This window comes from Bifidobacterium catulorum (assembly GCF_003129925.1).
GTDB classification, from domain to species: Bacteria; Actinomycetota; Actinomycetes; order Actinomycetales; family Bifidobacteriaceae; genus Galliscardovia; species Galliscardovia catulorum.
The window spans coordinates 1-57,671 of the sequence record NZ_QFFN01000005.1 but is presented as its reverse complement, the minus strand read 5'-3'; the positions used below and the strand labels follow the sequence as shown (position 1 = coordinate 57,671).

Annotated in this window: 48 protein-coding genes and 1 CRISPR repeat array (1 of these 49 running past the window's edge); of the genes, 41 read left to right on the top strand and 7 right to left on the bottom strand. The window is 62.9% G+C overall.

From position 1 onward, the window contains the following. The 3 genes from DF200_RS03370 to DF200_RS03360 all read right to left on the bottom strand — a co-directional run. Positions 1–1,390, bottom strand: partial view of an extracellular solute-binding protein gene (locus tag DF200_RS03370; protein WP_109136890.1) — the beginning only. It extends 1,451 nt beyond the left edge of the window; the window shows 1,390 of its 2,841 coding nt (coding positions 1–1,390); it begins with the start codon at positions 1,388–1,390; the stop codon falls past the left edge of the window. 5 nt (positions 1,391–1,395) lie between these two features. Beyond that, positions 1,396–2,187 (bottom strand): ABC transporter ATP-binding protein, encoded by a 792-nt coding sequence (locus tag DF200_RS03365; protein ID WP_109136889.1) that lies wholly within the window; start codon positions 2,185–2,187, stop codon positions 1,396–1,398. Between the two features lie 334 nt (positions 2,188–2,521). Then, the gene (locus DF200_RS03360; RefSeq protein WP_439098310.1) at positions 2,522–3,427 is read right to left on the bottom strand and encodes a MurR/RpiR family transcriptional regulator; all 906 of its coding nucleotides are present in this window, start codon (positions 3,425–3,427) and stop codon (positions 2,522–2,524) included. Positions 3,428–3,598: 171 nt separating this feature from the next. Between DF200_RS03360 and DF200_RS03355 the strand changes: the two genes are divergently transcribed. The 26 genes from DF200_RS03355 to DF200_RS03230 all read left to right on the top strand — a co-directional run bounded on the left by DF200_RS03355 (position 3,599) and on the right by DF200_RS03230 (position 34,953). Further along, positions 3,599–4,534 (top strand): TrmH family RNA methyltransferase, encoded by a 936-nt coding sequence (locus DF200_RS03355; RefSeq protein WP_109136887.1) that lies wholly within the window; start codon positions 3,599–3,601, stop codon positions 4,532–4,534. A gap of 75 nt (positions 4,535–4,609) precedes the next feature. After that, positions 4,610–5,677, top strand: coding sequence for a phenylalanine--tRNA ligase subunit alpha (gene pheS / locus DF200_RS03350; protein WP_109136886.1), 1,068 nt, complete (start codon positions 4,610–4,612; stop codon positions 5,675–5,677). Between the two features lie 7 nt (positions 5,678–5,684). Then, entirely contained in the window at positions 5,685–8,297 is a 2,613-nt protein-coding gene (pheT, locus tag DF200_RS03345) for a phenylalanine--tRNA ligase subunit beta (protein ID WP_109136885.1), read from the top strand. 86 nt (positions 8,298–8,383) lie between these two features. Continuing rightward, complete coding sequence (locus DF200_RS03340) at positions 8,384–9,082, top strand: DUF4190 domain-containing protein (RefSeq protein ID WP_109136884.1); 699 nt, start codon at positions 8,384–8,386, stop codon at positions 9,080–9,082. 101 nt (positions 9,083–9,183) lie between these two features. After that, positions 9,184–10,275 carry an N-acetyl-gamma-glutamyl-phosphate reductase gene (gene argC / locus DF200_RS03335; protein WP_109136883.1) on the top strand — a complete coding sequence of 364 codons (1,092 nt, stop codon included), beginning with the start codon at positions 9,184–9,186 and terminating at the stop codon, positions 10,273–10,275. Beyond that, positions 10,272–11,441 (top strand): bifunctional glutamate N-acetyltransferase/amino-acid acetyltransferase ArgJ, encoded by a 1,170-nt coding sequence (gene argJ, locus DF200_RS03330; protein WP_109136882.1) that lies wholly within the window; start codon positions 10,272–10,274, stop codon positions 11,439–11,441. The genes argC and argJ overlap by 4 nt, the downstream gene beginning before the upstream one ends. A 60-nt stretch (positions 11,442–11,501) precedes the next feature. Further along, positions 11,502–12,473 carry an acetylglutamate kinase gene (gene argB / locus DF200_RS03325; protein WP_109136881.1) on the top strand — a complete coding sequence of 324 codons (972 nt, stop codon included), beginning with the start codon at positions 11,502–11,504 and terminating at the stop codon, positions 12,471–12,473. Next, on the top strand, positions 12,460–13,764 hold the full coding sequence (locus DF200_RS03320) for an acetylornithine transaminase (protein WP_109136880.1): 1,305 nt from the start codon (positions 12,460–12,462) through the stop codon (positions 13,762–13,764). The genes argB and DF200_RS03320 overlap by 14 nt, the downstream gene beginning before the upstream one ends. A 95-nt stretch (positions 13,765–13,859) precedes the next feature. Continuing rightward, positions 13,860–14,834 (top strand): ornithine carbamoyltransferase, encoded by a 975-nt coding sequence (gene argF, locus DF200_RS03315; RefSeq protein ID WP_109136879.1) that lies wholly within the window; start codon positions 13,860–13,862, stop codon positions 14,832–14,834. A gap of 2 nt (positions 14,835–14,836) precedes the next feature. Continuing rightward, a complete protein-coding gene (locus DF200_RS03310) occupies positions 14,837–15,391 on the top strand; it encodes an arginine repressor (protein ID WP_109136878.1) in 555 nt (184 codons plus the stop codon). A 94-nt stretch (positions 15,392–15,485) separates the two neighbouring features. Beyond that, entirely contained in the window at positions 15,486–16,724 is a 1,239-nt protein-coding gene (locus DF200_RS03305; RefSeq protein WP_109136877.1) for an argininosuccinate synthase, read from the top strand. A gap of 255 nt (positions 16,725–16,979) precedes the next feature. Continuing rightward, positions 16,980–20,135, top strand: a complete 3,156-nt coding sequence (locus tag DF200_RS03300; protein ID WP_109136876.1) for a CRISPR-associated endonuclease Cas3'' — start codon at positions 16,980–16,982, stop codon at positions 20,133–20,135. A 299-nt stretch (positions 20,136–20,434) separates the two neighbouring features. Beyond that, on the top strand, positions 20,435–20,677 hold the full coding sequence (locus tag DF200_RS03295; protein ID WP_109136875.1) for a DUF2442 domain-containing protein: 243 nt from the start codon (positions 20,435–20,437) through the stop codon (positions 20,675–20,677). Between the two features lie 66 nt (positions 20,678–20,743). Beyond that, entirely contained in the window at positions 20,744–20,920 is a 177-nt protein-coding gene (locus DF200_RS10770) for a hypothetical protein (protein WP_158275762.1), read from the top strand. A gap of 68 nt (positions 20,921–20,988) precedes the next feature. Next, on the top strand, positions 20,989–22,677 hold the full coding sequence (gene casA, locus DF200_RS03285; protein WP_109136873.1) for a type I-E CRISPR-associated protein Cse1/CasA: 1,689 nt from the start codon (positions 20,989–20,991) through the stop codon (positions 22,675–22,677). Beyond that, positions 22,674–23,294, top strand: coding sequence for a type I-E CRISPR-associated protein Cse2/CasB (casB, locus tag DF200_RS03280; RefSeq protein WP_109136872.1), 621 nt, complete (start codon positions 22,674–22,676; stop codon positions 23,292–23,294). Before casA ends, casB begins: the two co-directional genes overlap by 4 nt. Before the next feature lie 50 nt (positions 23,295–23,344). Continuing rightward, positions 23,345–24,478, top strand: a complete 1,134-nt coding sequence (cas7e, locus tag DF200_RS03275) for a type I-E CRISPR-associated protein Cas7/Cse4/CasC (RefSeq protein WP_109136871.1) — start codon at positions 23,345–23,347, stop codon at positions 24,476–24,478. Positions 24,479–24,481: 3 nt separating this feature from the next. Then, positions 24,482–25,243 (top strand): type I-E CRISPR-associated protein Cas5/CasD, encoded by a 762-nt coding sequence (gene cas5e / locus DF200_RS03270; protein WP_109136870.1) that lies wholly within the window; start codon positions 24,482–24,484, stop codon positions 25,241–25,243. Positions 25,244–25,255: 12 nt separating this feature from the next. Next, positions 25,256–25,954: a type I-E CRISPR-associated protein Cas6/Cse3/CasE gene (gene cas6e, locus DF200_RS03265; protein WP_109136869.1), complete on the top strand. Its 699-nt coding sequence runs from the start codon at positions 25,256–25,258 to the stop codon at positions 25,952–25,954. A gap of 3 nt (positions 25,955–25,957) precedes the next feature. Beyond that, positions 25,958–26,962, top strand: a complete 1,005-nt coding sequence (cas1e, locus tag DF200_RS03260) for a type I-E CRISPR-associated endonuclease Cas1e (protein ID WP_109136868.1) — start codon at positions 25,958–25,960, stop codon at positions 26,960–26,962. Positions 26,963–26,980: 18 nt separating this feature from the next. After that, positions 26,981–27,334: a type I-E CRISPR-associated endoribonuclease Cas2e gene (gene cas2e, locus DF200_RS03255; protein ID WP_109136867.1), complete on the top strand. Its 354-nt coding sequence runs from the start codon at positions 26,981–26,983 to the stop codon at positions 27,332–27,334. A 144-nt stretch (positions 27,335–27,478) separates the two neighbouring features. Beyond that, positions 27,479–28,971: a CRISPR direct-repeat array (repeat unit 29 nt; unit sequence GTGTTCCCCGCATACGCGGGGATGATCCC). Positions 28,972–29,251: 280 nt separating this feature from the next. Continuing rightward, positions 29,252–30,730, top strand: a complete 1,479-nt coding sequence (gene argH, locus DF200_RS03250; protein ID WP_109136866.1) for an argininosuccinate lyase — start codon at positions 29,252–29,254, stop codon at positions 30,728–30,730. Between the two features lie 255 nt (positions 30,731–30,985). Continuing rightward, positions 30,986–31,552: an alkyl hydroperoxide reductase subunit C gene (gene ahpC, locus DF200_RS03245; RefSeq protein WP_109136865.1), complete on the top strand. Its 567-nt coding sequence runs from the start codon at positions 30,986–30,988 to the stop codon at positions 31,550–31,552. A 109-nt stretch (positions 31,553–31,661) separates the two neighbouring features. Beyond that, complete coding sequence (locus tag DF200_RS03240) at positions 31,662–33,386, top strand: FAD-dependent oxidoreductase (protein WP_109136864.1); 1,725 nt, start codon at positions 31,662–31,664, stop codon at positions 33,384–33,386. A 158-nt stretch (positions 33,387–33,544) separates the two neighbouring features. Then, a complete protein-coding gene (locus DF200_RS03235) occupies positions 33,545–34,081 on the top strand; it encodes an HD domain-containing protein (RefSeq protein WP_109136863.1) in 537 nt (178 codons plus the stop codon). After that, the gene (locus DF200_RS03230; RefSeq protein ID WP_193903119.1) at positions 34,078–34,953 is read left to right on the top strand and encodes a putative ABC transporter permease; all 876 of its coding nucleotides are present in this window, start codon (positions 34,078–34,080) and stop codon (positions 34,951–34,953) included. The genes DF200_RS03235 and DF200_RS03230 overlap by 4 nt, the downstream gene beginning before the upstream one ends. Positions 34,954–35,045: 92 nt before the next feature. Here DF200_RS03230 and DF200_RS03225 read toward each other — a convergent pair whose 3' ends face one another. After that, the gene (locus tag DF200_RS03225; protein ID WP_439098309.1) at positions 35,046–35,819 is read right to left on the bottom strand and encodes a thiazole synthase; all 774 of its coding nucleotides are present in this window, start codon (positions 35,817–35,819) and stop codon (positions 35,046–35,048) included. A 137-nt stretch (positions 35,820–35,956) separates the two neighbouring features. Continuing rightward, positions 35,957–36,151, bottom strand: coding sequence for a sulfur carrier protein ThiS (gene thiS, locus DF200_RS03220; protein WP_109136861.1), 195 nt, complete (start codon positions 36,149–36,151; stop codon positions 35,957–35,959). 406 nt (positions 36,152–36,557) lie between these two features. Here thiS and DF200_RS03215 point away from each other — a divergent pair, with 406 nt between their 5' ends. The 9 genes from DF200_RS03215 to DF200_RS03180 all read left to right on the top strand — a co-directional run bounded on the left by DF200_RS03215 (position 36,558) and on the right by DF200_RS03180 (position 45,242). Then, positions 36,558–36,884, top strand: a complete 327-nt coding sequence (locus tag DF200_RS03215) for a putative heavy metal-binding protein (RefSeq protein ID WP_109136923.1) — start codon at positions 36,558–36,560, stop codon at positions 36,882–36,884. A gap of 84 nt (positions 36,885–36,968) precedes the next feature. After that, positions 36,969–37,817 carry a HesA/MoeB/ThiF family protein gene (locus DF200_RS03210; protein ID WP_109136860.1) on the top strand — a complete coding sequence of 283 codons (849 nt, stop codon included), beginning with the start codon at positions 36,969–36,971 and terminating at the stop codon, positions 37,815–37,817. Positions 37,818–37,877: 60 nt separating this feature from the next. Further along, positions 37,878–38,207, top strand: a complete 330-nt coding sequence (locus DF200_RS03205; RefSeq protein WP_109136859.1) for a rhodanese-like domain-containing protein — start codon at positions 37,878–37,880, stop codon at positions 38,205–38,207. 207 nt (positions 38,208–38,414) lie between these two features. Next, a complete protein-coding gene (tyrS, locus tag DF200_RS03200) occupies positions 38,415–39,728 on the top strand; it encodes a tyrosine--tRNA ligase (RefSeq protein WP_109136858.1) in 1,314 nt (437 codons plus the stop codon). After that, entirely contained in the window at positions 39,725–41,587 is a 1,863-nt protein-coding gene (locus DF200_RS03195) for a helicase (RefSeq protein WP_109136857.1), read from the top strand. The genes tyrS and DF200_RS03195 overlap by 4 nt, the downstream gene beginning before the upstream one ends. A 3-nt stretch (positions 41,588–41,590) precedes the next feature. After that, positions 41,591–42,652 (top strand): HAD-IIA family hydrolase, encoded by a 1,062-nt coding sequence (locus DF200_RS03190; RefSeq protein ID WP_109136856.1) that lies wholly within the window; start codon positions 41,591–41,593, stop codon positions 42,650–42,652. A 1-nt stretch (position 42,653) separates the two neighbouring features. Then, entirely contained in the window at positions 42,654–42,812 is a 159-nt protein-coding gene (locus tag DF200_RS10765; RefSeq protein WP_158275761.1) for a hypothetical protein, read from the top strand. Positions 42,813–42,826: 14 nt separating this feature from the next. Beyond that, on the top strand, positions 42,827–43,570 hold the full coding sequence (locus DF200_RS03185) for a TlyA family RNA methyltransferase (protein ID WP_109136855.1): 744 nt from the start codon (positions 42,827–42,829) through the stop codon (positions 43,568–43,570). A gap of 142 nt (positions 43,571–43,712) precedes the next feature. Next, a complete protein-coding gene (locus tag DF200_RS03180; RefSeq protein WP_109136854.1) occupies positions 43,713–45,242 on the top strand; it encodes an aryl-sulfate sulfotransferase in 1,530 nt (509 codons plus the stop codon). 26 nt (positions 45,243–45,268) lie between these two features. Here the strand turns inward: DF200_RS03180 and DF200_RS03175 are convergent, their stop codons facing one another. Beyond that, on the bottom strand, positions 45,269–45,622 hold the full coding sequence (locus DF200_RS03175; RefSeq protein ID WP_109136853.1) for a hypothetical protein: 354 nt from the start codon (positions 45,620–45,622) through the stop codon (positions 45,269–45,271). A gap of 323 nt (positions 45,623–45,945) precedes the next feature. On the opposite strand from DF200_RS03175, the gene DF200_RS03170 reads away from it, so the two are divergent. The 6 genes from DF200_RS03170 (at position 45,946) to DF200_RS03145 (ending at position 55,398) form a co-directional block, all read left to right on the top strand. Beyond that, positions 45,946–47,571, top strand: coding sequence for an ABC transporter substrate-binding protein (locus DF200_RS03170; RefSeq protein ID WP_109136852.1), 1,626 nt, complete (start codon positions 45,946–45,948; stop codon positions 47,569–47,571). Positions 47,572–47,803: 232 nt separating this feature from the next. Further along, positions 47,804–48,829 (top strand): ABC transporter permease, encoded by a 1,026-nt coding sequence (locus DF200_RS03165; RefSeq protein ID WP_241520105.1) that lies wholly within the window; start codon positions 47,804–47,806, stop codon positions 48,827–48,829. A gap of 1 nt (position 48,830) precedes the next feature. Further along, positions 48,831–49,979, top strand: coding sequence for an ABC transporter permease (locus DF200_RS03160; protein WP_109136850.1), 1,149 nt, complete (start codon positions 48,831–48,833; stop codon positions 49,977–49,979). Further along, a complete protein-coding gene (locus DF200_RS03155; RefSeq protein ID WP_109136849.1) occupies positions 49,976–51,712 on the top strand; it encodes a dipeptide ABC transporter ATP-binding protein in 1,737 nt (578 codons plus the stop codon). The genes DF200_RS03160 and DF200_RS03155 overlap by 4 nt, the downstream gene beginning before the upstream one ends. Before the next feature lie 347 nt (positions 51,713–52,059). Then, positions 52,060–53,700 carry an ABC transporter substrate-binding protein gene (locus DF200_RS03150; protein ID WP_109136922.1) on the top strand — a complete coding sequence of 547 codons (1,641 nt, stop codon included), beginning with the start codon at positions 52,060–52,062 and terminating at the stop codon, positions 53,698–53,700. Between the two features lie 54 nt (positions 53,701–53,754). Further along, positions 53,755–55,398: an ABC transporter substrate-binding protein gene (locus DF200_RS03145; protein ID WP_109136848.1), complete on the top strand. Its 1,644-nt coding sequence runs from the start codon at positions 53,755–53,757 to the stop codon at positions 55,396–55,398. A 21-nt stretch (positions 55,399–55,419) separates the two neighbouring features. On the opposite strand, the gene DF200_RS03140 is transcribed toward DF200_RS03145, so the two are convergent. Next, positions 55,420–57,671, bottom strand: a 2,252-nt coding sequence (locus DF200_RS03140; protein ID WP_206603407.1) for a PASTA domain-containing protein, incomplete at its 5' end; no start/stop codon positions are given.

Here is a 57,671-nt window from a genome sequence, read left to right as displayed (position 1 = left end):
TCATCTTCGAGAGCGAGTCCTTCATCATCTGGTACGGGGTGGCGAAGTAGTGGATCATGTTCGCGATGATGAGGATCCAGAAGGTGTTCTGCATCGGCGTGCCGCTGAACGTGAACAGGAACGCGATGCCGAGCACCATGCCGGGCACGGTGTTGATGATCGAGCTGATGGAGTCCACGAACCGCTTGGCGGCCACGGGCAGCTTGGAGCGGGAGGTCACCAGGGCGGCGGCGTAGGCGAACAGGCATCCGAGGATGGCGGTCATCACGGCCACGTACAGCGAGTTGGTGAACACAGCGGTCAGTTCGGAGTCGGCGAAGATGCCGGTGATGTGGCTGAACGTGAAGTTCAGCTTGAACGGCCACATCTCCACGAACGGGATGAGCAGGATCACGGCGAACACGGAGAGCACGCACACGAGCACCACCACGGAGGCGATGGCGCAGAACGTGTCGCGCTTCTTGCCTTCCGGCAGGTCGATCTGCGAGACCTTGGAGTAGCGGATGGAGTACTTCTCCAGGATCGTCATCAGGATGATGGAGATGATCGACGGGATGAGCATGAACACGGCGATGACGGCGCCGCGGTTGAAGTTCGGGATGGAGCCGAGCATCTGGTTGAACAGCGTCATGGCCAGCACGTCGTAGGTGCCGCCGACGGAGGTCGGGATGCCGTAGTCGGTGAAGCTCAGGAAGAAGCTCTGGATGAACGCCACGCACATCGTGCCGATGAGCGGCCGCACCGTGGTGACGAAGAACGTCTTGATGTGGCTGTCGCCCATGATGTGCGAGACGATGATGAACTTCTTGTCGACGAACTGGAACGAGTTGTTGATCAGCAGGAAGCAGGTCGGCAGCGTGTAGATGACGTAGCCGATGAGCAGGCCGTTGAACCCGTAGATGTCGAACAGCTGGTGTCCGAACAGCTTGGTGATCAGGCCCTCCTTGCCGAAGGAGTAGATGATGGCAAAGCCGTAGGTGATGGTCGGCAGCAGCATCGGCACCTGGGTGAGCAGGGCGATGGCCTTCTTGAACTTCGGCGGCAGGTTGGTGCAGTTGACCGCGTAGGCCAGCAGGAACGCGAGCAGCATGGCCACGAGCGCCGCCGCGGCGGCCACCTTGAGGCTGTTGAGAACGGAGGTGAAGAACTCGGGCCTTGCGAGGATGGCCGCGTAGTTCTCCAAGGTGGCCGAGCCATTTCCGGTCTGGAACGACTTGGCGAGCACGATCACCATCGGCACCACGAGGAAGATGGCGAAGATGACGGTGACGGCGACGAGAAGCGCGGTCAGTTCGGGCTGGCGCGGCTTGGAGGGACGGGATTCGTGGTTCTTGATCTCAGGCGCGATGCTCGGCAATTGCTTGCCGGCCTGAATCGATTCGACGCTCATTGTTCTCAGGCCTCCTGACCGGCGAGGGCGGGCTGCTTGGCGGCGTTGGCGTCGCCTTCGTTGAACAGCGTGTAGATGTTGTTGCGCTTGACCTCCAGCTGGTGGAGGATGAACTTGCGCACGAATTCGCTGGCCGGGTGGTGGATGATGTCGTCCGGCGAGGCGTACTGGGCGATCTTGCCCTGGTTGAGGATCAGCACCTTGTCGCTCATCGTGCAGGCCTCCTCGGGATCGTGGGTGACCATGATCGTGGTGAGGTTGTACTGGTTGACGATCTGCTTGATCTTGGACTTGATGGACTCCTTGATCACGCCGTCGAGGGCGGAGAGAGGCTCGTCGAGCAGCAGCAGCTTCGGCTTCATCACCAGGGTGCGGGCGAGGGCCACGCGCTGCTTCTGGCCGCCGGAGAGCTCATCGATCTTCTTGGTCAGATGCTCCTCAAGGCCGAGCAGGGAGATCATCTCCTTGATCTCCTTCTCGGTGGAGATGCCGGGGTTGTTCTTCAGGCCGTACGTGATGTTCTCGTAGGCGTTGAGGTTCGGGAACAGTGCGTAGTCCTGGAACACGATGTTGAAGCCGCGCTTCTCCATCGGCACGTTGGTCAGGTCCTCGCCGTTGTAGATCAGCTGGCCGCTGGTCGGCTGGGAGATGCCGAGGATGATGTTCAGCAGCGTGGTCTTGCCGCCGCCGGAAGGTCCGAGGATCGACATGATCTGACCGTCCCCGATGGTCAGTGAGATGCCGTTCAGCACGTGGGTGTCACCAAATGACTTGGTGATGTTCTTCAGTTCCAACATGATGTTGCCTTTCACGGAACATTGACCGGTTCCGCACGGTGGTTTGTCGTATGTCTTTACTGCAATATTCGTGACTTACACATGTTCTGTTTTCGTTGGAAACCGGGTGTTCCCGGCTTCCAAGTACGATTCTGGCATCGGAGCGGGGAAACTTGGGGTTGCGCCGTTGAAGCTTTATGGAAAGCGACGTGAACAACAATTGAACTTACATATGAATCATGTAGTTTTTTATATTTTTATGATTCATGGGTAGTCGGGGAAAATATGGAAAACCCGTCCTCCGTCCCCTCGAAGAGGGCGTCGGACGGGCGAAGAACCGGGAATCGGGACGGCGCTATCCGTGGAAGACCTTGTCTCGGATGTATCGGCCGGATTCGTCGAGCTTGGCGGAATAGTCGGCGTAATTGCTCAGGATCAGCCCCATGTACAGCATGTCGACGATGGCGATGTGCGAGACGCGCGAGAAGATGGCGTTGCCGTAGATCGTGCGCTCGCCGTGGCCGGCGTACAGGCATACGTCGGCCCAGTTGCCCAGCGGCGTGCCCGTCGCGTTGGTGACGGCGATGGTCTTCGCGCCCTGGTTGCGGGCGAGGCGTATGGCCTTGACCGTGTCCTCCGAGCTGCCGGAATACGAGAACGCGATGGCGACGTCCTCGTCGGTGAGGTGCCCGGCCGATATCTGCTGCAGATAGGCGTCCGTGTGCATACGGCACTGCAATCCGAGATACGTGAGCTTGGTCAGCAGGTCGGTGGCCGGCACGATGGAGTTCTCCACTCCGTAGATATCGATGACCCGCGCCTTGTTCAACAACCCGATGGCCTTGCGATATTCCTTGGACGACAGCGATTCGAGCATGTCGTCGAGCATGGACTTCGCCCCGGCGACCGCCTTCGAGGGAACGTCGTCGATCTTGTCCCACGGATGCAGGTCGAACCCCTCAAGGGGGTCGAACGACTGCGGGTTCTCCGTAGGATGCTTGAGCACGTAGCGCATCTCGCGATAGCCGTTGAAGCCGAGCTTGCGGGCGAAGCGTATGACCGTAGGCTGGCTGACGTCCGCGGCCCGGGCCAGATCGGAGACGGTCAGCGAGGCGACGTCGTCGTAATGGTCGCGTATATACGACGCCACGGCCTTCTCCGCGGGGCGAAGCGCGGAATAGATGTTGCTGATGCGCTGCCGAACATCGACCGGTACACCCACGTTCAGATCCCTTTCACCTGTCCACCACTCAACACACATGCTTACGCGTCCCATGGCCGCGACCGCCGGCCGTCCCATGAAACCTCTCTGTCCACGAACGAGATTAGCCGTCGCGGCCATACGGAACGGACGACTAAGCTGGCCGCAACGTGAATTGTTGGTGAATCAGACGATGTCGCGGCGATAGGGGTGACGCGCTAGCATTGACCCATGCCATTGACCAAAGGAACACTGGACAATCCGAACGCGGGCCGAATCCGACGAATAGCCGACCTGGCCCGGGCCAAGACGAGACGCAAGACCGGGCGGATGCTCGTGGAGGCGCCGCAGGCCGTGCGCGAGGCCATCGCCTGCCGCCCCGACCTCGTGGAGGACCTGTACGTCGAGATCGACGAGGACGGCAACACCGCAAGCGCCCGGGCCGCCGAGATCGTGGCGGACGTGCTCGGACGCGAGGCCCGCGGCGAGGGCGTGGGGCAGGAACGCATCTACGTGCATTACGTCACCCCGCGCGTGATGGCGGCCATCAGCACGGACGCGCAGGGCATCGCCGCCACCGCCCAGACCGGAGACCTCGCCGGCGACCTGACCGGATGGGCCCCGCCCCGGGGAGGCGACGCCGCCGGCGGGAACGGGCCGATGGTCGCCGCCTTCTGGCAGGTGCGCGACCCGGGCAACGCCGGGACCGTCATCCGCACGGCCGACGCCGCGGGCGCCGACGCGGTCGTGTTCGTCGACGAATGCGTGGATCCGCTCGGTCCCAAGGTGGTCCGATCGACCGCCGGCTCGCTCTACCACATCCCCGTGCTCCGCGCGTCGGTGGACGAATTCCTCGAATGGAGCGAGCGGCACGGGCTGCATGTCGTCGCCGCGGACGTGCGCGGCACCGAATCCACGCCCCCGACGTCGCTGGCGGACATCGTGCGCCCGGCGGACGGCGACGTCCCGGACTGGGCCAAGGCGGGCCCGGGCCGCGCGGTGCTGTTCGGCAACGAGGCACGCGGGCTTGACGACGACCTTCTCGACCGTTGCGAGGGCATCGTCTCCATCCCCATATACGGCAGGGCCGAATCGCTCAATCTGGCGACCAGCGCATCCGTGCTGCTGTATGCGCTGGCTATGTCGAGTCATGTGAGAACAATGTGAGATTGGTGTTCCGCGCCCCGAAAAGCGCGGACAACAGTTGTGTAAGCGTAATTTTGCCAACGGAAAGGTGTCCCTGTGGCAGATGTTGCAACCTTCGACGCCCAAGCGGTGACGGCAGACGTCGCCGAGGGCATCGAGAAGATCCAGAACGCCTCCAGCATGGAGGAATTGAAGGCCCTGAAGTCCCATTACGCCGGCGCGGACTCGGCCATGACCCGGGCGAGCAAGGCCATCGGAGGCCTGCCGAAGGACCAGAAGAAGGACGCCGGCAAGCTCATGGGCAAGCTTCGCGCCGACTTCGGCCGCGCGTTCGGCGCCAAGGAGGCCGAGGTCAAGGCCGCCGAGGAGAAGGCCCGGCTTGACGCGGAGACCGTGGACATGACCCTGCCGGTGCGCCGCCGCCCGCTGGGCGCCCGCCACCCGCTGCCGAAGCTGCTTGAGGACGTCGAGGACTTCTTCGTCTCCATGGGATGGCAGATCGCCGACGGTCCCGAGGTGGAGACCGAATGGTACGACTTCGACGCGCTGAACTTCGGGCCGGACCACCCCGCCCGCCAGATGCAGGACACCTTCTACATCAAGGGCAACCAGGCCAAGGACGCCGCCGGATTCGTCGGCAGCAACATGGTCATGCGCACGCAGACCTCGTCCGACCAGGTGCGCGCCCTGCTCACCCGTGGCGTGCCGCTGTACATCGCCAGCCCCGGCCGCGTGTTCCGCACCGACGAGCTCGACGCCACCCACACGCCCGTGTTCCACCAGTGCGAGGCGCTCGCCGTCGACAAGCACCTGACCATGGCGAACCTCAAGGGCGTGCTCGACAAGCTCGCCGTCGCCATGTTCGGCCCGGAGGCCAGGACCCGTCTGCGTCCGAGCTACTTCCCGTTCACCGAGCCGAGCGCCGAGCTCGACCTGTGGTTCCCCGACAAGAAGGGCGGCGCGGGCTGGCTCGAATGGGGCGGCTGCGGCATGGTCAACCCGAACGTGCTCAAGTCCGCGGGCCTCGACCCGGACGTCTACACCGGCTTCGCGTTCGGCGTGGGCATGGAGCGCACGCTTCTGCTGCGCCATGACATCAACGACATGCACGACCTCGTCGAGGGCGACGTGCGCTTCAGCGAACAGTTTGTGATGGGGGAGTGATTGACCCATGCCGATGATCGATATTGACTGGCTCAAGGAACACGTCGAGGTCCCGGAGGACCTCACCTATGAGCGGCTCGCCAAGGACCTCGTCCGTGTGGGTCTGGAGGAGGAGGAGATCCACGCCTCCCAGGTGACCGGCCCGATCGTGGTCGGATACGTGGTGGACGCCACCCCCGAGCCGCAGAAGAACGGCAAGACCATCAACTGGTGCCACGTGGACGTCGGCGAGGAGTACAACGACGTCGACGAGAACGGCCACAAGGTGCCGCGCGGCATCATCTGCGGCGCGCCCAACATGGCGGCGGGGGAGAAGGTCGTCGTGACCCTGCCGGGCGCCGTGCTGCCCGGCGACTTCCGCATCGAGCCGCGCAAGACCTACGGGCACATCTCCGACGGCATGTGCGCGTCCGAACGCGAACTCGGCCTCGGCGACAGCCACGACGGCATCATCCTGCTGCGCGAATACGGCTTCTCCAAGGAGGAGTACGACGCCCTCAAGCCGGGCGACGACGCGATGGCGCTGCTGCATCTGAACAATCCCGTGCTGGAGATCAACATCACGCCGGACCGCGGCTATGCGTTCTCCTACCGCGGCGTGGCCCGCGAATACCACCATTCCACGGGCGCCGCATACACCGACCCGGTCGTCGCGCTCAACGAGAAGGCCCCCGTCATGGCCCAGGGCGCCGAAGGGCAGGCCCGCGACATGGAGATCTCCATCGAGGACGGCAACCCGATCCACGGCATCGTCGGCTGCGACCGCTACTACGGCCGTGTGGTCCGCGGATTCAACCCGAACGCCCCGACCCCGAACTGGATGCGCCGCCGCCTGATCCGCGCCGGCATGCGCTCCATCTCCCTTGCTGTGGACGTGACCAACTACGTGATGCTCGACCTCGGTCAGCCGCTGCACGCCTACGACCTCGACAAGATCGAAGGCCCCATCGTGGTGCGTCGCGCCAACGAGGGCGAGGAGCTCGTCACCCTCGACGAGAAGAACCACAAGCTCAGCCCCGAGGACCTGCTCATCACCGACTCGCCGAACGGGGAGCACGGCTCGCGCATCCTCGGACTGGCCGGCGTGATGGGCGGCCTGTACGGCGAGGTAACCGGCGAGACCACCGACCTGTTCATCGAGGCCGCGCACTTCGACCCGGTGTCGATCGCACGTTCCGCCCGCCGCCACAAGACCCCGTCCGAGGCGTCCCGCCGCTTCGAGCGCGGCGTGGACACGCAGCTGCAACCCGCGGCCGTGGAGATGGCGGTGGAGCTGCTCACCCGGTACGGCGCCGGCGAGGGCTCCCGCACGCCGGCGGACGTGAACAACACCAAGCGTCCCGCCGACATCCGCTTCAGGGTGAGCGAGGTGGCGCGCGTCGCCGGACTCGACGTCGACGCCAACACCATCTCCGACATCCTCACCGACATCGGCTGCACCGTGGCCGGAGGCGGCAACGGCGAATTCTCCGTGGCCCCGCCCACGTGGCGTCCCGACCTCACCGAGCCGTGCGACCTGGTCGAAGAGGTGGCGCGACTGGTCGGCTACGACGAGATTCCCGTCACGGTGCCCGCGGTTCCCGTGACCGGCGTGACCGGGCTTACGCTCGAACAGCAGCGCCGTCGCTGGATCGCCGACACGCTCGCCCAGTACGGTCTGGTGGAGACGCTGAGCTACCCGTTCGTGGGCGACGCCGACTACAAGGCGTTCGCCATCGACGCCGACGCCGTCAAGCCCGTCAGCGTGGAGATCGCCAACCCGCTGGCCGGAGACCGACCGTTCCTGCGCCGCTCCCTGCTGCCCACGCTGGCACGCACCGTGCAGCGCAACATCCGCCGCGGCCTGGACGACGTGAGCCTGTACGAGATCGGCCACGTGTTCCTCTGGGACCCGAACGCCCCCGCCATCCCCGCACTGCCCGGCGGCGTCAAGCCCACCGACGAGCAGCTCGCCGCGCTCGACGCCGGACTGCCCGAGCAGCCCCAGCACGTCGCCGCCATCCTCACAGGAAAGGCCGAGGACTCCGGCTGGCTCGGCGAGACCCGGGACATCGACTGGTCCGACGCCGTCGAAGCGGTCATGCGAGTCTCCGAACGCCTCGGCGCGGGTCTGCGTCTCGATCAGCCCGCACCCGCCGACGTCCCCGCCACCTGGCATCCCGGACGCTTCGCCTACGTGGTGCTGCCCGATGGCACCGGGGTCGGCACGGTCGGCGAGTTCCATCCGCACGTCAACGAGGCGCTCGGTTTCCCCGAGCACTCCGCCGCGTTCGAGCTGGACCTTTCCACCCTGCTGCCGGCCCTGAACGACAAGCCCGTTCAGGCCAAGCCCATCGCCACGTTCCCGCCGGTCCGCCAGGATCTCGCCTTCACCGTGCCCGCCACGGTTACGGCGCAGCAGCTGAGCGACGCGATCCGCGAGGCCGCCGGCCCGAGCCTCGAATCCATCGAGCTGTTCGACGTGTTCACCGGCGACCAGGTGGGCGAGGGCGCCAAGTCATTGGCGTTCGCCGTCACCTTCCGCTCCCCGGTCAAGACGCTCGAATCCTCCGACAGCGAGGCCATCCGCAAGGCAATCGTCGAGAAGACCGCCGAACTCGGCGCGCAGCTGCGCGCCTGATACGGCGTCGTCGGACGTAAGGCCATGACAATACACTGCGGGCGAAATCCACGGATTTCCCCGCAGTCACTGCTATCAAGGGAATTATGAGCCATAACGTGTGGAACAGCCAGAATGACGGAACGGCCCCGCAGCAGCCCGCCGCAGGCGGCGTACAGCGCCGCGACCAGCCGGAATATGGGCAGTACAAGGAGCCCGAATACGGCGAGATGGCCAGCCGGTATCCGGGCTGGAACCCCTATGTGTATGGCGCTCCCGAGCCCGATGCCGACAATGGCGGGAACAACGCCGGTGCGGGAGGGGGTGAAAACGATTCCGGCAGTCAGGGCTCCCGGACCACGAATCCCATAGCCGGCTACTTCGGGATATCATCGACTCCCAGCCAGCGGCCCGACGCCCCTCATTCCCGCGATATGAACGGATCTCGTGATTCGAACGGCCCGGCCAACCCCTCCGACGGCCGGTATCACAACGGCATCGACCTCGACGACCCGAACCAGAACCCACTGTACGGGCGATGGGACTTCGCGGCCATCGTCGGCTTCGTCACCGCCCTGATCGGCGTGCCCGTCCTGCCGATCATCCTGTGCGCGCTGTCGATGTACAGGACGAAGCTGCTGCGCATGAAGGGACGTGGACTGGCCATCGCCGGCCTGGTCATCGGTCTTCTCAATCTCGCCGTGTCCCTGTACATGCTCATCGCCGGCGTCGACGTCTACCAGTTGCTGTCGCAGCTGTACGGCGTCGACCTCACGGGCGGTTCGGGGGACGGGACGTCCGTGTAAACTTTCCGTAACACCGGCTGTATAATTATGCATCGCTTTGCATAGTGTGTATAATTGGCGCTGTTGTAGTTTTCCTTCGTGATTGTGAAAAGAGGGATTTTATGCCGAAATACACGGTCGCGGTGGCCGGCGCCACCGGATACGCGGGAGGGGAGGCCCTGCGCATCCTCGCCGCGCACCCGAACATGGAGGTCACCTGCGTCGCGGGCCACTCCTCGGTGGGCGACAGGCTCGGCAAGCACATGCCGCATATCCCGCAACTGGCCGACCTGACGGTGGAGGACACCACCCCCGACGTGCTCAACGGCCACGACATCATCGTGCTCGCACTGCCGCACGGCGCCTCAGGCGCCCTCGCCGCGCAACTCGATCCGGGCAGCATCGTCGTCGACCTGGGTGCTGACCATCGTCTTGAGGAACGTTCGGCATGGGACGACTACTATGGCGGCGACTTCTACGAGCACTGGACGTACGGCATGCCGGAGCTCATCGTCGGTCATGACGCCAATGGCTCCTACCTCAGGCAGCGGGAGACGCTGCGTGGGGTCAGACGCATCGCTGGACCGGGATGCAACGTCACCGCGACCACGCTGGCCATGCAGCCCGGCGTCGCCGAGGGGCTGGTCGGCCATGACCTTGTCGCCGACCTCGTGGTCGGATACTCCGGCGCGGGCAAGAACCTCAAGCGGACCAACCTGCTTGCGGCCGAGGCGCTCGGTTCGGTGGTGCCCTACGGCGTGGGCGGAACGCACCGCCACATCCCCGAGATTCTGCAGAACCTCGCCCACGCGGCGGGTCTGGATGCGGCCGGGGCCGGCGAATTCACGCTGGGCTTCACGCCGGTTCTGGCACCGATGTCCCGCGGTATCCTCGCCGTCGTCTCGGCTCCGCTGAGCGAGAAAGGCGCCTCCATGAGCGACGCCGAAATCCGTGCGGTGTGGGAGAACGCCTACGCGGGGGAGCATTTCATGAACCTTCTGCCCGAAGGCGAACTGCCCGCCACGGGCAACGTCATCGGCTCGAACGCGGCACACATCCAGGTGGCCGTGGATCGCAAGGCGGGCAGGCTGCTGGCGTTCAGCGCCATCGACAACCTCAACAGGGGGACCGCCGGCCAGGCGGTGCAGTCGCTGAACATCGCGCTTGGCATCGACGAAAGCACAGGATTGACGACGATTGGAGTGGCACCGTGAGTGTAACGTTCGCAAAGGGATTTTCCGCAAGTGGAGTGGCGGCCGGGGTCTCGGCCGTCGCAGGCAAGAAGGACCTCGCCGTCGTGGTGAACGACGGACCGCTCGACGTGGCGGCCGGCGTGTTCACCGCCAACCGGTTCTGCGCCGCGCCCGTGCAGTGGTCGCGCAAAGCCGTGGCCGACGGCCACATCAAGTCCGTGGTGCTCAACTCCGGATGTGCCAACGCCTGCACCGGCGAGGCCGGATACCGGCAGTCGGCCGACACCGCCGCCAGGCTCGGCGAACTGGCCGGCGTTCCGGCCGAACGGGTGGCCGTCTGCTCCACCGGCATGATCGGCGACCTGCTGCCGCTCGACAAGGTGCTCTCCGGTGTGGAGAAGGCCTACGGCGAGGTGTCGGACTCCGCCGAAGCCGGCGAACTCGCCGCGGAGGCCATCCTCACCACCGACACCAAGAAGAAGACCGTGGCGCTCGAAGGCGCGGGCTACCGCATCGGCGGCATGGTCAAGGGCTCCGGCATGATCGCGCCGCAGCTGGCCACCATGCTGTGCGTCATCACCACCGACGCCAAGGTGGACGCCGAACAGGCCAGGAAGGCGTTGTCCGCGGCCGTGGAGACCTCGTTCAACCGCATCGACGTGGACGGGTGCATGTCGACCAACGACACCGTGCTGCTGCTCGCCTCCGGAGCCTCCGGCGTCGAGCCCGACCAGGACGAGTTCGACGGGCTGGTCTCCAAGGCCTGCGCCTCGCTGGCACGCCAGATCATCGGCGATGGCGAGGGCGCGTCCCACGACATCCGCGTGAAGGTGACCGGCGCCACCGACGAGGATGCGGCCCTGGCCTGCGCCCGTGCCGTGGCGTCGTCGAACCTGCTCAAGTGCGCCGTCGCCGGCAATGATCCGAACTGGGGTCGTGTGGTGTCGTCCCTCGGAACGGTGCCCGCCGACGTGGCCCCCTACGACGCCGACAACGTGACCGTGGACGTCAACGGCGTGCGCGTGTGCGACGGAGGCAAGCCGGGTTGTCCGCGCTCCGACGTCGACATGACGCCGCGCGAGGTGCATTTCGACATCGACCTCGGCGAAGGCGATGCCGAGGCCACTGTGTGGACGGATGACCTGACCCACGAATACGTGCATATCAACGCCGACTACGAGTCGTGACGAACATCCGGCCGTCATGCGTGCCATGGGCCACGTATGACGGCCCGAGGAGCAAGGAACATGGTTAAAGCAGAAACAAAGAACGTCGTGGGACCGGGCTTCCACTTCGATGTGCACACCGATCTGCGCGCCGACCAGAAGGCCGAGGTGCTTATCGAGGCGCTCCCGTGGCTTGAGGAGTTCTATGGCCAGCGCATCGTCGTCAAGTACGGCGGCAACGCGATGGTGGACGAGAAGCTCAAGCAGAACTTCGCCGAGGACATGGTATTCCTCCGGCAGGTGGGATTGCATCCGGTGGTGGTGCACGGCGGCGGTCCGCAGATTTCCAACATGCTCAAGGCGCTGGGCATCAAGTCGGAGTTCAAGGGCGGTCTGCGCGTCACCACGCCCGAGGCCATGGACGTGGTGCGCATGGTGCTCACCGGCAAGGTCTCCCGCGAACTGGTGGGGCTCATCAACTCCCACGGTCCTCTCGCGGTCGGTCTTTCCGGCGAGGACGGCGGACTGTTCTCCGCCGTGCAGCGCAGGCCCATCATCGACGGCAAGCCCACCGACGTGGGGCTTGTCGGCGACGTGGTGAGCGTGGACGCCTCGGCGGTGGAGGACCTCATCGCCGCCGGGCGCATCCCCGTGGTCTCCTCCGTCGCGCCGGACGAGGACGACCCCACCCGGGTGCTCAACGTGAACGCCGATTCGGCGGCCGCCTCCCTGGCCGCCGCGCTCGGCGCCCGTAAACTGGTCATCCTCACCGACGTCGACGGCCTATACGCCGACTGGCCCGACAAGAATTCGCTGATCGGCCGCATCGGCGTGGACAACCTGCGCGACATGCTTCCCGACCTTGAGTCCGGGATGCGTCCGAAAATGGAGGCATGCGTGCGAGCGATCGACGGCGGGGTCGAGGAGGCCCACATCATCGACGGCCGTAAGCCGCATTCGATTCTGAACGAGATATTCACCTCCCAGGGCATCGGCACCATGGTGATTCCCGAAGGTGGCATGGAGATGAGGAGCTCTTATGTCGGATATTAAGACAACCGGTCCGGAACCGTTGGGCGCCAACGACAGCAAGTGGCTTGGCTCCTACAAGCAGGTCCATATGAACGTGTTCGGCACGCCGCTTCGCGTGATGGACCACGGCGAAGGCACCCACATCTGGGATGTGGACGGCAACCGCTATCTGGACTTCCTCGGCGGCATCGCCGTCAACGCCCTTGGCTACGCCCACCCCAAGTGGGTCAAGGCCGTGGCCGATCAGGCCGCCAAGGTGGCGCACACCAGCAACTACTTCGCCACCGAGCCGCAGATCGAGCTAGCCGCCAAACTGGTGAAGCTCGCCGGCGCGCCCGAAGGCTCCCACGTGTATTTCGGCAATTCCGGCGCCGAAGGCAACGAGGCCGCCATCAAGCTCGCCAAGCTCTACGGCCGTACTCTGCCGGGCGCCCTTCCCGACATCGGCGGCAAGCCGGCCCGCATCCTGGCCATGACCCACGGCTTCCACGGCCGTACGCTCGGCGCGTTGAGCGCCACGTGGAAGCCCGCCGTCCGCAAGCCGTTCCAGCCTCTCGTGCCCGCCGTGGAATTCGTGGAGGCCGGCAATGTGCATGCCCTGCAGAGGGCCTTCAACGAAACCGGGGTCGGCCACTACGGCAAGGGGCCCGTCGCCGCGGTGATCATGGAGATGATTCAGGGCGAGGCCGGCGTGGTGCCGATCGGGGCCGATTTCGTCAAGGCGGCCCGTGAGCTGTGCGACCGCCACCATGCGCTGCTCATCATCGACGAGGTGCAGACCGGCATCGGCCGCACCGGCAAGTGGTTCGCCTTCCAGCGCGAGGACCTTTCCGGCGGCGTGGTCCCCGACGCCATCACCTTCGCCAAGGGCGTGGCCGGAGGCTTCCCCATGGGTGGACTCATCGCCTTCGGTGAAAAGCTCTCCGCTCTGTTCACCCCCGGCTCCCACGGCTCCACGTTCGCCGGCAACCCGCTTGGCGCCGCAGCCGGCCTTGCCACGCTTGGCGTCATCGAGGACGAGGGACTTGTGGAGAACGCCGAGGCCCGGGGCCGGCAGCTTCGCGACGGGCTCGCCGCATTGGACAACCCGCTGTTCGTCTCGGTGCGTGGCCGTGGTCTGCTCGACGCCGTCGAACTCGCGCATCCATGCGCCCACGCCGTGGCCGACTGGGCCCTGAACCATGGTCTCATCGTCAATGCCGTGGCGCCGAACGCCCTGCGGTTCGCCCCGCCGCTGATCGTCAGCGAGCAGGACGTCGACGAATGCCTCTCCATCCTCGCCGGCGTGCCCGCCGACCTGCCGAACGATTGAGATCCGCGGCCCGACACCGCAAACCACAGAAGGGGAGCGGCGCTCCGCATGGTGGAACGCCGCCCCTGCACCTTTTCCAAGTTAAGGAGTCCACGATGACCCACGAACTGCGCCACATGCTGCGCGACGACGACATCAACCACGAGGAGCAGAAGCAGATCCTCAAGCTCGGCATGAAGTTCCGCGAGAACCGCTTCTATTCCCGGCCGTTCGAGGGACCCCAGGCCGTGGCCGTGCTGTTCGACAAACCCAGCACCCGCACCCGTTCCAGCTTCTCCATCGGCGTGGCCGAGCTCGGCGGCTATCCGCTGGTCATCGACAAATCCAGCTCCCAGCTTGGCCGCGGCGAGCCGGTCGCCGACACGGCGCGCGTCCTCACCCGCATGGCCTACGGCATCGTGTGGCGCACCTTCGGCCAGGACCGCGTGGAGACCATGGCCAAGTACGCGAACTGCCCGGTCATCAACGCCCTGACCGACCAGTTCCACCCCTGCCAGATCCTCGCCGATTTCCTCACCATGGCCCAGTTCCGTGGGGGAGTGGATGCTCTGGCCGGCCAGAGCATCGCCTACCTCGGCGACGCGGCCAACAACATGTCGAATTCGTATCTGCTCGGCGGCGCGGTCGCCGGCATGCACGTGCGCGTGGCCGGCCCGGAAGGCTTCCTGCCCGACCCGAAGATCGTAGCCGACGCCAAGGCAATCGCCGAGAAGACCGGCGGCTCCATCACCGTGACCACCGATCCCCGCGAGGCCGTGGCCGGCGCCGACTGCGTGTTCACCGACACCTGGGTCTCCATGGGCGAGGAGGCCGAGTACGCCATCCGTTCCAAGCCGTTCTGGGACTATCAGGTGAATCCCGAACTCATGGCCCTCGCCAAGCCCGATGCGCTCTTCCAGCACTGCCTGCCCGCCTACCGTGGCAAGGAGGTCACCTCCAGCGTGATCGACGGGCCGCAGTCCGTGGTGTGGGACGAGGCCGAGAACCGTCTGCACGCGCAGAAGGCCCTCATGACCTGGCTGGTCGCATGGCAGCGTGAGGATTCCTCCCTGCTCGGCGATCTCGCATGACGATGAATGGAGACACCCCGTCCCTGCAAAGGCCGACGACGCGGGCGGCGCGGCTCAGCGCCATCGAGCAGGCCCTGCTCACCCACGTCGTCACCTCGCAATCCCAGCTTTCCGGCATCCTCGCGAGCCAGGGAATCGCGGTCACCCAGGCCACGCTGAGCCGGGATCTCGATGAGATCAACGCCACGAAGGTGCGCACATCCGACGGTTCCATGGCCTACGCCATCGCCGAGTCCACACGGCATACGGCGTCCGAGACGTCGACGGCGAACACGGGCACGAAGAACGAGCAGCAGATGAGCCGCGTGCTCTCCGGCCTGGTCACCTCCGTGGCCGCCGCCAGCAATCTCGTCGTCGTGCATACGCCGTCCGGCGCGGCGCAATACGTAGCCAGCGTCATCGACCGCCAGCCAATCGACGGCATATTGGGCACCATCGCGGGAGACGATACGGTGATGATGGTCTGCACGGATGACGACACGGCCCGGATACGCGCCGAATGGCTGCTGTCACTGGCCTCGCAGAACCGCGACAGAAACGATCATGCCGGAGCGTGACACGAACCGCGACGCACCGATTGCATAAATATACGAAAGTATGTATATAATACAACCCAGTGTTTGATAACCGTGAAGAAAGGTAGCCACTCCCATGGCAGATAAGAACCGTCTTGTCCTGGCGTATTCCGGCGGTCTCGATACCTCCGTCGCCATCTCGTACCTCAAGGAGCGCACCGGCAAGGACGTCGTCGCCGTCTCCCTCGACGTCGGCCAGGGAGGCGAAAGCCTTGAGACCATCAAGCAGCGCGCACTCGCCTGCGGCGCCGTCGAGGCCTACGTGGTCGACGCCCGCAACGAGTTCGCCGAGGAATACTGCATGAAGGCCCTCAAGGCCAACGCCATGTACGAGGGCGTGTACCCGCTGGTCTCCGCCATCTCCCGTCCGCTCATCTCCAAGCATCTCGTGCGCGCCGCCCACCAGTTCGGCGCCGACACCATCTCCCACGGCTGCACGGGCAAGGGCAACGACCAGGTGCGTTTCGAGGTGTCCATCGCCTCCATCGACCCGACGCTCAAGGCCATCAGCCCGATTCGCGACCTGGCCCTGACCCGTGACGTGGAGATCGCGTTCGCCAAGGAGCACAAGCTGCCGATCGTCCAGACCGAGAAGAGTCCGTACTCCATCGACCAGAACGTGTGGGGCCGCGCCATCGAGACCGGTTTCCTTGAGGACCCGTGGAACGGCCCGACCAAGGACTGCTACTCCTACACCGACGACCCGGCGTTCCCGCCGGTCGAGGACGAGGTCGTCATCGAGTTCAAGCAGGGCGTGCCGGTCAAGATCGACGGCCGCGACGTCACCCCGCTGCAGGCCATCGAGGAGATGAACCGTCGTGCCGGCGCCCAGGGCATCGGCCGCATCGACCTCATCGAGGACCGTCTCGTCGGCATCAAGAGCCGCGAGCTGTACGAGGCCCCGGGTGCCGTGGCCCTCATCACCGCCCATCAGGAGCTGGAGAACTGCTGCCTCGAACGCGAACAGCACCGCATCAAGCGCGACATCGACAAGCGCTGGGGTGAGCTCGTGTACGACGCCCAGTGGTTCAGCCCGGCCACGCAGTCCCTCAATGCGTTCATCGAGGACACGCAGAAGTACGTCTCCGGCGAGATCCGCATGGTGCTGCACGGCGGTCGTGCCGTCGTCACCGGTCGTCGCTCCGACAGCTCGCTGTATGACTACAACCTCGCCACCTACGATTCCGGCGACAGCTTCGACTCGAAGTCCTCCAACGGCTTCATCGACATCTACGGCCTGCCGAGCCGCGTCGCCGCCGCCCGCGACGTCAAGTTCGGCAACGGCATCGACGTCCCCGAAAACGCCGTGGAGTAGTCCGTGTGGAGCGATCCGCCGATCGCTCTCTAGACCAGAGGCCCGCATCCCATCAAAGGGGTGCGGGCCTTGTTGTTTGATTTTTCGGCGACTTTGCCGACTCATTCCGGATAGCGATACAGTGGTTGTATGATTCCGGATAATTGGTCGTCGGAGAGGACGACAATGACGCTTCCCCGTGTCGTTCGATTGAATGGTCGGTCTTAATGCATGAAACCGCAATACGGGTATTCGTGTTGAAGGGGGTGATGTGCAATGCCATCTGATAATGACATGGTGGAATTGTCCCGAGGCGCACGCGCGTTGTGGGGCAAGACCGATCGTCTCGATGGGCAGCGGTGGCTCCCGCTTTATGTGCATATGGCTGATTCGATGGCGATGGCCGAACGACTATGGGACCATTGGCTGCCTGATGGAACCCGTGCTTTGATTGCGCGAAATCTCGGTGACGAGACGTTAGCCCGTCGCGTGTATCTGGTGCTGGCGGGAGCGCATGATATCGGCAAAGCCACTCCCGTCTTCCAGTCAAAGCCGATTCGATTTGATGTGGCGGCGCGGACTGGACAGGTCTCGATGGCTTGGATGCCGGAGCATGCCGGTTTGCGGATACGTCACGATTTCGGCAATTCAGGCAAGCCGACGCATACTGTTGCCGGACAAGTGATTCTCGAACGGTATCTTATCGAGAGATATGGCTGGACGTTGGAATTTGCGCGGTCGTATGCGAGTGTGGTCGGTGGGCACCATGGTACGCCTCCTGATGCGCATCAATTGGAGACAGCGCAGTTCGCCGAACCGGCGCGTATGGGTTGGGACGAATCTACGAATGGGGCAAATGGATCGTGGGAATCGACTCAGAGAGAATTACTGGAGTTCGTTATGCGACGCGCCGGCGTGACCGACCGGGATATGACCAGACTCGGTAGCCGGCGTTTGGACCCGCGATCCGAATCCCTGTTGACAGGAGCGGTCATCATGGCCGATTGGATGGCCAGTAACAGTGACGAAGAAATGTTTCCTCTGGTTACTGTTCCTGGAACCTTGGGCAATGCAGGTTACGATGATGACGTGCTCTCGTGGGAGGGATTGCGTTATCGTGCCGAACGAGCATGGCATAATCTACGCATGTGCAATCCATGGCGACCGATTGTCGATGATCTGCATATGGACAACAATGCAATGGATTCATGGTTTCGAGAACGGTTCAACCTTCCGGCAGGTGCATCATTGCGCCCTATGCAACGCGAAACCATATCGCTTGCATCGGAGACGGACGATCCTGGACTGATCATCATTGAAGCGCCGATGGGCGAGGGGAAAACTGAGGCTTCGCTCGCGGCCGCGGAATTGCTTGCCCGGCGTACCGGTCGTGGCGGCGTATGCATTGCTTTGCCTACGATGGCGACCACCGATGCGATGTTCGGCAGGGCCCACGCGTGGATCGAATCCCTGCCGGTGTCCACGGCAGGCTCTGGGCATGATGCAAAAACAGTGTGGCTTGCTCATGGCAAGGCAAGGTTGAATGAGGAGTTCCAAGGCGTCATCACCGCATCACGACGTACCATCTCCTCCATAAATCAAGACGAAACAACGACCGACGGCAATATGACGTCCGCGGAAACGACGGTATCCGTATGGATGTGGGGCCGCAAGAGAGGCGTGCTGGCGAACTTCCTCATCTGTACCATTGACCAGGTGCTCATGGGCGCTTTGCAAATGAAGCATGTGGTCCTCAGACAATTGGCACTCGCCAACAAGGTCGTCATCATTGACGAGTGTCATGCCTATGACGCGTATATGCAGGAGTACCTTAAACGCATTCTTGAATGGTTGGGAGGATTCCATACGCCGGTCGTGTTGCTGTCCGCGACGTTGCCGGAACAACAACGCAGGGATATGGCGGAAGCATATGTACGTGGACGCGCCGCTCGGAATCCGACGGAGACGCATTATGTGTGTGGTGGTCGGAAATCCGGCATCCCGATCCGCCCGGGCAGAGGTAGGCGTCGGGCGCAACGAAAGTCCGAGCCGGCGGACGTGGCGCAAGCCCCCGCTTCCACAGAGGCTCCTTCATCCCGTGAATCCGTGGAGACGGCATATCCGCTCATTACATATTCCTCCGGTACCCAATTGCGGTTGAAGCCCGTAAAGCCATCGGGAAGAAGTCTGCGTGTGACCTGCGATCTGATGTCAGACGATGATGACTCACTCGTCGCCCTCGTTGATGATTTGCTGCAGGATGGCGGCTGTCTCGGTGTCATCTGCGACACCGTTGCGCGCGCGCAGCACGCGGCGTTGCTGCTGGCCGGCCGTTATGGCGCCGATAAGGTGAAGCTGACTCATTCCCGGTTCATGGATATGGACCGTATGGATAACGAGCGGGGGATACGCGGCCTGCTGGGGCCTCAGAGCACCAGGGCAAACGGCTTGCGACCAGAGCGGCTGATCGTGGTCGGCACGCAGGTGCTTGAACAATCCCTGGACATCGATTTCGATGCGTTGATTTCTGATATCGCACCGGTGGATCTGCTGATGCAGCGTCTGGGACGTGTGCACCGCCATATCCGAGGGGTTGCCCAGCAGGACAGGCCGGAACGGCTGCGTACGGCGTACTGTCATATTCGAGGTGTTGCACAGTGGGATGATGATGGGCCCCGAATCAGTGACGATATCCAGCGTGTATATGAGCCGGCGTCCTTGCTGGAAGCGTTGGGGGTGCTGGGGTTGACGAGACCGCAATCGGTGAAGGAGGTTTTTCTTCCGGAAGACATCGCCTCTATGGTTCGCCGTGCATATGGTGAGCACGTGGTGGAAACGATTCCTGAATCATGGCGATCGTCCTATGGAAAGGCGGTCTCTAAACGGACGGCTGGTCAGGAAACCAAGTGTGCGCGGGCGCATTCATATCTGCTCAAATCGTTGAGCAACATGATTGCGGAACGGGATAGCCTGGTCGACTGGTTTAAAAGTGCCGCAATCGATGACGCCAACGATGATAAAGGACAACGGGCGGTACGTGACACACAGGAGACGGTCGAGGTTGTGCTTCTGCGTCGAGTCAATGGCGGTGTCCATCTATTGCCGTGGATAGGTGACCGGCACCATGACATTGCGCTTGGTGCGGAAGTGCCGACTGATTCCGTGCCATCCGATTGTTTGGCGTTGCTGATATCCCAATGCTCCGTACGATTGCCTGCTTCGATGGGCGGCTACGACGAGAGGAAGCTCGATGCGCTGATTGACGCATTGGAACGAGGTTGCGATTCGGCGACCGCAATGTGGGCCGACTCTCCGTGGCTTGCTGGGGAACTTGCCATACTGCTGGAGGATGATGGCGCTGGAGTTCTGTCCGCGTCGGTGAATGGTTACGTCGTTCGATATGACCGGGATACTGGGCTGAGTGTGAAGTGACCGGACGAAGACGAATAGGTCGTTGTGTGCGGAGAGAATGGGAAAGTCCCTTCTCGGGAGGGATGATCCGGTGAATGTACGGAGTCATGTTGTGTTCCCCATTGATATGGGGATGGAGACTGTTGATTGACACAACTTCGTACATTCACGTTGGAAATTGTATTAAAACGTGTTATGCTGGTTCTGTTAAAGAAACCGGAATCCATCATGGAGGATGGGGGAAGGAGCTGAAGGGACGATGAATAGTGGATTTCTGATCCGCGCAGACTGCTGGATGATGATTGGCGGGTGATGTTGTGATGGATGATGAAGTCGTGACGGATGCCGTTCCCATGGGCGGTCATCGTGTGGCCGTGCGGTTCCGTGATGGTTTCGCGGGGGTTATGGACATGTCCAGATATTTGGAATATCCGGCCTATGCTTCGTTGGCGGACCCTCGTGTGTTCGCTACTGCGCGGGCTGTTGATGGCACCATCGGATGGTGCGACGGCAACATCGACGTTGCCCCCGAGGTCGTTCGAGAAGAGGCCGTGGCATTTTGAAATAAGAAAGTGGCGGGTGATGTCTGATTCTCCAGCCGTGTGCTACAGATGTGGAGGGAGGTATTTATGAGTATCGTCGCCAAAGGTGGCAAGATTGTCACCGAGGATATGGAAGATCGTTGGGCGGATGAAATAGAACATGGTGAACTGGGCGGCACTGCCGGCCCTGTGCTCTTCGGTCCTGTATTTGACGTGGGGCAGGATCCTTTTTCTGATTCGTTGAAGGAAAATGCCGCCGCGTAGTGTGGCATGTGTCCTAGGTTTTTTAACCGGAATCCATCATAGGAGATGGGGAAGGGTCTGACGGGACGATGAATGACGGCTTATCCATACGACGGTTCAATCTCATAGACGAACCATGGATTCCGTGCGTATTGGACGACGGAGGGTTCAAGGAGCTGTCGTTGCGAGATGTTTTTCGTGAGGCGAGAAGAATCCGTATGATTTCCGGCGATCTGCCGCAGCAGGACATACCTCTTGTGCGTCTGCTGGTGGCGATACTGTTTCGTGCATACTGCGATACCGAAGCCAGTCGGGTGCAGATGTTGGCCTTATGGAAGCATCTTTGGGATAACCAAGCGTTCGATATGGACGTGTTGGAAGACTATTTCGACGAGTTCCATGACAGGTTCTATTTGCTGGATTCGCGGCATCCGTTCTATCAGGTGCCGAATCTGACATATAGCGGTAAGAAGGAATATGATCCGATTGGCGAAATGATCGCTGACGTACCGAAATCTGAGAAGTTTCTGTTTTCCCTTCGTTCGCCCGAATATCTGGATTCCGTGGATTTTGCACAGGCTGCTCGCTGGGTTGTGTTTTTACAGGCATACGATACCGCTGGCATCAAAACGCCGGTGGTAGGTAACACCCATATCAATAAAGGCAAGGTGTACGCCCCGAAAGGTGTGGCCGGAACCGGATGGCTGGGTGTCTTGGGGCCGGTGACGGTCGAAGGCGCCAATCTTGTACAATCGCTGCTGCTGAATTGGTGTCTTTACGACACGCGCAATAATACAACCGAATTGTTCGGCAATGCAGATGACCTGCCTCCATGGGAATTGGATGAAAGCCCTGGCTTCGATTTACGAATGCGTACGTCCTTTACCGGTCCGGTCGATGCCCTCACGTTCCAGTCTCGGCGTCTACGACTGGTTCCGAATGCGGATAACGATCGGATCATCGGCATCGTGAACTGTTACGGTGATGTCATCGCTCCTTACAACACCGACGAATGTGAAAAGATGACGGCGTGGCGTATCAGCGTTCCCCAGCAGAAAAAGCTTGGACTATCCACGGCACCGTTCATGCCTGTCACGCACGATGCCGGCAAATCATTATGGCGTGGATTGGCTTCACTGCTTGAAGTCGGTGACGCAGACCTTCGGCCGGGAGTGATTCGCTGGATTGAGGAATTGCAGCGGAAAGGCTGTCTGGCGCAAGGCGAACATCCACTGTCGAAGTTCAGTATTCGCGCCCAGGGCATGACCTACGGCACGCAGAGTAGCGTGTACGAAACCGGTATTGATGACGTCGTGCAGTTGCCGGTGGTGTTTGCGCGTAAGGATTATCCGGCCATCAACGCCGTGGTGGAGATCATCACGAACACCAGCAAGGCCGTGGACGTCGTGCTTGTGGGGTATGTTCACAACCTTCGTGCCGCTGCCGGGGATCGCGCTTCCGGCAAACGCGCACAGGCATCATCCGAAAAGATCAAAGAACATGCCTACGCGCAGCTCGATGAGCTATTCCGCGATCGGTTGGCCGGCTTTACTCCGGATAAGGATTATGAATCCTATCGCCGTGCATGGCATGATGATGCGCATCGCATCTTGCTCGCCATCGGTCGGGAATATCTGGCCGATAGCGATGTATCGGCATTTGACGAACATGATGTCGGCAGGATGGGGACGATGAGTGCTGCGAGAGCCCGGCAGCTGTTTTGGGGCGGGCTGAACAAGACGTTGGGCAAGATTTCGGATCATAAGGAGGGAGCATGACGAGACGGTTCTTTTCCCGCGACGTGGCAAAGGCGCTGGGCTACTTTGTCAATGGAAAGATATTCGGACTTCAAAACGAATACACCGGACGAGACGGTGGAACTCCGGCGTCAAGGGCGGCGCTTGCGCGTCTGCGGCGGGACCTTGACGGCAGTGCGCCGGCATGGATGCTGATCGGCGGTGACCTATTCGACGGGTGGTCCCAGAGTCTGCCACCTGCCGAAGATGACCCCGCCGCGTTGCGTGCAGCGAAAACCGCCATGGAATTGTATGCGGTTCATCAGCAGTCCAAAGGGTATGGGGTCGCGCAGGATACGGGAAGCGCCCGTGCCGATCGGATGACGTTTGGTCGTGCATGCAGGCTCATCCAGCCTGATCTCGAACATGCGAATGGTGTGATCGGCAAGCTGAAATCCGCGGAAGCCGTTCCGGACTTCGAAGGGGTGGTGCGCAACATGCGGGCGTTGATCATGCTGATGCGCAGTGTCGGGGAAAGGCGAATCACCATCGATTACCGATCTCTGACGCAGGACCTGTATCAGATGCAGTTCCCCGAAGCCCGCAGTGACGTCTTTCTCCGCTGGAGCATGGACTATCACTCCAAAATCAAGCAGTAACACGTTATCAATCTATTGCCGGCAAGTATAACGATCGAAAGAAGGAACCCATGTTCATTGACCTGTATGACCTGCAGAACGTACCGCCAAGCAACATCAATCGTGACGACACTGGCAGCCCAAAGACCGCCCGCTACGGTGGCGTGCTTCGCTCCCGTGTATCGTCCCAGGCATGGAAGCGCGCAATGCGTGAAATGTTCCCGAGTCTGCTGGATTCCAGCAAGCTCGGTGTACGCACAAAAAACGCGGTGGCGCTGATCCGCGACGCCATTGTCGCCAGGAATCCGGAACTGGTCGACGAAGCGGAGGCATTGGCCTCGTTCGTACTGTCCGCCACCGGCGTCGATGTCAAGGAGTCGGACAGGGCAGGTAAAGACAAAGGCACATTGGCTACGGAATATCTGATTTTCATCGCACGTCGTGAAATCAGCCAATTGGCGGACGTTGCCCTCAGATGGCACGACGAGGGCAAGGCTTCGGGCAAACCGACTTCCGCGATGAAAAAAGACGTTGACGCGGTGTTCCACGGTGTCCAAGCCGTGGACATCGCCCTGTTCGGCCGTATGCTGGCGGATGCGCCGGATCTCAATACCGATGCCAGTGCGCAGGTCGCTCATGCGATTTCCGTGGATCAGATCACTCCCGAATACGACTACTTCACCGCCGTGGACGATTGCGCTTCGGACGACAATGCCGGTGCCGCCATGATCGACACCGTCGGGTTCAATTCATCCACACTCTATCGGTACGCTACGCTCAACGTTGATTCGTTGCAGGAGCAATTGCAGGACGCCAGGGCCGCGTCCGAAGGCGCTGTGGCGTTTGTGGAGTCGTTTATCCGATCCATGCCCACGGGCAAGCAGAACACCTTCGCCAACCGTACCCTGCCCGGTACCTGCGTGGTGATGCTGCGGGAGACCCAGCCGGTAAATGTCGTCGATGCTTTTGAGGATCCTGTGCGTGCCGATGCCGGGATGCCGATTTCGCGTCAGGCCGCCATACGTTTGGGACGCAAACTCAAGTTCGTTCAGGATGCATATGGTGTACAGCCGGTGCAGGCATGGAACATCACAACGGACGAACCTGTCGCCGAATTGGACGCCGTCAGCGAGCGCGTGACGTTGCCGGTGCTGAAGTCCGAGCTGGGGGAAGCCGTGGCACGGTCTCTGATCGGTCGGGAGTGAATCATGAGCGTACTACTGTTACAGCTCGCCGGACCGATGCAGTCCTGGGGGGATTCCTCACGATTCGTACGGAGAAACACTCGCAACGAACCGACGAAAAGCGGGGTCATCGGATTGCTGGCCTGTGCCCAGGGGCGTGTTCGGGAGGATTCGATCGAGGATTTGTTGAATCTGTCGTTCGGCGTGCGTACCGAACAGCGAGGACGGGTCATGTCGGATTTCCAGACGGAAAAATCCCTGACACGCAAGCGCAATTCCCGTGATTTCGAAAAGACGATGCCGTTGACCTACCGATACTATCTTGCCGATGCCCGGTTCCTGGTTGCCTTAGGGGCGGAAAGAAGCGTGTTGGAAGGTCTCGATCAAGCCTTGCGCACCCCGCGGTGGCCATTGTACTTAGGTCGGCGGTCATGTCCGCCGGAGTTTCCGGTTACCCTGGGCATTCATGATGAGTACGGGACCATTCGTCAGGCACTGGAAAACGAGCCATGGCATGCATCGGCATGGTACCGGCGTCGATACCATGACCGACAGCTGGAAATCGTCTGTGATGCAATCGACGATGAACCGTCCATGACACAAGCGGACATGCCGGTGACGTTCAGTCAGAAAGGCCGCCGATATTCCGGTCGTGCCGTGCGCCGGTATCGGATTGCCAACCCCGGCGCATCGGTCGACTCCAGTGGTGCCGACGCTCGTGGCACACGGGACATTCCCCCGGACTTTGGTTCCGCGGGACTTGACGATCCTCTGAATTTTGCTTAGGAGCAGGTGAATATGTTTATTTCGCGAATGCCGCTGAATATGGCGCGAGATGGTGCGGTACGGCTGATCTCGTCGCCATACCGTACTCATGCAGCAATCGAAAAGGCGTTTCCTCCCGGCAGTGTTCGAGAAAGCAAGGAAGGACGTATTCTGTGGCGAGTGGACTCGCTGACGCGGAATAACAGCGTCTGGTTATATACAGTTAGTCCCGAAGCTCCCGACTTCACTCATATTATCGAGCAGGCTGGCTGGCCCATGCATATGGAGTGGGAGAGCAAGGACTATTCGCCACTGCTCTCCCGTATTGCAGTCGGGCAGTGTTGGCAGTTCCGCTTGCGTGCGAACCCTGTGCGTAGGGTGAGGGAAGATAAAGGACGGCGGCTCAAGAAGGCTGACGCCAACATCATCGGTACAATTCAGGGGCATGTGACTGCGGCCCAACAGCGTGACTGGCTGGTCGCTCGTGCCGCTCTCCATGGTTTTGCCCTATTGCCTGATGACTGCGGTGCCCCCTCGGTGACGGTCGGTCAGAGGCACCGTGAACAGTTCAAACGTAATGGACAGGCTGTGACCTTGGTCACCGCGGTATTCGAGGGCCGTCTTATGGTTACTGATGCCGACCTGTTCCGCCATGCGTTATGTCATGGCATTGGGAGGGCAAAGGGTTTCGGCTGCGGACTGCTTACAATCGCTCCCATCCGGACGGAATAGACGATGAACGGCAAGAAGGCGGTCCCGGGTACGCCTCCTCCCGAATTGAATGAGCTTGTGCGTGTCGAGGACCGCATATCCTTCGCGTACTTCGAACATTGCGTCGTAAACCGTGCGGATAACGCGATAACCATCACCGACGAAACGGGGACGATGCATGTTCCGGCAGCTACATTGGGTGTGCTGATGTTCGGGCCCGGCTCGTCGGTTACGCATCAGGCGATGACGGTGATTGGCGAAAACGGAGCGACTGCTGTCTGGGTGGGGGAGCGAGGCGTGCGTATGTACGCTTTCGGCAAGCCTCTGACCCACTCCTCTGCATTGTTGCAAAGGCAGGCTCGCCTGGTGTCGAACGTCAGGTCGAGATTGTCCGTGGCGCGTGCAATGTATCAGATGCGCTTCCCGGATGAGAACGTCGAGAGACTGACCATGCAGCAGCTGCGTGGGCGTGAAGGGGCTCGCGTCCGTCGCGTGTATCGGGAATGCTCGGCTCGCACCGGGGTCGCATGGGACAAACGAACATATGATCATGGCGACTTTGATGCGGGAAACGACATCAATAAAGCACTTTCGGCGGCGCACGCCTGTCTTTATGGCATCTCCCATGCCGTGATTGTTGCGTTGGGATGTTCGCCGGGACTCGGATTCGTGCATGTCGGGCATGAAAGGTCATTTGTTTATGACATCGCCGACCTGTACAAGGCGGAGTTGTCCATTCCGGTGGCGTTCGAAACCGTCGCATCGCAGCCGGAGGACATCGGATCGGCCACGCGTCGGCGCATGAGGGACGCGGTGTATGACTTATCCATTATGAAACGCATGGTGCGCGATATCCGATGTTTGCTTGGCATAGGTGCCAATGAAAGCTCTGCTGTTATCGATATCGACGGTTCGCATGATGATCATGTGGGCTTGTGGGACGAGAAAATCGGCGAAGTGGCGGCGGGTGTGTCGTATGGCGCGGATGAAGTGGATGCGGTCGATGAATTTGCCGATGATGAGTGGTGATCGGAAGGATCGGGAACGATGATCGTAGTCGTGTTGACCGCATGTCCGGTGGGTCTGCGAGGGGATCTCACCAGATGGCTGCTGGAAATATCCGCAGGGGTGTTCGTCGGTCATGTCAATGCAAGAGTCCGCGATAAACTATGGGAGCGCATTGTGGGATTGATGCGTGATGGACGAGCGATCATGGTGTATTCCGCAAGGAATGAACAGCACTTCGCCTTTCGTGTTCACCGGGCTAAATGGACGCCGGAAGATTGCGACGGACTGACTCTCGTCAAGAGGCCTACGGCAGATGCTCAGTCTGAATCTTCGCGTCGTCGTTCGGGATGGAGCAATGCCGGTAAACGAAGAGCGGCACGAAAATATCGATAGATATTAGGGCACTCGTAGGCGGGTGTGATGGCGACGGTGATTTGCGGAATCGGCCTGCTGGGGAGATTGACCTTTATCCGCGAAAGTGAATAAAATCGGAAGGAGGCGAAATCAGTTTCGTTGGAAACATTACGTTTCCGAACTGTGTTCCCCGCATACGCGGGGATGATCCCAACATGTTTGATTGCAACGTCACGTAATCAGGGTGTTCCCCGCATACGCGGGGATGATCCCGTCCCCGAGGCCCCGTCGGCGTCGGTGACGACGTGTTCCCCGCATACGCGGGGATGATCCCTCCCACACCTCGGCACCAAGGGGCAGGCAATCGTGTTCCCCGCATACGCGGGGATGATCCTCATGAGCGGGCAGAACGTGGCCGACATACTGCGTGTTCCCCGCATACGCGGGGATGATCCCAAGATCACGGTGCATGGCGTGAAGGCCGGTGCGTGTTCCCCGCATACGCGGGGATGATCCCATCCATAATAGCCGAAACGAGATTATTCAGGCGTGTTCCCCGCATACGCGGGGATGATCCCACGGTGGAAACCCGAATACGCTTCGACCGAGGGTGTTCCCCGCATACGCGGGGATGATCCTCTGGTCTGTGCCGCGATGGCCGGTTATCTTCGGTGTTCCCCGCATACGCGGGGATGATCCTTGCGATCTGTCCCACAAGAGGCCCGCCGCTGGGTGTTCCCCGCATACGCGGGGATGATCCTGACGCCATCGATGATGTTCTGCCTCGCGTCCGGTGTTCCCCGCATACGCGGGGATGATCCCAGTGGTTCATCGACATGGGAAACCGTCTTCAGGTGTTCCCCGCATACGCGGGGATGATCCCGCCGCATGGACCGCCTACGAGACCGTGGCCGCGTGTTCCCCGCATACGCGGGGATGATCCTGGCTCGCCGGGATCAACCCTGGCAAGGTGCGTGTGTTCCCCGCATACGCGGGGATGATCCCGGCATGGTGTGCGGCGTCATGGGCTCGGGCAAGTGTTCCCCGCATACGCGGGGATGATCCCAAAATCGCTCACACCAAAAAGTACCCCTCATTGTGTTCCCCGCATACGCGGGGATGATCCCCGTAGACGCTGAAGTCTCGTGTGAGGTTCAACGTGTTCCCCGCATACGCGGGGATGATCCCGCCGCATGGACCGCCTACGAGACCGTGGCCGCGTGTTCCCCGCATACGCGGGGATGATCCCCGTCAAAAGCGGCGCCATGAGCATCCAGGGATGTGTTCCCCGCATACGCGGGGATGATCCCGTTCTGGTCTTGCTGTCGGCGAGTTCGGAGCCGTGTTCCCCGCATACGCGGGGATGATCCCGCGATGTGGGGACCCGCACGCCGTACATGGTAGTGTTCCCCGCATACGCGGGGATGATCCCCGGTAGGATTTCGCCCGCGCCTGTGATGTCGTGTGTTCCCCGCATACGCGGGGATGATCCGCTGCTGGCGGTGGCGAGGATTCGTCTGCCGAGGTGTTCCCCGCATACGCGGGGATGATCCCATCGAACAAAGCTGGATTGAGTTTGCCGATTAGTGTTCCCCGCATACGCGGGGATGATCCCGATATGTGAAGCCGCCTGCCGACGCCATGCGCGTGTTCCCCGCATACGCGGGGATGATTCTGACAGGAAAACCTCGTACTATGCATAACTAGTGCTCCTCATACGCGAAATTGTTTCTGTCATCTTTGGCGAACGGAGTTCGTGGTAAGAGACACGGCGAATCATTGACGATTCCGTCTGCATGTCGAATGTCGACCATTTGTTGTGTGACAAGGGTGCAGCATGGGTGGACAGGAGGCGGCTCCGACGTAGTGACAGCTATGTATCCATACGCTGATAGCCTTGCGGAAAGCCTTGTATGTATGAATGCATGATGAAATGCATAGCAAAGGAGATCATCCATGACCGAACAGTCCGAACACCTCGCCCTGTGGGGCGGCCGATTCACCTCCGGTCCCTCGCCCGAGCTCGCCCGCCTGAGCAAGTCCACCCAGTTCGACTGGCGTCTGGCCGACGACGACATCGCCGGTTCTCGTGCGCACGCCCGGGCGCTAGGTCGCGCGGGACTCCTCACCGATGACGAGCTCGCCCGCATGGAAGCCGCCCTTGACGAGCTTCAGCGCCGCGTCGACTCCGGCGAATTCGCTCCGATCGAGGATGACGAGGACGAGGCCACGGCACTGGAACGTGGACTCATCGACATCGCCGGCGACGAAATCGGCGGCAAGCTGCGCGCCGGCCGTTCCCGCAACGACCAGATCGCCTGCCTCATCCGCATGTGGCTGCGCCGCCACGCCCGCGTGATCGCCGGTGACCTCATCCGTCTCGTCGCCGCGCTCATCAAGCAGTCCGAAGCCGCCGGACACACCGTCATGCCTGGCCGCACCCACATGCAGCACGCCCAGCCCGTGCTGCTCGCCCACCAGCTCATGGCCCACGCCTGGCCGCTCATCCGGGACATCCAGCGCCTCATCGACTGGGACAAGCGCATCGACGCCTCGCCGTACGGCTCCGGCGCGCTCGCCGGCAACACGCTCGGCCTCGACCCGCAGGCCGTGGCCCGCGAGCTCGGCTTCTCCCGCGTCACCGACAACTCCATCGACGGCACCGCCGCACGCGACTCGGTCGCGGAATTCGCGTTCATCGCCGCCATGACCGGCGTGGACATCTCCCGTCTCTCCGAGGAGATCATCATCTGGAACACCCAGGAATTCGCCTTCGTCAAGCTCGACGACGGCTATTCCACCGGCTCGTCCATCATGCCGCAGAAGAAGAACCCCGACATCGCCGAACTCGCACGCGGCAAGTCCGGCCGACTCATCGGCGACCTGACCGGCCTGCTCGCCACGCTCAAGGGCCTGCCCACCGCGTACGCACGAGACCTGCAGGAGGACAAGGAGACCGTGTTCGACCAGGTCGACACCCTTGAGGTGCTGCTGCCCGCCTTCACCGGCATGGTCGCCACCATGCGCTTCGACGAGAAGCGCCTTGAGGAGGAGGCCCCCACCGGCTTCGCCCTCGCCACCGACATCGCCGAATGGCTCGTCAAGAACGGCGTGCCGTTCCGCCACGCGCACGAACTCTCCGGCGCCTGCGTGAAGATCGCCGAAGGCCGCGGCCAGGAGCTGTGGGACCTCACCGACAAGGACTTCGCCGAGACGTTCGCCGGCTTCATCCCCGAGGACAAGGCCGCCGGCGTGCGCGAGGTGCTGTCCGCCCGTGGTTCCGTCAACTCCCGCAACGGCAAGGGCGGCACCGCCTACGGCTGCGTGCGCGAGCAGATCGTCGACGCCAAGGCCACCATCGAACCGCTCAAGCTGTTCGCCGACTCCCGTTCCGACGGCCCCGCCTACAAGTCCCCGAGCGAGGTGCTGCGCTAGACGCGCGGCATCCATATGCATCCATATGCATCCATATGACGTTCCCGCCGATTCCACCGCGAACAAGAACGCCCCTTGCGTTGCGGCGGAACCGGCGAGCGTCCCGGGCCGGACGCAAATGTGATGTTGTTCATGTTCACCGCGTGTCGGGGCGTCGTATCAGCCGAGAGAGAATCACGGCGGATAGACTGTTGAAGGACAGCACAGGCGGCATCCGATCCGGGAACCGCACCGTTGCATAGGAAAGGAAATTGCATGGGCAACTTCATCAACACCGAACTTGAGGACTTCACCGTCAACGCCTACCACGACGGCGAGATCGAGACCGTCTCCAAGCAGGATCTGCTGGGCCACTGGTCCGTCATCTTCTTCTACCCGGCCGACTTCACCTTCGTCTGCCCGACCGAACTGGGCGACCTCGCCGACCACTACGACGAGTTCAAGGCCGCCGACGCCGAGGTCTACTCCGTCTCCGAGGACACCGAATTCGTGCACAAGGCATGGGCCGAGGCCACCGACACCATCGCCAAGGTCAAGTACCCGATGCTCGCCGACCCGGCCGGCAAGCTCGCACGCTTCTTCGGCGTGCTCGACGAGGAGTCCGGACTGGCCTTCCGCGGCGTGTTCATCATCGACCCCGAAGGCAAGATCAAGTCCTACACCATCAACGACAACGGCATCGGCCGCAACGCCGAGGAGATCCTGCGCACGCTTGAGGCCGCCAAGTTCGTCCGCGAGCACGGCGACAAGGTGTGCCCGGCCAACTGGCATCCGGGCGAGGACACCATCGCCCCGAGCCTCGACCTCGTCGGCAAGATCTGATTCGACGACCGTTCCGACAATCGTCGACCAATAATCACCAAGGCGCCCGAATAACCACATCCCGGTTATATTCGAGCGCCTTTTTCAGCAGTAAGGCAAGAAACATCACATGAGCAACGAACACATCTACGACGTCGTCATCGTCGGCAGCGGCCCCGCCGGACTCTCCGCGGGCATCTACGCCGGCCGAGCCACCATGGACACGCTGATCGTGGAAAAGGACCAGGTCGGCGGCCAGGTCACCACCACATCCGTCGTCGTCAACTATCCCGCCGTCAAGGAGATCGAAGGCACCGCCCTCATGAACCTCATGAAGCAGCAGGCCGAATCCTTCGGCGTGGAGATCGCCCACGACGACATCACCTCCTACGAGCTTGACGGCGACGTCAAGACGCTGCACGGAGCCAAGACCGACTACAAGGCCCGCGCCGTCATCATCGCCTCCGGCGCGCAGCCCCGCCAGCTCGGCATCCCCGGCGAGCAGGAGCTGCGTGGCAGGGGAGTGGCCTACTGCTCCACCTGCGACGGGGAACTGTTCAGCGGACTGCAGGTGTTCGTGGTCGGCGGCGGATTCGCCGCGGCGGAGGAGGCCGACTACCTCACCCGGTATGCGCGCAAGGTCACCGTGCTGGTACGCGGATCGCGGTTCAGCTGCCCGCCGCTCACCGCCGCCCGTGCGCTCGACAACCCCAAGGTCGAGGTGCGGTACAACACCGAGGTCGAGTCGCTCGCCGGCGACGACTACCTGACCGACGCCACGTTCGTGAACAACAAGACCGGCGAAAAGACCCACTACCACGTGGAGGACGGCGACAACGTGTTCGGCATGTTCATCTACGTGGGCACCGAGCCGGAGACCGCCGGACTCGACGTGCTGGACAAGGACGACCGCGGATACGTCACCGTGGACTCATGGCAGCGCACGAACGTGCCCGGCGTGTTCGCCGCCGGCGACGTCGTCTCCAAGCCGCTGCGCCAGATCGTCACCGCCGCGGCGGACGGCGCCACCGCAGCCACCGGAGCCGAGGAATACGTGACCGCGCAGAAGAAGCGCCTCGGCATCCCCGTGACGCCCAAACGCGTCGACGCCAAGAAGAACGAGAAGACGGAAAAGCGAGGCGAGGCGGACAACAAGACCGCCACCGTGGGCCAGACCAGCACGATCCCCGACACCCCGTCCGTCCCCCAGCACAAGGGCGTATGGTTCAGCGCCGAGATGAAGCGGCAGCTCGCCGGCGTATTCGGCCGCCTCACCGACGACGTCACCCTCCTGCAGGTCGACGACGGCGGTCAGCCGAGCGTCGAGCTCGCCAGCTTCGCCAAGGAATTCGCGTCCATGGACGCGCACCTGCACTACCGTACGGTCGCCGCCGACTCCGATGAGGGCAAGACGGTCATCGACAAGGCCGCCATCGTCCGCTACCCGGTCTTCGTGCTGCTCGACAAGGACGGCGGCTACACCGGCGTCAAATTCAGCGGCATCCCCACCGGGCACGAGGTCAACTCGCTCGTGCTCGGCGTCTACAACATCGCCGGGCCCGGCCAGGCCGTCGACCCGCAGCTCGCCGAACGCATCAAGGCGCTGCCCGAGACGCACATCGAGATCGGCGTCTCGCTCACCTGCCACTTCTGCCCCGACGTGGTCGCCGCATGCCAGCACATGGCCGCGATGAACCCCAACGTGACCGCCGAGATGATCGACCTCGGACTCTTCCCCGAACTGCGCAAGGAACGCAAGATCATGAGCGTGCCCGCCACCACCATCAACGGCGGCGGCATCCTCTTCGGCAGCCAGACCCTCGAACAGCTCGTCGCCGCCTGCGAAGCGGCATGACGACAACGGCCGGGGCCCATCCGCCCCGGCCGGAACGATGATCCGGGAATCATCCCCGGGTATGAATACGGCCCCGAAACCCGTCGTCTACAATCGGAATGTCGAATAATCACGACGTTGGATAATCATTCCGATTACGGACCTGGGAAGGGGCTGTCTTGCTGACACGGCGGAGAATCCACGAACTCGTACACGAATACGGCCATGACGTGCTCGGCCACGAGCGCATGCGCATCGAAAAGCACTGCTACCAGCATGGCGCCGTCACCACGTTCGAGCATTCCGTCCGCGTGGCCTGCCTCGCCGTGTATTTCGCCGACCGACTGCGTCTGTGGCGGTTCGTGGACCTGCGTTCGCTCATACGGGCGGCGCTCCTGCACGACTACTTCCTCTACGACTGGCATCATGACGACAACGGCTCGCACAGGCTGCACGGATTCACCCATCCCCGCCGCGCGCTGGACAACGCCCTTGAGGACTTCGACCTCAACCCCGTCGAACGCGACTCCATCCTGCGCCACATGTTCCCGCTCACGCCCATACCGCCGCGTTACGTCGAAGGGTATCTCGTCACCATGGCAGACAAGATCAGCGCCACACGCGAGACTTTCTCCCTGGATCGCTTCTCCAAGCCGGCGCTCGGCCCCGTCCCCGAACGCCACGCCCTGACCGACGGCAAAGGTCAGGCCGCATGACGGGCATCGAGCCACAGACCACGGTGCTGTACATCGAACACCTGTTCCTCTGGGCCGTGCTCTACAGCTTCCTCGGATGGGTGTACGAATCCATCCTCGTCTCCATACAGGAGCGCCGCCCCGTCAACCGCGGCTTCCTCAACGGACCGCTCTGCCCCATATATGGCGCCGGCGCGGTCCTCGCCATCGTCGTGCTCACCCCGCTGAGGAACATACCCGCCGCACCGGTGGTCATGTTCCTGCTCGGCGCGTTGGGCGCGTCCGCACTGGAATACGCGACCTCTTGGACCATGGAGCGGATATTCCACGCCCGTTGGTGGGACTACTCGCACTTCCGGTTCAACATCAACGGGCGCATCTGTCTCATCGGAGCCATCGTCTTCGGCGTGTTCGGCATCATCATCGTCGACGTCGCCCAGCCATGGGTGGAGCGCTGGACCGCGATGATACCCATGCCGGCATTCCACATCCTCGCGGCCGTGCTGGCGCTCGCCTGCCTCGTCGACTTCATCGTCACCGTGGTCGGCTTCATCGGATTCCACGAGCGGCTCGGCGAATTCACCCGTCTGCTGGAACGCGGCAAGGAGCGGATGGCGGACCGCATCGACCTCGGAGGCGCGCTGCAGCAGTACACGGACGCGGCCGCCGACCGGCTCCAGACCTACCGTGACGCCGCCACGGGCAAGGTCCGCAGACTTTCCGAGAACCTGCCGGATATGCCGGTGCCCGTTCCCGTCACCAGACTCTACGGCAGGCTGCTGGGTGCGCTCAGCTACCAGCAGCGGCGAATGCTGCGTTCCTTCCCCCGCATGACCTCACCGGAATACGGCGACCTCATCAGGAAGCTGCGTGAAAAGCTCGTGCGCAAGTAAACAAGTAAGGCAGGCGCGAGAGGGAAATCCCCGACGTGGCGGAACGGCCTCCCCTCGATGGGGAGGCCGATGCCTCCGTCGGGCCGATATGGTCAGTGCAGATATCCGGTAGTGGGGCTGGAGGGGACCGCCTGCCCCTCCGTGACCTTTCCAAGCCCGGACAGATAGGCGGCGCGGCCGGCGGCGATGGCGTCCCTGAACGCCTTCGCCATCAGCGGGATGTTGCCGGCGCTCGCCACGGCGGTGTATGCCATGACCGCGTCGGCACCCATCTCCATCGCCTCGCACGCCTGGCTCGGCCGGCCGATGCCGGCATCGATGATCACCGGCACGTTCGCGTTCGCGATGATGATCTGAATGAAGTCGCGCATGCGCAGACCCATGTTCGAGCCGATCAGCGAACCGAGCGGCATGACCGCCGCCGCGCCGGCCTCCTCAAGCTGACGTGCGGCGATGGGGTCGGGGAACATGTACGGCATGACCACGAACCCCTCCTTCGCCAGCATCTCCGTGGCACGGATCGTCTCCGCGTTGTCGGGCAGCAGGTACTTGGTCTCATGCTCGATCTCGACCTTCACGAAATCGGTCTGGCACACCTCCCGTGCGAGACGGGCGATGCGTACCGCCTCCTCGGCGTTGCGTGCGCCCGACGTGTTCGGCAGCAGCGTGATGCCTTCGGGGATGTAGTCGAGAACGCTGTTCTCCGTGGTCTGCGCACGACGCAGCGCCATCGTCACGATCTGCGTGCCGGCATGCTCGACCGTGGCCTTGATGAGGTTGAGGTCGTATCGTCCCGATCCCAGGATGAAACGGGACTCGAACTCGTGGCCGCCGAGGTTCAGCGGCGTGTCGACGACGTTCGGCATGGGCGCGGCCGTGCCCACGGGATTGGTGACGGACGGCTGCGGCGGCAGGGGGGTGCTGGCCACTGACTCTTCGGTGACGGGGTTGGGAATCATGATGTGCTCCTTTGAACTGAACTGTTGAACGGTTTTCGGATGTGTCAGCCGCCCTGGACGAACTGGACGATCTCCATCACGGCCTGGTCGTCGAGCATGGCTTCATCGCGCTCGCCCCTCGGCACGATCGCGCCGTTGAGCTCGACCGCCACGCGTTCGGGACGGTATCCGTGGGACGACAGATAATCCGCGACGCTCATCGGTTCCGTGAGCGTCACCTGTTCGCCATTGACCTGCATGCAATCCTCCGATTATGAAAAAAGGGCGCACGAAAGCAAGCCGTACCCGAGGTGGTGCGCCCCTTCATGAACCCAATCATTCTGTATTCGATTATCTTTTCGTATTCGGTTATCGGAAGGATGACGGCTTGGGGAGACCATATTCGGACGTTCGCCGCGTTCATTCCCCATCGATGGCGGCATCGTGGACAACGATTCCTTACGGCGGCATGACCCGCGTCAAGTTCCCCGGTCGAGGCGACGTCCCGCGGACGCGCCTCCTCTCAGCCATCAGGCTCCCGTTCGTCGTTTCCCAGCGTACCCGGCTGTCCCGACGACCCGCCGTGCGGGCAGGCGCCGGGACGTGCGAAGATGGAAGGGCAGCGGGCGCGACGACGGGATCGCGCCCCCATACCGGAAGGGAACCATCATGATCGTCACCACCACACCCACCGTTGAGGGCTACGTCATCACCGGCTACTACGGCATCGTGTTCGGCGAGGTCATATCCGGCGTGAACATCCTCAAGGACCTCGGGGCTGGACTGCGCAACGTGTTCGGCGGCCGCAGCCAGGGATACGAGGACGAGCTGGTGCAGGCTCGGGAGGGCGCGATCAACGAGATGCAGCAGCGGGCCGCGGCCATGGGAGCCCATGCCGTCGTCGGCGTGGACATCGACTACGAGGTGCTGGGCGAGGGCAACATGCTGATGGTCACGGCGTCCGGCACCGCCGTGCAGCTCGCCAAGGCGTGACCCCCGCACGACCCGTCGGCGAAGATGGTCCAGCCGTGAACCCATGATGTTGAGCTACCGAACAGGCAAGGGAAGGACGGCAGCATGACCGAATCGCAGCGGACGGCAACGGCGGGGCCTCGCGTCTCGCTCTCCGACGACCAGCTCGAACGCTACGCGCGGCATCTGATCCTCAAGGGCGTGGGCGTTCGCGGGCAGAAGCGTCTGCTCGCGTCGAAGGTGCTGATCGTCGGCGCGGGCGGCCTCGGCTCCCCGGTGGCCCTGTATCTCGCGGCCGCCGGCGTGGGTACGATCGGCATCGTCGACGGCGACGTGGTGGACGCAAGCAACCTGCAACGGCAGATCATCCACGACGACGGCCACGTCGGCATGGCGAAGGCCGAGTCCGCGAAGCTGGGCGTCAACCGGCTCAACCCCGACGTGCGGGTGAACACGTACCGGACCATGTTCGCCGCGGACAACGCGGCGGACATCATCGACGGCTACGACCTGGTGGTCGACGCCACCGACAACTTCGCCGCCAAGTTCCTCATCAACGACGCCTGCGTGCTGGCGGGCAAGCCGTTCATCCACGGAGGCGTCGTGCGCTTCTCCGGCCAGCTCATGGACTACGTGCCCGGCAAGGGACCCTGCTACCGTTGCATCTTCCGCGAGATGCCCGCGGCCGGCGAGGTCCCCACCTGCAGGGAGGCCGGCGTGCTCGGTGCCGCAGTCGGCGTCATCGGCAGCCTGCAGGCCGTCGAGGCGGTGAAGATGATCACCGGCGCCGGCGACCTGCTTACGGCGCGCATGCTCACCGTGGACCTGCTCTCCATGAACATCCGGGCCGTGCCGCTGCCCGAACACGAGCCCGGATGCCCGGTGTGCGGGGACCATCCCACGATCACGACGCTCGATCCCGACAACTACATCCAGCCGTCATGCGCGGTCTGAACGCCCTGTCGTCGGGACGCCCGGGCCGACAGGGGACGATACGGAAGGGAGACGGATACTATGTTCGACGATGACGATGAACCCACGGTGCGGCAGATGACCCCCGAGGAGTTCGCCGGCCTCGACTACGGCACGGTGACGCTGCTTGACCTGCGCGAGCCGCACGAGGTGGAGGCCCACGCCATGCCCGGCGCGATCAACGTGCCGTTCGACCCGTTGCCTCATGTGCTGCGCAACGTGCCGAAGGACAGGCCGGTGGTGGTGTACTGCCGCGAAGGCAGCTGGAGTGCTGAGGTGGCGGAGATCCTCGCCGACCGTGGATACGACGCCGTCAACCTCGTCGGAGGCTTCGACGCCTACGAGCGCTATATCGCCGAACGCGAAGGGTAGCATCGAACATCTTTCGGCAATGCCAAAGGCGGTATGATGGGGCGCCCGACCGTAGGCGTGGGAGGCGAAGCCTCCCGGCCGAACGGCCCTGAGTGCGTCGGATATCCCATATGCCGCCCGGCCCATGCTTGTCATGCTGTACTGTCAAACTGATGGATGCGAATGTTCGCGTTTTCCACCAATTCAACAGGGAGCGACAGGGAACACATGTCTCAGGTCAGAAGTTACAGGGAAGCGGGGTTCGATTCTCTTCTCGAAGAGCTCGAATGGCGCGGTCTGGTCAATCAGTCCACTGACAAAGAGCAACTCGCCGAAGCCTTGAACGGCGATCCCATCACCTATTATTGCGGGTTCGATCCCACCGCGGCGTCCCTGCACATCGGCAACCTCGTGCAGCTCATCAACATGCGGCACCTGCAGGCGGCCGGACACCATCCCATCGCATTGGTCGGAGGCGCCACCGGCCTGATCGGCGACCCACGCCAGTCGGGCGAGCGCACGCTCAACCCCAAGGAGATCGTGGCGCAGTGGGCCGAGAAGCTGCGCGTGCAGATCAGCCGGTTCCTTGAGGCCGAGGGCGAGAACCCCGTTCGCTTCGTGAGCAACTACGACTGGACGGCGCAGATGTCGGTCATCGACTTCCTGCGCGACGTCGGCAAGAACTTCCGCCTTGGCACCATGCTGGCCAAGGACACGGTCGCACGCCGCCTGAACTCCGAGGAGGGCATCTCCTTCACCGAGTTCAGCTACCAGGTGCTGCAGGGCAACGACTTCCTGCATCTGTTCGACGAATACCACTGCGTGCTGGAGCTGGGCGGCTCCGACCAGTGGGGCAACCTCACCTCCGGCCTCGACCTCATTCGCAAGGTGCGCGGCGAAAGCGTGAACGTGTTCACCAGCCCGATCATCACCGACAGCCAGGGCAAGAAGTTCGGCAAGTCCGAGGGCAACGCCATGTGGCTCGACCCGACCATGCTCAGCCCGTACAAGTTCTACCAGTTCTGGTTCAACCAGCCCGACGACCAGGTGGTGAAGCTGCTCAAGGCGTTCACCTTCCTGCCGAAGGACGAGATCGAGCGTCTTGCCGGCGAGGTCGAGGCCAACCCGGGGCGCCGCGAGGCGCAGAAGACGCTCGCCTGGGAGGTCACCAGCTACGTGCACGGCGAGCAGGCTACCCGGCAGGCCATAGACGCGGCGGCCGCCCTGTTCGGCCGTGGCGGCGACCTCGGATCCATCGACGAGGGAACGCTTGAGGCCGCGCTCGGCGGGCTGAGGAAGTCCGACGGCACGTTCGCCACGGCCAAGGCGGGCGACCGCATCATCGACGCGGCGGCAGCGGCGGGACTGTTCAAGTCGGCCTCGGAGGCGCGTCGGGCCATCAAATCCGGCGGCGTGTATGTGAACAACGCCCGAGTGGAGGACCAGGAACAGACCTTGACCGCAGACGATTTTCTGCATGACCGGTTCGTATTGATTCGCCGCGGCAAGAAGTCGCTGGCAGCATTGGAGGAGACCCGATGAACACTGAGAATTCCAACCGTGGAGGCAACCGTTCCGGACATTCCGGAGGCGGTTACGGCAACCGTGGCCGCTCCGGTGGCTACGGCAACCGTCGTGGAGGCAAGTCGTTCGGTCCGCGTCGCGGCGGACAGGGTCGCGGAGGCTTCGACCGTCGCGACGGCGGCAAGCGGTTCCACCGTGACGGCGAGTTCCGCAGGGACCGCGACTTCCAGAGGGACGGCGATGCCCCGCGTCGTGACGGGGACCGTTACGAGGGACGACGCCACGAGAACGGCGATCGTGGTGGATTCCGCCGCAACGACCGCGGAGGGGAGCGTCGTGACTTCCGCGGCAGCCGCGGCGGATTCCATCGCGACGGAGAACGCCGGGACTACCGCAGGACGGACCGTGACGACCGCCGTGAATACCGTCGCGACGGGGAGCGTTCCGAGGGACGTCGTTTCGACGATCGAGGCGGGCAGCGTCGTTATGACGGACGCCGTCATAACGACCGCAGGGATTTCCGCCGCAATGACGGCAATGACCGCGGAGGGGAGCGTCGTGACTTCCGTCGTGGCGACCGTCGTGACGAAGGACGTGATTACGACCGCAAGCCGCGCCGCCCGTTCGATGACAAGCCGCGCAATCCGCGCTACGACCACGACGGCGAACGCCGTGACCCCCGCCATGATGACCGCCGCGGCGGCTATCGCAACAACAAGTACGAGCGTGACGGACAGGGGTCGCACAGCTTCTACCGCGACGGCCGCCGGAACTCCGACGGCACGGTCTCGTACCCCTCGCAGAACCCGTACACCGATCGCCGGGCCAACGAGCCGAAGATGCCGAAGGGACTCGAATGGTCCATGCTCTCCAAGGACGAGAAGGAGCGTCTGCGTGGCCTGAGCAAGGAGCATGCGGAGAACATCGGCCTGCATATGCTCGCCGCCTACGCGCTGGAGGAGTCGGATCCCGAGAGGGCGCTCGCGCACGCCAAGTGGATCGCCAAGCAGGCCTCGCGCATCGACATGACGCGTGAGGTGCTGGCGCTGATCGCCTACCGTCAGGGAGACTACAAGCTTGCCCTGCGCGAGTTCCGCACCGCGTACCGCATGAACGGATTCCTCGACTACCTGCCGTTCATCGCCGACTGCGAACGCGGCCTCGGAAACCCGAGGAAGGCCATCGAACTGGCGATGAGCGACGAAGGCAGGGCCCTTAGGGGTGAGGCCAAGGCCGAGATGTTCCTCGTGGTGGCCGGCGCATACGGCGACCTCGACGACTGGGACAAGGCCATCGACCTCGTGCACACCATCGGCCGTTCCAAGGGAATCTCCGGCGAATACCGCATGCGCGCCGTGCAGGCCGAGCAGAACTTCCTCGAACAGGCCGGCCGTCAGGATGAGGCGCTGGCCCTCGACGGCCTTGTCGACCGTCTTGAGGGCGAGTATGCCGAAGCGGACGATGAGGATGACGATTCCGTCATCGACAACGACCTTGAGGACATCGACGACGACCTGCTCGAAGGACTCGGCATCGACCTCGACGTCCCGGATGACGATGCCGACGATGATTCCGATGCCGACGATGACTCCAAGGACGGCGAGGACTCCCAGCACGGCGATGCCGACGAAAACGCCGACACCGAGGAATCGGAGGATTCCGACGCCGGCCGGACCGATTCCGATTCCGGCTCCGAGGACGAGACCGACCTGCCGGCCGAAGAGGCCGAGGATGGCGCCGACTCCGACGAGGAACCGGAGGCAACGGCTGATGAGGCGTCCGAGACGGAGGATTCCGGCTCCGAGGCCGAAAGCCACGACGACGGAGAGACCTCGGGCGATGACCCCGATCAGGAAGACGACAAGGAGAACGACTGACCCATGGCGTTCCTCAAAGGCTCCACGGCACCGTTGAACACCGCGTATTCCCTGGGCCTGCTCGATCTGGATGGCGTGGTCTACCGGGGCAAGGATCCGGTCGAGTATGCGTCCGAAAGCATCGCGCAGGCGCAGAGGGCGGGCATGGCCGTGGAATACACGACGAACAATTCCTCGCGGTTCCAGGCCGTGGTGGCCGAACAGCTGCGCGGTTTCGGCCTTGAAGTGGAGCCTTGGCAGGTCATCACCTCGTCGGTCGTCGCCGCCCGCATGGTGGCCCATCATGTGCCCGCCGGCTCGAAGGTGCTTGCCGTCGGCTCCCCGCATCTGAGGGAGGAGGTCGTCAAGGCCGGACTGACGCTGGCGGACGGGGTGGATGACGGTCCCGCGGCGGTGATCCAGGGATGGTATCCCGAGATCACGTGGAACGAACTGGCCTCGGTGGCGTTCGCCGCGCAGCGCGGAGCCATCTATTTCGTCACCAACCGCGATCTGACCATTCCCCGCGAGCTCGGCATCGCGCCCGGATGCGGGTCCCTCGTGAACGCTGTCATCGAGGCCGTGGGCCACCAGCCCGTGGGCTCGGGAGGCAAGCCCGAATCCTACATGTACGATGAGGCACGTCAGCTGGTGGCCGACGCCCGGTCCGAACGGGACGGGACCGCGGAGCCCATCGACCACGACCGGTGTCTGGCCATCGGCGACCGTCTCGACACCGACATCGAGGCCGGAAACCGCGGTGGATACGACTCCCTGGTCGTGCTCACCGGCGTGGCCACGCCGAACTCCATAGTCGTGGCCGAGCCGCATCTGCGCCCGACCTTCATCGCGAAGGACCTTCGCGGCCTCAATGAGGCGCATCCGGCCCCGTGCCAACATGACGGCGCATGGGTGTGCGGCACGGCCTCGGCCCGTCTGGACGCCGGCGTGCTGCGCCTCACGGACGGCGACGGCGATCCCGGGACCAGCCTCGACGCATTGCGAGCCGCGTGCTGCGCCGTATGGGAGTTCATGGACGCCGACGGGGATCCAACGTCCATCAGCATCCCCGAATTCCATATCTGACATGACGATGTCCGAACCGCATCCGTCAGCGGACGATGAACTCGCCGCAAGGTTCCCCCGGTTGTCCGAACTGTCCGACGACGACTACGAGGCGCAGATCGAAGCCTACCGGAACGTGCTGGACCAGTTGAGCGGCGAGCTCAAGTCCCTCACCCCCTGAAAGGCGCAGCATCCATGCCATCCTCCCGTCTGGACGCCGAACTCGTATCCCGTGGGCTCGTCGACTCCCGAGCCAAGGCGCAGCGGCTGATACGAGGCGGCGCCGTCACCGTGAACGGCGCCGTCACCGTGAAGCCGGCGGCCAAGGTGCTCACCATCGACGACCTGCACGTCGACGCCGGAGACGACTACGTCTCGCGTGGCGCATACAAGCTCGTCGGTGCGTTCGACGCCTTCACGCCGCTCGGCCTGCCGTCGCCGTCGGGCGTCGACTGCCTCGACGTCGGCGCCTCCACCGGAGGATTCACCGACGTGCTGTTGCGACGGGGCGCGGCGCGCGTCATCGCCCTCGACGTCGGCCATGGCCAGCTCGATCCGCGCATCGCCTACGACGACCGCGTCATCGAGATGAGCGGCGTCAACATCCGCGACGTCGAATCCGCCGATCTGCCGTTCCCCCCGCATATGGTCGTGTCCGACGTGTCGTTCATATCGCTGACGTACGTCATCCCCGTCCTCGCCGGACTCGTCGGAACCGGCACGGACGCCGTGCTGCTGGTCAAACCCCAGTTCGAGGTCGGCAGGGGGCATCTCGGCAGGAACGGCATCGTGGAGGATGATGCACTCCGCCGCAAGGCCCTGCATGACGTGGAGGAGTGCGCCCGAAAATCCGGCTTCGACGTCCGCGCCTCCGCGCCGTCGCCGATCACCGGCACCCACGGCAATGTCGAATACCTGCTGTGGATCACCCGGAGGTGACCCCTGAAACCCCGACGATCATGGGATCGGGGGCCATCCAAGGCCCGCGTTCGGCGGGCCGAGATGTTCTGAAGGTTACGGGCGTATGAAAACTCGTCCATGACGCCGTCGGACGATGTTTTCCGCGGAATAATGGGCGAATATGAGGGATAAAATCATCGCGGCCGTCATGGGGGCGGTCCTCGTCATACTCGCCGGAGCCGCCGGAATCGGGGGATTCCTCGGCTACCGTGCCATCGAACAGCTCAACGAAAACATGCAGACGACGTCATCGAACGTCAAGGACCTCGGCGAATCCGTCGAGAAGCAGACCGACGACCAGAACGAACGCATCAATGATTCGCTGAGCGGCGTCGACCTGGGACTCAAGATCAACGGCATCCCCACGCCGGTGAGTCTCAACGTCGTCAACCCGCGAGTCAACGCCCGTTCGCTCGCCGTCGGCATCGACAACCGCCTGACCCTCGACGTCCCCGTCAACTCCGTCGTCACGGTCAACGGACGTCGGTACACCGGGGCGGTCGACCTCCGGTTCGACAGGCTGTCTCGCGAGGTCAGCCACAACACCGTCATCAAGATCAGCCGCAAGACGGGCGAGCAGCGCACCATCACCATACCCTCCCTGCCCAGCGACTTCCCGAACCTTGAGGTGTCCGGCCAGAACTTCGAGACCCCCAAGGGCGACTACTACGGCAACGTCGGCACCGGCGCAAGCACCTACGTCTACCGCATGACCAGCTCGGGACGGATCCTCTACTACCGTCGCGGACAGGACATCGACAACCTCAAGAAATACGTGTTCGACGGCAAGACGTACTACTCGTTCTTCGAGGCCGTGCCCGAATACAACCAGATCAAGAACTTCAGCCTGAAATTCGGACAGATCGTGCTGCTGGACGACCAGTACCGGCAGATCAACCGCATCCGACTCACCCCCACGAGGAAACTGCCGCAGGGCGGATACGCGGAGAACCACGACTACATCTTCCTCTCGCCGACGCACTACATCCTGATGGGCGAGGTGTATTCGCCCATCAGGAACGACAAGGGCGACACCAACGAGATGCGGTCCACATACATCCAGGAGCTCGACGGGGGCAAGGTCACGTTCGAATGGCTCAGCAGCGAGCATCACGAACTCGACGACAGCTATCAGGAGCTCATGGACAACGACGAGGACTACATGCATTCCAACAGCCTCGTCATCGACCCGAAGGACGACAACTTCGTGCTTTCGGCGCGCAACCAGGACGCCGTCATGAAGATCGATCACCACACCGGGGCCATCATCTGGACGCTTGGCGGCAAGAACGACCAGTTCGGACTGTCGAAGGACCAGCGGTTCTCCCGCCAGCACTACGCCTACTTCGACGACGACCACAACATCCTGCTGTTCGACAACGGCGTGGCGTCCGGACGGTCCACCATCAAACGCTACACGCTCGACGAGAAGAACCACAAGGTCACCGCGTTCAGGAACTTCGACCTCGGCGACCACTTCTCCATGTACTGCGGCAGCGTGCAGCAGATATCCGCCGACAGGTACTTCATCGGGTGGGGCATGGCCTCCAACAAGGTGCTCGCCACGCTCTACGACTTCAAGAACGACAAGGTGATCAGCGAAATCGTCTCGTCGTCGTCACAAAGCTACCGGACGCAGTATTTCGAATGACGGGCCTGCGGTGATCGACCGACCGATCACCTGCGTCCGGATTTCCCCTTGGAGGGCCTGCCGCCCTTTTGATCTTCAGAGGTCTTCGCGGATTTGGCCGGAGGCGCGAACAGCACGAAGCGCTCCCGGCACGATTCGCGGACAGGGGGGATGGAGCCGACGACGAAACCGACGAGGCCGCCGCCGATCACCGCCCACGATTCGGCATCGCGACCGGCCACCATGAACACGAAGAACAGCAGGCAGAAGACGATGCCCAAGGCACGGGACACCTTCTGCTGCAACGGGTCCATGTCGAAGGTGCGGCGGGGGAACAGCGCGAATGCGAAACCGATGAGCGCGCACGGGACCCCGATCACCGCAAGAAGCACATACTGCATAAGGGCCGATTCCTTTCGCCGTGGGGATGGATTTCGCCGCGCCGCGGCGGCTGCGCGCATCGACGCCGCAGACCGCGCGAACGGACACGATCCTACCGTGACATCATGCCATATCCATCCCATTTTATGGGAAAAATGCGCAAATTCATGGAATTCGCGGGAAAAAATCCGGGGTTTCATATATAACACTAAGTTGTACTTCAGTACCCCGGGTTTGTTACGAGTTCGCGATGCGGCAACGTGTTCGTTACCCATCGGTCATGTCGTGACAATGCCGGGCCCGCGCTCGCGCGGGAAAGACATGTAAACGAAGAGAGGTACTCGTGCAGAGTAAAAAGATTCTCGCGGCGGTGGCGTCCATCACCGCGATCGCGTCGCTCGCGGCCTGCGGCGGCGTCAAGGACGACGGAACGGCCTCCGACGCGAACGCCATCACCATCGGCACCACCGACAAGATCGTCAGCCTCGATCCGGCCGGCCAGTACGACAACGGTTCGTTCGCCGTGATCATCAACGTGTTCCCGTTCCTGTTCTCCCAGAACTACAACGAGTCCGAGATGAGCCCGGACATCGCCGCCGACGAGGGCACCTGGAGCAAGGACGGCACCGAATTCACCGTCAAGATCAAGCCGGGCCTCAAGTGGGCCAACGGCCATACGCTCGACTCCAAGGACGTGAAGTTCTCCTTCGACCGCGTGAAGAAGATCAACGACGAGAACGGTCCGAGCTCGCTGCTCGCCAACATCACCGACATCGAGACCCCCGACGCCACCACCGTGGTGTTCAAGGACTCCGTCAAGAACGACGTGACCCTCAAGCAGGTCCTCGGCTCCCCGGCCGGTCCGATCGTAGACGACGAGGTCTTCAGCGCCGACAAGCTGACCTCCGCCGACGACATCATCAAGGCCAACGCCTTCGCCGGTCCGTACAAGCTCACCGCCTTCAAGCTCAACGAGGCCGTCAGCTACGCCAAGTACGACGGATATCAGGGCCTGACCCCCGCCAAGAACAGCGCCGTGCAGGTCAAGTACTTCGCCGACCCGTCCAACCTCAAGATGGCCATCGAGCAGGGGCAGGTCGACATCGCCTACCGCACCCTGACCCCGACCGACATCTCCGACCTGAAGAAGAACAACAAGGTCAAGGTCGTCACCGGACCCGGCGGCGAGGAACGCTTCATCACGTTCAACATGAACATCATGCCGTACGGCACCAAGCAGAAGGACGCCGACGCCAACAAGGCCAAGGCCGTCCGTCAGGCCGTCGCGAACCTCATCGACCGCGAGGAGCTCGCCAGCACCGTGTACAAGGGCACCTACACCCCGATGTACTCCTACATCCCGTCCGGCCTGACCGGCCAGGTGGACACCTTCAAGGAGAAGTACGGCGACAACGGCAAGCCCAGCCTCGACAAGGCCAAGAAGGTGCTTTCCGCAGCCGGAGTGAAGACCCCGGTCGACCTCAAGCTCCAGTACAACGGCGAGCACTACGGCTCCAGCTCCGCCGACGAATACGCCGCCATCAAGTCCCAGCTCGAACAGGGCGGCCTGTTCAAGGTGGACCTGCAGCAGACCGAGTGGACGCAGTACCAGAAGGAACGCGTCGTCACCGACTCCTCCGACGGCGTGTACCCGGCCTACCAGCTCGGCTGGTACCCCGACTACCCGGATCCGGACAACTACCTGTCCCCGTTCTTCCGCGACGGCAACTTCGTGAACAACGGCTACTCGAACAAGAAGGTCAACGACCTGATCGTGCAGCAGGCCGGCGAACAGGACAAGACGAAGCGCGAGGCGCTGCTCAAGCAGATCCAGGAGCTGGAGACCGAGGACATCTCCACCCTGCCGCTGCTGCAGGGCTCCCAGGTGGCGGTCACCGGCACGAACGTCTCCGGCGTGACGCTGGACGCCTCGTTCCGCTTCCGCTACGCCTCTGTGACCAAGTCCTGAACGTCCGATAGTCGCTGAGGGACTGATCTCACACAGCATCTGCGGGGGATGTCCGATACGTCACGAACGCGTCGGACATCCCCTTCAACCGTTAGGGAACCCGTTCTTCGGGCCCATCAATCATCCATCAATCACCAAGGAGAAACGAGTGGCGTCGAAAGCCCACGCTCAGACGGAGCAGCCGGTCAAGGGAACGGCTGACGCTTCTGAGAACAAACCGAAAAAGAACAGGATATCGGGCGGGTTCTTCCGATTCGTCATCGTCCGCTTCCTGCTGATCATCCCCACCATCTTCATCCTGGTCACGATCGTGTTCTTCGTGATGCGCGCGACCGGCGATCCCATCACCGCGGCCCTCGGCGGCCGCCTCACCCCACAGGAACTGCAGGCCAGAATCCACGCGGCCGGTTATGACAGGCCCCTCGTCGTGCAGTACCTGGACTACCTCGGCGGTCTGCTGCACGGCGACCTCGGCACCACCCTCACCGACAACCAGCCGGTCATCAGCGTGCTGACCCGCTACGGCGCCGCCACCTTCGAGCTGGCGTTCCTTGCGCTCATCATCGCGCTCATCGTGGGCATCGGCCTCGGCCGCATCGCCGCACGCCGCCGCGACCAGGCCGTCGACGCGGGCATCCGCACCTTCGCCATCCTGTGCTATGCGACGCCGGTGTTCTTCCTCGGCCTGCTGCTCAAGCTCATCTTCTCCGTGTGGCTCAACTGGCTTCCCAGCTCCGGACGCAGCTCCCTGACCTCCGAGATGCAGTTCTCTCGTCTCGTCTCGCCCACGGGCTTCTACATCATCGACGCACTGCAGCTCGGTGACCCCGCCGTCCTGCTCGACGTGCTCCAGCACGCCGTCCTGCCCGCGCTGGCCCTGGGGCTGCTCACCGCCGGCGTGTTCATCCGGCTTGTGCGCACCAACGTGATCAGCACCTACACCTCCGGCTATGTGGAGGCGGCCCGTTCCCGTGGCGTCTCCGAAAAGCGCCTGCTGAGCAAGCACGCCTGGAAGCCGGCGCTCATCCCGATCATCACCGTCATGGGCATGCAGATCGCACTCATGCTCGCCGGTGCCGTGCTCACCGAGACCACCTTCGAATGGAAGGGGCTCGGATTCATGCTGTCCACCTATCTGAAGGCGCGAGACTTCGTGGCGGTGCAGGGCATCGTCATCCTCATCGCGATCATCGTATCCGTGGTGAACTTCATCGTGGATGTCGTCAGCGCCCTGATCGACCCGAGAGTGAGGTACTGACATGACCGAAGCGAATAGCACCCCCACCGTGCCCGGCGACGACCGACTCGCCGAGTTGCGCCAGAAGAACCGGCAGACGTTCCTCTCCAAGCTGCCCGTCATCAAGCAGCTGAAGATCGCCGTCGGCTGGCAGAAGGGCATGCTCGTCACCGGCCTGGTGCTGTGCGGCTTCTTCCTGCTCGTCGCCATCTTCGCCCCGCTCATCGCCCCCTACGGCTATGCGCAGATCAAGGGCGCCGACGGACAGGCGTTCCCGACCCAGCAGGCGCCGAGCGCCGAACACATCTGGGGCACCACCGTCGGCGGCTTCGACGTGTTCAGCCGCACCGTTTGGGGCGCCCGCACCGCCGTCATCGCAATCGTCATCGCCGTGTTGTGCTCCATCTTCATCGGCGTGATCCTCGGTCTCGTCTCCGGCTACTTCGGCGGCTGGGTCGACCGTGTGCTCGTGGTCGTGGCCGACGCCGTCTACTCCTTCCCGTCGCTGCTGCTCGCCATCCTCATGGCCATCATGATCTCCGGCGGCCAGTCCAGCCTCTGGGGAGGTATCTTCGCCTCCGGCCTGTCGATCACCGTGGTGTACATTCCGCAGTACTTCCGCACCATCCGTGCCGAGGTCATCCGAATGAAGGAGTCAGCGTTCATCGACTCCGCCCGCGTGATCGGCGCGCCCACGTGGCGAATCCTCACCAAGCACCTGCTGAAGAACTCCACGCGAACCCTGCCGGTCATCCTCACGCTCAACTCCTCCGAGGCCATCCTCACCCTCGCCGGCCTGGGCTTCCTCGGATTCGGTATCGAACCGACCGCCGCCGCCGAATGGGGCTACGACCTAAACCGCTCCGTCTCCGACGTGACCGCCGGCATCTGGTGGACCGCGGTGTTCCCGGGCGTGGCCATCGTGCTCATCGTGCTCGGCATCACCCTCGTCGGCGAATCGCTCAACGACCTTTCCGATCCGCGACTGCGCGCGCGCAAATCCGCGGGCGAGGTCATCGGCAGCATCGAGGACACGTCCGTCGACCCGTCCACGCAGAAGGACGCGGCCGAGGTCGTGTTCACCGGCCCCTCCACCGAGAAGAAGGCCGACGGGACGGACCAGGACGCCGAAGGCGGCGTCGCCGCAACAAGCAAGGGGAATGAATCATGACCATCGCGCAGACAGCACCCGGTAAGGGCGTGGTCGATGACGGCGACCTCGCCGCCATCAGGGACCTCAGCGTCTCCTTCGTCACCGACGCCGGCCCCATCAAGGCCGTCGACAAGGTGAACCTGACCATCCCGCGCAGGTCCATCGTCGGCATCGTGGGCGAATCCGGCTCCGGCAAGTCCGTGACCGCACGCTCCATCCTCAAGCTCCTTCCCGAGACCGCCACCACCTCCGGCGCCATCTACCTCAAGAGCCGCGACCGCTCCAGTGAGATGGATGTGCTCTCGCTCTCCGGCGAGGACCTGCGCAGGATGCGCGGCGAGGAGGCGGCCATGGTGTTCCAGGAGCCGAACTCCGTGCTCAACCCGGTGTACACCATTGGCTGGCAGATCGCCGAGGGCCTGCGTGCCCACGGCATCACCGACAAGAACGAGCAGCGGGCGAAATCCATCGACATCCTCAAGAAGGTGGGCATACCCGATGCCGAGACCCGCATCGACTACTATCCTCACCAGTTCTCCGGAGGTCAGAAGCAGCGCATCGTCATCGCCATGGCGCTCGTGCTCAACGCCGGTCTGATTCTGGCCGACGAGCCGACCACCGCCCTAGACGTGACCGTGCAGGCCGAGATCCTCGACCTGCTGCGCATGGCCCGCGACGAATTCGACGCCTCCGTGCTCATCATCACCCACAACATGGGTGTGATCGCCGACGTGGCCGACAACGTCATCGTCATGTATCGCGGCCACGTGGTGGAGCAGGGCGACGTGGAGCAGATCTTCTACACCCCGCAGCACGACTACACCAAGCGTCTGCTCGCCGCCGTGCCCAGGATCGGCCAGAAGCTCGTCGTGCGCGGCGACGACGGACAAATCGTCGAACGCAGTCAGGACTGGCGCACCCAGCCCGTCGCCGTCAAGGCCAAAGGACTGGAGATCACGTATCCCGGCCACCTCATGCAGCCCGACTTCAAGGCCGTCAAGGGCATCGACTTCGAGATCCACCGCTCCGAGGTGCTCGGTCTCGTGGGCGAATCCGGCTCCGGCAAATCCACCACAGGCCGCGCCATCGCCGGCCTGCAGCGTATCTCCGGCGGTTCGCTTAACGTGCTCGGCATGGAGATGAACGGATTCAAGGAACGTGAGTTCAAGCCCAAGCGCGCCGACATCGGCTTCGTGTTCCAGGATCCGGGCAGCTCGTTCAACCCGCTCATGACCATCGCCCAGAACGTGGCGGAGCCGCTGCTCGTGCACCGGAAATACGATTCCCTCGCCGCCGCGCGCAAGTACGTGGAGGAGCTGCTCGAAATGGTGCAGCTTCCCAAGGCGTACATGGACCGCTTCCCCCACGAACTCTCCGGCGGACAGCGCCAGCGCGCCTCCCTGGCCCGAGCCCTCGCGCTCAAGCCGTCCCTGCTCATCGCCGACGAGCCCACCTCCGCGCTCGACGTGTCGGTGCAGGCCAAGGTGCTTGAACTGTTCAAGCGGCTCCAGGTCGAGATCGGCTTCGCCTGCCTGTTCATCACCCACGACCTCGCCGTCGTCGACATGCTCGCCGACCGCATCATGGTGATGCATCAGGGCGAGATCGTCGAACACGGCGACGCCGACCAGATTCTCGGCAGCCCGAAGAACCCGTACACGAAGAAGCTGCTCGCCTCGCTGCCGATCCCCGATCCGCGCGAGCAGCGGAAGCACCGCGCCCATCTGCATGAGCTCCTTGCCGCGGAATAGAGTGTCGGTCGTTTTGCGGATGTGATTTCGGCGACACCTTCATGCCTGAGAGGGCCGTTCCCCCACTACGGGGAGCGGCCCTTCGGCGTCCATGGGCTGAGTGTCCATGGGCTGAGTGTCCATGGGCCGGTGCTCTAAGAAAAACCTATATCAAAACATGCTCCGGAAGCCGCAGGATGGACGATACTGGATTCTGGCTTAGGGGAAATCGCTCCGCCGAAGGACGGCGGACGCCACAACTCATGATCGATATTGCATGATTGATATTGCATGATGAGTGATATCGCATGATGCCGATATGGCTGTGGCGTGAATCGGATTCCCCTGATGAAAAGGGGATGACCATGATGATCGCGCGAGTCGTGCATCGGCTTGCGGCATCGGCCGTCGCCATCGCGATGATGGCGACGCTCGCCGCATGCGGGGGAGTGAAATCGGACGGGGAAGGCCCGTCACAAGGCGGTGCCGTCACCATCGGCACCACCGACAAGGTCAACATGCTCGACCCGGCAGGCACCTACGAGATGGGGTCGTTCGCGGTGTTCGTCCAGATATATCCGTTCCTTTACTCCCAAAACTACGGCAGCGCCGAAATGAGCCCGGACATCGCCGCCGACGGTGGATCCTGGAGCAAGGACGGCACCGAATTCACCGTCAGGATCAAACCGGGACTGAAGTTCGCCAACGGCCACGACCTGACCTCCTCCGACGTGAAGTTCTCCTTCGACCGTCTACGTAGGATCGACAACGCCAACGGGCCGTTGCCATTGATCGCCAACATCTCATCCGTCGAGGCGCCCGATGCCACGACCGTCGTGTTCAGGGATTCCGTCAGGAACGACGTCACATTGAAGCAGGTGCTCGGCTCCCCGGCCGGACCGATCGTGGACGAGCAGTCGTTCGGCGCCGACAAGCTCACCGGGGACGACGCCATCGTCAAAGCCGACGCCTTCGCGGGGCCGTACCGGCTGACCGGCTTCAAACTCAACGACACCGCGGGCTACCGCAGATATGAAGGATACCGCGGTCTTACGCCGGCGAGGAACGACGTCGTGCAGGTGAAGTACTTCGCCGACGCCTCGAATCTGAAGCTGGCCATCCAACAGGGCCAGGTGGATGTGGCCTATCGGAGCCTGACCCCCACCGACATCGCCGACCTTGGAAACGACGACAAGGTCAGAATCGTCACGGGGCCGGGCGGCGAGGAACGATACATCGTCTTCAACATGCGGATCATGCCATACGGCGCATCGCGGCCCGACGCCGACCCCGCCAAGGCGCTTGCGGTACGCAAGGCGATGGCCGATCTCGTCGACCGGCCGGCATTGGCCCGCGACGTCTACAAAAACACCTACCAGCCGCTGTATTCGTTCATTCCGAATGGTCTGGCGGGCCATGACGACACCCTGAAGCCGGCATACGGCGACGGCAGGGGAGGCCCGAGTCTGGACAAGGCCAGGGAGACGCTACGGTCCGCAGGCGTGAAGACCCCGGTCGACATCAAGCTCCAATACAACACCGACCATTACGGGCCGACCTCCGCCGACGAATATGCCGCCGTCAAAGCGCAGCTGGAGAACGGAGGCCTGTTCAAGGTCGACCTGCAGCAGACCGAATGGACGCAATACACCAAGGACCGTGTGGTCACCAAAGCATCCGACGGGCTCTACCCCGTATACCAGCTTGGGTGGCTGCCCGATTATTCCGATCCGGACAACTATCTCTCCCCGTTCTTCCGCAACGACAACTATCCCAGCAACGGCTACCGCAACGAGCACATCAACGATCTGCTCATCCGGCAGGCCGGCGAACAGGACAGGAAGGCGCGCGCCGCGTTGCTCCGCCAGATCCAGCGTCTGGAGACCGAAGACCTGTCCACGCTGCCGCTGCTGCAGGGCTCGCAGATCGCCGTCACCGGACGGAACGTGCGGGGCGTGACGCTGGATGCGTCGTTCCGTTTCCGTTATGCTTCGGTGACGAAGTCCTGACATAGGACGTTCCTGACACAAGACGACGAGGAAGGGCAAGGCAGAGTGCATCATATGACCGCGCATCGCGTGCATCGCGGCCTCATGGCGTTGATCGCCATCATATTGACGATGGCATCCGCCTCATGCGGCACCGTATCCGATGCCGCGGATCCGGCACACGGCGCCGTCACCGTCGGCACGACCGACAAGGTCTCGTCCATCGATCCGGCCGGATCCTACGACATCGGATCATCCGCCGTGAAAATCCAGATATTCCCGTTCCTCTACGCACAGGACTACAACGACGCCGCCATGAGCCGCGACCTCGCCGCCGACGACGGCGAGTGGAACGCGGACGGAACCCGGTTCACCGTACGGATGAAAACCGGGCTGCGATGGGCGAACGGCCACGTGCTCGACGCCCACGACGTGAAGTTCTCCCTCGACCGCATGAAGGCCATCAACGATCCGAACGGTCCCGCGTCACTGCTGGCGAACATCGATTCGGTCACCGTCACCGACGCGGCCACGCTCGTCATCGCCGTCAACCGTCCCCACGACGTCACGCTCGAACAGGTGCTCGGCTCCCCGGCCGCCGCCATCGTCGACGACGAGGTCTTCCCGGCGCATCGTCTCGCCTCCGACGAGACGATCATCGGCGCGAACGCGTTCGGCGGGCCTTACACGCTCGTCTCGATGAAACGCGACGACCTGCTCGTCTACCGGAGGAACGCGAATTACCGCGGTCTCACGCCGGCGAGGAACGACGTCGTGCAGGTGAAGTACTTCGCCGACGCCTCGAATCTGAAGCTGGCCATCCAACAGGGCCAGGTGGATGTGGCCTACCGCACCCTTACCCCCACCGATCTCAACGACCTGCGACGGCATGACGGCCTGCGGGTCGTCACCGGCGCCGCCGGCTCGCAACGCTACCTCGCATTCAACCTGCGCACCCAGCCATACGGCATGAAACAGCCCGACGCTGACGCGGCGAAAGCGCTCGCCATACGACGGGCGGTCGCCGACCTCATCGACCGTAAGGCATTGAGCCACAACGTGTATTTCGAAACATACCGACCCACATATTCATTCCTTCCCAAGGAATATCTCGGCCATGAGGACACGTTCAGGACGATGTACGGCGACGGCGGGGGAGGGGCGGATCCGGCAGCCGCCCGCCGTACGCTCGCCGCGGCCGGCGTGACGATTCCGGTGACGTTGCGACTGCAATACAACACCGACCATTACGGGCAGAGCTCCGCCGATGAGTATGCCGCCATCAAGGCGCAGCTGGAGTCCGGCGGCCTGTTCCGGGTGGATGTGCGCTCCACCGAATGGACCCGGTACAACAAGGAGCGGGTGGCGTCCAAGGAGTCCGATGGCGCCTACCCTGCCTATCAGCTCGGCTGGGGGCCGGACTTCGCCGATTCAGACGACTATCTCTCGCCGTTGCTGCGCGACGTCGATCTCGGCAACTATCTCGGCAACGGATACGCCAGCGATGCCGTGAACGCGCTCATCGCGCGGCAACAGGGCGAGCGGGACCGCGGCAAACGCGCCGAACTGCTGAGGCAGGTGCAGCGTCTGGCCACAAGGGACGTGCCGGCGATACCGCTGCTCGACGTGCCGCAGACCGCGGTCATGCGCGAAGGGGTGTCCGGCGTGGTGCTCGATTCGTCGCTGCGTTTCCGGTATGCGGGCGTGACGAAAGGGTGAGCGGCTCACGGGGGGGCGGAATCAGGAGGATTGCCGCTCGTAGACGCCGAAATCACTCTTTCCGTCGCCCTTGTTGACGATGGTCCAATCCGTGAATCGGTTGCGTCCGGTCTGGGCTTCATAGCTTGACGATGTGTCCTTCTGCGGATTATTCCCGTTATCGTAGCTCAATGCTTCAACGGCCCGTGTGCCCGACGGGTAGGCGACGAACCGGCCGCAGGTTTCGAATCCGAGTTGCTTGCGGTCGACCTTGGTGGTGAATGATTTCGCATCGCACTGCAGTGTGTACGTGCCGTCGTCGTTCTGGATGGCGGATGCGAACCGGCCGTTAAATGGGGCATCGGTCTGCGGCAGGGTCCCTCCGTGGCCGTCCGGCCATCCGCGAATGCTGCGTCCCCGACCGGTGAAGGAGCCGTCGGACTTCAGTGTCAGCTGCAACGTGAACGCGCCGTCTACGCTGGGCTGGTATTTGTAGGTCCCGGCCAATGTGGCGAATGCCTGCTGGGATTCGGTCTTGGCATTGTCGCTCGCATGGCTGGGCTGTACGCGCATGGTTTTCAGATCGTCCCAGTCAAGCGCTCCGCCATCCTCCACAAGATAGTAGACGTTTTTCTCGTTGGGCGCCTGCTTGAACGCCGTCCTGCCCGTGCCCGGCATATATGGGTTGGGCTTCCGATGCAACCCATCGGCGGCATAGGCCTTGACCGGCTGGTAGGCGGCGTTGTCGCGACGTATGAGATACGGCCTGTCGTCGTCCGGATGGTAGTCGGAGTCGCCGGAGAAATACCCGGAGGCCTTGAGCTTGGCGAGGTTCGCGCCGACCGGCATGACGACGAAGAACTCCTTGGGTTTATAGACCAGCTCTTTGACGGCTTTCTTGGAATCATAGTTCTCGATGTCGTCGACGGACGTGATTTGCCCGTTGATGCAGTATGAGGGGTTTTCGTCTATGAAAACATGGGTGCCGCAATAGGGCAGCCCGCTGCCGGAATGCAGCTCCATGGCTCCCGTATTTCCGTTGATAAGAAAACCGTCCAGATATCCCTTGGAATCAGCGGAGTTCGGTATGCATCCCGTATCTTCTTGCGAAAATGGGCATAATGACAATCCATCCTCGAACGGCATGACGCCTTCCGAACTGTCGGGTATCGTCCATTCCCCGTTCTTCAGCTGCTGGTCGGTGACCAATGTGGAGCCCCAGCCGCTGGTGCCGTCCGGCGTCAGCGTCACGCAGTCGCCGCCGTCCGTGCAGTATTTCCCCGACAATCCGGCGACGTTGGTCATCGCGGTTCCGAGATTCTCGCCGTTATTGTCGATGGGTTGTCCGACGACGGCGTCCCGCTGGCTGGCGTCCACGCCGTAGTACAGCGTCACCCTGTATCCGGCGGGACGGAATACGCCGGGCTTGGGCTCGGAGTCGACGATTTTGCCGAGATACCGTTTCGAGGAGAACCGCGGCTTCATTGTCACACGGTAGTAGTTGGCTTCCAGCGTTTTTCTCGCCGTATCCTTGTCCATGCCGATGAAATCATAGGGGATGTCGGCCTGGCCGGTCATTGCTACCGCCACCTGGATTCCGGTTTTCCGGTCTGCGACGGGGGAGCCTTCCGTCGGCCACGTGGTCACGACGGTGCCTGTCGGATACCGTTTGGTATCGCTGACGGGCATCTGCCGGAATGTGACGGGCACGTTCATGGCACGCAGCATGGTGACGACGTCGGCTGCCTTGCGCCCCACCGTGCCTTTGGGGACGCCGGGGCCCATGGACTCGTTCACGGTGACCGTGCGGCCGGCGTCGATGCGCTCGCCGGCCCTGGCGTTGCCATAGCCGGCGAATTCCCCGGCTTTCTTGCCTGAATAGACCTTGTCGACCTTGGTTTTGACGCCTTGGTCGCGGAGTTGGTCGGCCACGATGTTCGCCGTGAGACGTTGGCCGGACGAGGATTGCAGTTCTTCGGTCGTCGGCAGGGTTCGTTGTCCCCATAGACCGGCCCGATGCGTAAGGAAAAGCCCGCCGCCCGTGATGACGAGTACGACGGCGATGATGGCCGCGATACATGGGATAAGCGGGATGCGTCCGATGCGACGGGCGGGCGCCGAGGCCGTCGCTTCCGCCGGCATCCCCCCGGATGCGGGAAGCGCGCCGGAAACCGTTGCGGGGGCCGCTTCGGGACGTGCGCCGGTCACCGGGTCGGGTTTGGGCCTGTTCGCAGTCTTCGGTAGGGGCACGGGAGGCGGTACCGGAGCGGAGGATGATTGCGGCAGGGGCACGG

Bases quoted from the DNA above. Each gene is read 5' to 3' on its own strand.
- DF200_RS03365 (WP_109136889.1), bottom strand. From the start codon at position 2,187: ATGTTGGAACTGAAGAACATCACCAAGTCATTTGGTGACACCCACGTG.
- DF200_RS03360 (WP_439098310.1), bottom strand. From the start codon at position 3,427: ATGTGTGTTGAGTGGTGGACAGGTGAAAGGGATCTGAACGTGGGTGTA.
- DF200_RS03355 (WP_109136887.1), top strand. From the start codon at position 3,599: ATGCCATTGACCAAAGGAACACTGGACAATCCGAACGCGGGCCGAATC.
- pheT (WP_109136885.1), top strand. From the start codon at position 5,685: ATGCCGATGATCGATATTGACTGGCTCAAGGAACACGTCGAGGTCCCG.
- DF200_RS03340 (WP_109136884.1), top strand. From the start codon at position 8,384: ATGAGCCATAACGTGTGGAACAGCCAGAATGACGGAACGGCCCCGCAG.
- argC (WP_109136883.1), top strand. From the start codon at position 9,184: ATGCCGAAATACACGGTCGCGGTGGCCGGCGCCACCGGATACGCGGGA.
- argB (WP_109136881.1), top strand. From the start codon at position 11,502: ATGGTTAAAGCAGAAACAAAGAACGTCGTGGGACCGGGCTTCCACTTC.
- DF200_RS03320 (WP_109136880.1), top strand. From the start codon at position 12,460: ATGTCGGATATTAAGACAACCGGTCCGGAACCGTTGGGCGCCAACGAC.
- argF (WP_109136879.1), top strand. From the start codon at position 13,860: ATGACCCACGAACTGCGCCACATGCTGCGCGACGACGACATCAACCAC.
- DF200_RS03310 (WP_109136878.1), top strand. From the start codon at position 14,837: ATGAATGGAGACACCCCGTCCCTGCAAAGGCCGACGACGCGGGCGGCG.
- DF200_RS03305 (WP_109136877.1), top strand. From the start codon at position 15,486: ATGGCAGATAAGAACCGTCTTGTCCTGGCGTATTCCGGCGGTCTCGAT.
- DF200_RS03300 (WP_109136876.1), top strand. From the start codon at position 16,980: ATGCCATCTGATAATGACATGGTGGAATTGTCCCGAGGCGCACGCGCG.
- DF200_RS03295 (WP_109136875.1), top strand. From the start codon at position 20,435: ATGGATGATGAAGTCGTGACGGATGCCGTTCCCATGGGCGGTCATCGT.
- DF200_RS10770 (WP_158275762.1), top strand. From the start codon at position 20,744: ATGAGTATCGTCGCCAAAGGTGGCAAGATTGTCACCGAGGATATGGAA.
- casA (WP_109136873.1), top strand. From the start codon at position 20,989: ATGAATGACGGCTTATCCATACGACGGTTCAATCTCATAGACGAACCA.
- casB (WP_109136872.1), top strand. From the start codon at position 22,674: ATGACGAGACGGTTCTTTTCCCGCGACGTGGCAAAGGCGCTGGGCTAC.
- cas7e (WP_109136871.1), top strand. From the start codon at position 23,345: ATGTTCATTGACCTGTATGACCTGCAGAACGTACCGCCAAGCAACATC.
- cas5e (WP_109136870.1), top strand. From the start codon at position 24,482: ATGAGCGTACTACTGTTACAGCTCGCCGGACCGATGCAGTCCTGGGGG.
- cas6e (WP_109136869.1), top strand. From the start codon at position 25,256: ATGTTTATTTCGCGAATGCCGCTGAATATGGCGCGAGATGGTGCGGTA.
- cas1e (WP_109136868.1), top strand. From the start codon at position 25,958: ATGAACGGCAAGAAGGCGGTCCCGGGTACGCCTCCTCCCGAATTGAAT.
- cas2e (WP_109136867.1), top strand. From the start codon at position 26,981: ATGATCGTAGTCGTGTTGACCGCATGTCCGGTGGGTCTGCGAGGGGAT.
- argH (WP_109136866.1), top strand. From the start codon at position 29,252: ATGACCGAACAGTCCGAACACCTCGCCCTGTGGGGCGGCCGATTCACC.
- ahpC (WP_109136865.1), top strand. From the start codon at position 30,986: ATGGGCAACTTCATCAACACCGAACTTGAGGACTTCACCGTCAACGCC.
- DF200_RS03240 (WP_109136864.1), top strand. From the start codon at position 31,662: ATGAGCAACGAACACATCTACGACGTCGTCATCGTCGGCAGCGGCCCC.
- DF200_RS03230 (WP_193903119.1), top strand. From the start codon at position 34,078: ATGACGGGCATCGAGCCACAGACCACGGTGCTGTACATCGAACACCTG.
- DF200_RS03225 (WP_439098309.1), bottom strand. From the start codon at position 35,819: ATGCCGAACGTCGTCGACACGCCGCTGAACCTCGGCGGCCACGAGTTC.
- thiS (WP_109136861.1), bottom strand. From the start codon at position 36,151: ATGCAGGTCAATGGCGAACAGGTGACGCTCACGGAACCGATGAGCGTC.
- DF200_RS03210 (WP_109136860.1), top strand. From the start codon at position 36,969: ATGACCGAATCGCAGCGGACGGCAACGGCGGGGCCTCGCGTCTCGCTC.
- DF200_RS03205 (WP_109136859.1), top strand. From the start codon at position 37,878: ATGTTCGACGATGACGATGAACCCACGGTGCGGCAGATGACCCCCGAG.
- tyrS (WP_109136858.1), top strand. From the start codon at position 38,415: ATGTCTCAGGTCAGAAGTTACAGGGAAGCGGGGTTCGATTCTCTTCTC.
- DF200_RS03195 (WP_109136857.1), top strand. From the start codon at position 39,725: ATGAACACTGAGAATTCCAACCGTGGAGGCAACCGTTCCGGACATTCC.
- DF200_RS03190 (WP_109136856.1), top strand. From the start codon at position 41,591: ATGGCGTTCCTCAAAGGCTCCACGGCACCGTTGAACACCGCGTATTCC.
- DF200_RS10765 (WP_158275761.1), top strand. From the start codon at position 42,654: ATGACGATGTCCGAACCGCATCCGTCAGCGGACGATGAACTCGCCGCA.
- DF200_RS03185 (WP_109136855.1), top strand. From the start codon at position 42,827: ATGCCATCCTCCCGTCTGGACGCCGAACTCGTATCCCGTGGGCTCGTC.
- DF200_RS03180 (WP_109136854.1), top strand. From the start codon at position 43,713: ATGAGGGATAAAATCATCGCGGCCGTCATGGGGGCGGTCCTCGTCATA.
- DF200_RS03175 (WP_109136853.1), bottom strand. From the start codon at position 45,622: ATGCAGTATGTGCTTCTTGCGGTGATCGGGGTCCCGTGCGCGCTCATC.
- DF200_RS03160 (WP_109136850.1), top strand. From the start codon at position 48,831: ATGACCGAAGCGAATAGCACCCCCACCGTGCCCGGCGACGACCGACTC.
- DF200_RS03155 (WP_109136849.1), top strand. From the start codon at position 49,976: ATGACCATCGCGCAGACAGCACCCGGTAAGGGCGTGGTCGATGACGGC.
- DF200_RS03150 (WP_109136922.1), top strand. From the start codon at position 52,060: ATGATCGCGCGAGTCGTGCATCGGCTTGCGGCATCGGCCGTCGCCATC.
- DF200_RS03145 (WP_109136848.1), top strand. From the start codon at position 53,755: ATGACCGCGCATCGCGTGCATCGCGGCCTCATGGCGTTGATCGCCATC.